The following is a 57671-nucleotide window of genomic DNA, read 5'->3' on the forward strand; positions in this document are numbered from 1 at the left end:
TCTAACATAGTAAGTAATGGTTACACATTATACGTAAACGGTACAGCAATAAACTGATCAACATAAATACAAGGGCTCATAGGGGCCCTTGTTTTCCGTTATATTTAAATGCAAGCATTGTAAGATCATCAAACTGGTCCGCATCTCCCACAAAGGAGTCCACATCCTCCCGGACCTTTTTCAAAAGCTCCTTGGGCTCTGCATCAATATTATCATTAAGCACCTTTGAAAGCCTCGGCATCTCGTAGCGAAGTCCGTCGGAATTGGTAGCTTCCGGTACACCATCTGTGTAAATAAAGAGCTTTTCTCCCGGCTTCATAACGAAGCTGTCACTATTATACTTTGTATTCTTCATGGCACCCAGAACCAGATCATGATCAACTGTCAGTTCTTCATAGCCTGCCCCATCCTTCTTAAGCAGGAACGGATCCTCATGACCGGCATTAGCCTCCACAACTTCTCCTGTTGAGATAGTGAGAATTCCAAGCCAGACTGTCACAAACATAAATGACTTATTTCCCTCACAAAGTCTGTTATTCACATCCTCAAATATTTCGGCAGGATTTCCGCCCATCATTGCCCTGTTCTTTATCAGGGTCTTACTTATGACCATGAAAAGAGCTGCAGGAATACCCTTGCCGGATACGTCCGCCATAACCAGGGCCAGGTGGTCATCATCAATCATAAAGATATCGTAGAAGTCACCGCCTACTTCCTTTGCAGGGTCCATGTTCGCAAAGACTTCAAATTCAGACCGTTCCGGGTACACAGGGAATATCTGAGGCAGCATATCTCTTTGTATGGTAGAAGCCACATCCAGCTCTGCTGAAAGCCTTTCTTTCTCCGAGGTTACTCTTGTCAGATTTTCCTCATAGATCTCAATCTCTTTTTCCATATCCGCCATGATATCTGAAAGAGATTCAATCTCATCTCCCGTACCAAGGTTCAGTGATGAGAAATACTTAGTCTTCTTTACATCATTTTTCCTGTCCAGGGCATAGCTTCGGGCTGCATCAGCAACTGAGTTTATGGGATTTACGATCATCTTCTGCATCTTAGATCTGTAAATTGCTCCCATAATAAGCACCACTACCAGTATCAAAAACAGGAATATCAAAATGAAAGACAGGACATTGGACCACACATTAGTATAGAAAGCGTCTGCCTCAATAAATACGATGACGTTCTCATCTGGGTATGGGAATGGTTCATACCAGGCAAAAACTACATATCTTGGATCTATCTTCATGTAGCGGATCAGGTTTTTCAGAAGGGACCAGCGCTCCTCTTCAATATGATCCAGCTCTATGTCTTCGAACCGACGCCACAAAACATCATCTACTATGACAGACTCATCTCCGCCAAACTTTTCAACATCACAAAGAAGAGATGCAATATGGGTTTCTTTATCAAACACCATAAGGCATGTTCCGTTCAGATCAGGATTGTTGCCGTTAAAGGTAGCAATGATGTCCATAACTCTTTGATAATCCTGTCTCTTTGCCAGCGGAGGGTTTTCTTCTGTATACCAGCGATAATTAAGGAGCTGTCCCTCAGTATCTGCAGGATTATTCTTCTCGAATTCTTCCTCAAAATTCTGATTTTCCCTCTCCTGAGCAAGCACTGCATCCACCAGTCCCGGAACATCACCACTTTTCTGAAGAACTGCAGAAATGGTCCTTGCGATGTTGACCGTATCTCCATAATTGCTGCTTAAAATGCTGTACAAAAATATACCAACACTGATCAAAAGAACTACTGTTCCTAAGACACCACTGTGCAGAATACTGCTGAGCATTACCTTCTTAGAAAGCTTACCAGTCTTCTTATCTTCTCTTTTTTCAGATACTGAATTGTTCATACTTATACTCTTTATCCTAAAGCATCATAGTCAACCTTCCGTTATTATTATATCAGTTTTATGAACATAAAATCCGCATATCATTGAAAAAAAACCTGGACGAAAAGAGCTGGCTGAACTGATATACCACTGCTGCAACAATGTGGCTCAGTGATAGGTCCTTACTTCAAAAGAGCTATAGACACACTTTCTGAATTCCTGCAAACCTGTGAATAAGCCATCTGCCATCATCTGGGCACCGATGTTGCCGATAGCTGTTGCCTCGGAAGGGCCAGCCAGGACAGTTCTTCCTGTCACCTGGGCAGTGAGCTTGTTGAGGTATTCTGCGTTGGAGCCTCCGCCTACGATGTTTATGCTGGGGAACTTCTTTCCTGTAATATCCTCAATCTCAACAGCTGCTCTTCCGTAGCATACTGCAAGAGATCTGTAGATAACCCTGGCGATTTCCCAGGGAGTTACAGGGATCTGCTCGCCATTTTCCTCGCAAGCTTTCTTTACTGCATCTATCATAGACTCCGGTGCAAGAAAGACTTCGGAGTTTGCATCAACGATTGATGTAATTGTCTCCTCCTCCGCCTTTGCACAAAGGTTTGCAAAAGAGTAATCGTCGGAAGCTTTCTTGCCTGGATAATCGTATCCTGCTTCAAATTCCTTCTTCACGGACTGGATCATCCAAAGCCCCATAATGTTCTTAAGGAATCTGTATCTATGGTCATATCCGCCTTCATTAGTGAAGTTAGCCTCTTCGGCTTTTTCAGAACAGTTTGCCTTTTCAAGCTCGCAGCCAAAAAGTGACCAGGTTCCGGAAGAAATGTAAAGAACATCATCTGAGGTATTCGGAACACTCATAACTGCTGCTCCCGTATCATGGGTCGCAGGAAGTACAACCCTGCATTCAAAGCCCACTTTCTCCTGAATCTCTTTTGTGAGATTCCCCACAAAAGTTCCCGGCATAGAGAGCTCAGTAAAGAGCCTCTTCGGATATCCAAGCTTCTCTATAAGGTCATAGTCCCACTGATTGGTATTTGGATCCACCAGGCCTGTTGTTGTGGCGTTAGTGTACTCCTGCTTCTTAACACCTGTCAGAAGGAAATGCAGATAATCAGGGATCATCAAAAGAGCTTTCGCCTCATCAAGGGTTCCCGGCTCCTGTTTCTTTGCTGCCATCAGCTGATAGACTGTGTTGAAGATTGCCTTCTGAATTCCGGTCTTTTTATAGAGCTCTTTTTCCGGAATGATCCTGTAGACTTCCTCTTCCATGCCCTCGGTGCGACTATCGCGGTAGGCGTAAGTTTTTCCAACCACATCATCATGCTCACCAAGAAGGGCGTAATCAACGCCCCAGGTGTCGATACCCATGGAAACAGGAATCTTGCCAAGGTCGACACATTTTTTCATGCCGGCGACAACCTCATCAAAAAGCCTTTTGGTATCCCAGACCTTGTGACCATCTTCTTCATCCATACCATTATAAAATCTGTGTATTTCTTCGTACTGTATCTTTCCGTCCTCAAACCACGAAAGGATGTGGCGTCCGGAAGATGCACCGATATCAACTGCTAAGTAGTATTTCATGTCGCTCTCCATAACAAAATGCTGTGTATTTGCATAGCGCTCTGGCTTAGTCGCCCTTAACGCTCTCCAATCCTGTCACTCTTCTTCTCATAGAGACAGTCTTCGTTAACCTTGATTCCGAAAGGACCGTTCAATGCTCTGAACATTTCAGGCTCGATTGTCTGGCGCTTTCTGTCTGTCATGGACATAACCTTTACAAGAACCTCAGCAGCCTTTTCTACTGTGTGCATAAGGCCGAAGGTGATATCAAAATCTGTTCCGCAGGCAAACATGCCGTGGTGAGCCCAGATTGCAACATCCTGCTTCTTCATGATCTCAGAAGTAGCAACGGCGATATCTCTTCCGCCAGGAACCATCCAGGGCACAACACCGATTCCGTCAGGGAATACAACAGGACACTCTGTTGCCATCTCCCAGATCTCTCTTGTAAATACTTCTCCGTCAAGAGGAAGTACATAGGTCAGAGCAATAGTATTTGCAGGATGACAGTGGTAAACAACCCTTATCTCTTCATTTCTCTTCTTGCAGACCTCCAGATTCATAAGGTGTGAAGGAAGCTCAGAGGTTGGTCTTCCGCCATTTACAAGTCCCCACTGGATCTGATATTTCTCACCCTTTTCATCAACCTTGATGATGCAGATATTAGCTGCAGGATCGATCTCAACGTTTCTGAAATACTTGCCGGAGCCTGTAACCATGAAGAACTCCCCGGCAAGAGCAGGTACTGAGGTGCCAATTTCCTTCCACTCACCGTCTTCTTTAAGTTCCTCTTTTACAGAAGCGATTTCTTCATCCTTTATACGATAGCTTAAGTTTCCACCGTTTCTTTCGTGCCATCCCTGGTAAAATCCATCAACGCACATACGGCAAAAGCCTTTAGCAAACTCTGAATCTAAAACTCTCATTATTCTTGTCCTTTCCCTGTCATAAATCTTATATACTCACATCAAGCTCTTTTGCTGAGAACATCTGTCTCGTACTTCCTGCAAACCTCAAACCACTCATCCTCTGTAGGAACACCCTTTAATTCGCAGTAGTAATCCCATACATCACCGATAGGCTCCATCTTAATGCGCTCCTGAAGTGACATGAGCTCAGTGAAATTGCGCTCGTTCTGAAGTTTGCAAAGCTTATCATTAGGCTGCAGCTCTGCATTTAAAAGAGCTTTAAGGAAGTTTCTCATTCCGTTGGTCCATGCTGACACTCTGTTTATGCTGGCATCAAAGTAGTCCATTCCGATAAAGAATCTGTCCGGTCCGTTCTTTACGATCTCCTGAGCAATCTCTTTTGCATCGTCATTATAGATAACTACGTGGTCAGAATCCCAACGTACAGGTCTTGTAACGTGAAGAGCCATCTTATCATAGAAAAGAAGCATTGATGAAAGCTTATCTGCTACGTTCTCTGTAGGATGGAAATGGCCTGAGTCTATGAGGCACATGATGTCGTTCTTGGCTGCGTAGTTAAGATAGAACTCCTGTGATCCAACAGTCATGGACTCCATTCCGATTCCGAAAACCTTGGACTCAACAGCAACATAAACCTTGCTCCTGTCATAAGGTGTTGCAAGGATCTGATCCAGGGAATCCTTGAGGCGCTTTCTTGGTGAAATGCGATCAGGGATAACGTCCTTAAATCCATCAGGGATCCAGATGTTCATCATGCATGGCATTCCGGTCTCTTCTGCGAAGTACTCAGAAATCTTAAGACATGCGATGCAGTGATCGATCCAGAACTTTCTGATTTCCTCATCCTCAGATGATAAAGTTGCATCAGCTGCTTTGGGATGTGAGAACATTGTTGGGTTAAAATCAAGTCCAATGCCGTGCTTTTTGGCAAAATCCACCCAAGCCTTAAAGTGCTTTGGCTCCAGCTTATCTCTGTCTACCCACTCGCCTTCTTCAAAAACTGCATAGGAGGCGTGAAGGTTTAATTTGTGTTTTCCGGGAACGAGGCTGAACACCTCATCTATGTCCTGCATCAGCTGCTCAGGTGTCGTAGCTCTGTATGGATAATTTCCTGTTGTCTGGATTCCCCCGGAAAGAGGTCCCTTCTGATCAAAGCCAACTACGTCATCTCCCTGCCAGCAGTGCATTGAAAGGCTGATCTTTGAAAGCTCCTCTATAGCCTTATCTGTATCAACTCCAAGCTTTGCATAGCGCTCTTTTGCTGCTTCATATCTCTCTTTTACTGTCATTTTTGTAACCGTCCCTTCCATATTTTAAAAGTGTTAAAGCGTCCTTTTTAATTGCTTTATCTTATGATAAGGCCTTGGCTATAAATAATTAAGGTCGTAATCCGAATAAAAAAGCGTCCTTTCTTGCAGGCAATATAAAAATGTGATATGTTGTGGTCACAAAGAAAAAGAGGTGAATTATGAACCAGGTACTTCTCGATAAACTCAGCGTTATTACAGAGGAAGAACAATCAATTTTAGATGGCAACAAAGTCATAAACAGAGCTTTATATTATAGTCCTGAAGCGTCCAAATCCACAGATGAAATTGACTCTGCCAGAGTATTAAAAAACGGACGTCTTATCGATATGCGCCCACACGTACGATTTATTCACTTTCCGAAGCATACTCACAACTACGTGGAGTTCATATACATGTGCAGCGGAAGCACAAGACACATCGTTGACGGTCAGGAGATCACCTTACATGAGGGAGACCTTCTCTTTCTCAACCAGCACGCCACCCAGGAGATCTACCCTGCAGGCGAAAAAGACATCGCTGTGAATTTCATGATACTTCCGGAGTTTTTTGATGTGGTCCTTCCCATAATGGGTGCCCAGCCCAGTGCTCTTCGCGACTTCATAATCAGCTGTCTTACAAAAAAAGACATGCCCAGCAACTACCTGTATTTTAGTGTCTCAGAAATCCTGCCCATCCAGAACCTTATGGAAAACCTTATCTGGAACATGCTCGATGCAGAAAAAAACAGCCGCACTATAAATCAGGCGACTGTAGGTCTTTTATTCCTTAATCTCACAAATCATTCAGAGCTGATCCATGTTCCATCAAACTCCTATGATCAGGAAATAACTTTAAAGGCTCTATCATACATTGACACTTCCTACAAAACAGCTTCTCTCAAACGCTTTGCTGAGACCGAAAAAGCTGATGAATACACCGTGAGCCGTATAATAAAAAAAGAGACAGGTCACACCTTCAAGGAACTCCTGCAGGAGAAGCGCCTTGAAAGAGCCTGTACTCTTCTTACACGTTCAAAAGTTTCAATTGCTGATATAGCAGAATCTGTGGGCTACGAAAACACAAGCTTTTTCCATCGCCTCTTTAAAAGAGTCTACGGCTGCAGCCCCAGGGACTATCGGAACAAAGCGTAATTCTCCATAATTTTTCGCTATATATCGAGCATAACACACTTATCTTTGGCAAGGATGTTACCATTCACGGTTTGGGGAAGCGATGCCCACAGGGAAGGGGAGAGTCTGGGAAAGCCGCGAGCAACAACTAAAAACACAAAATCTGAGCGTAGCAGCAAGCTGAAGAATTCATGTGCCATAAGCATTAGCACCTTCCAGCCTGCCCACGGACCCCAGGACGGCTCCTGAGTTTTCTCAGCTGTTATTTCCATTTCCTCACCGTACGCAAACGAAACGTTTCTTTAGCATTCCTGCAGTTTTTATAATATTACGCATGCTCGCTTGCAGGGCTTTATAATGTTGCATGCCTCAAATGGTCATTGGGGTGCATTGCACCCATGACCATTTTAATATACGTATATGAACAGCCCTGCTTCGGACATCTCTCGCATGCGAGTTAAAAACTGCATTGGAATGCTAAGAAACTGGCGTTTGCTATTTGGAGGACTCGGAAATGAAAACAAGCAGCTTCAAAAGCCAATGAGCCGTCGGTCCGTAGGATGGAAGATGCTAAGACTTACGACCATGAATTCCAGCGAGCCGGTCCGGGAAGATTTTGGTTTTTTTGTTGCGGGAAGCTTTCCCAGACTCTCCCCTTCCCTGTGGGCATCGCTTCCCCAAACCGTGAATGGTAACGCAAGGATTAATTAAAGGATTAAAAAAATATAAATTTTATTGTATACTATAACCTTGGGTAAGAATGAGTTTTGTTTGGAGGTTAGTTTTGAAGCACCCGGTTTATCGAATATTCAGAAAGGCTGCAACCATATTGATGCCTGAGTTTAAGGTGGAAGGAACTGAGAATCTCCCCCAGGGACCGGCAATAATTGTTGGAAATCATTCCCAGGCCTACGGACCTGTAGCAGCTGAAGTTTACTATCCAAGAGCTCACAGTACCTGGTGCATTTCGGAGATGATGGAGAAGGAAAAGGTGGCTGATTACGCCTACAAGGACTTCTGGTCAAAAAAACCACTTCCCTTAAGGCCACTTTTATGGCTGCTTTCAAGGCTTCTTCCCACAGTTGCGTCTATTGCCCTAACAAATGCAGAGACTACACCGGTCTATAGGGATAAACGCCTTATGAAGACCTTCCAGCTCTCCACAGAAAAGCTGAAAGAAAACGTAGACATTGTGATCTTCCCGGAGGATTACACCGAGCATAACAACATCGTCCACAAATTCCAACACGGATTTGTCCATGTTGCAAAGTATTACTACAGACAGACTGGAGAAGCTTTACCTTTTGTGCCGATGTACGTGTGTCCAAAGCTTGGAAAGCTGGTTTTTGGAAAGCCCATAATGTATGACCCCAAGGCAAAGATCGATGAAGAATGCGAGCGGATCTGCTCCTATCTTCAGGATTCCATCTCAGAAATTGCCTACAGCCTGCCCAGACACAGGGTGGTTCCATATCCAAATGTGTCAAGAAAACACTATCCATATAATGAAAGAAAGAATTAAAGAAATGAAGAAACCTGTTGTTGATTACAGAAAGCTGAGACTTTCAAATATTACAAGCAAAGAATATAAGCATTTATTGCTGCTCCTTGGATGGGTTGGGTACCTGATCATGTACGTAGTTACAGAAAGGTTCATCCCCGAGAGCAAATGCCACGTGGTACACAGTGTAGTAGATGACCTGATACCCTTCAATGAGTATTTCGCCATTTTCTATGTCTCCTGGTACCTGTTTATGGTGGGTTCCCTTTTGTATTTTGCTCTTTATGATATAAAGGCCTTTGAAAAAGCACAAAAGCTCATCATCGGAATGCAGGTAATAGCTATGATCACATATATTGTATGGCCATCAGTCCAGAATATGCGTCCGGAGCATTTTGAACACGAAAACTTCTGCACCTGGATGATGGGAATACTCTATAAAATAGATACACCAACAGGCGTGTGCCCCTCACTTCATGTTGGATATACGCTGGCTGTACTTTCTGCCCTTTTTCTTATGAAAGATATAAAGGTATGGAAGAAAGTATTTATGTCAGTTTGGGGATTTATGATATGCATTTCAGTATGCTTTGTTAAGCAGCACTCCTTTGTCGATGTAATGGCTGCTTGTGTGTTATATGTTTTTCTTGAAGTGCTGCTTTACGGGAGGATTTTTAAATGGGAAACAGAAAATGGGGAGATCGGTCAGACGGAAAACTGATCAGAGATATAGATGCAATGCACTATGTCATGCCACTCATGTATCCGAACAGATGTGATAATGAGGCATACATGAAGCTTGCCATAGATATCTCCCACACTGAGGAATATATAAAGGAATACAATAAAGCTCATCCGGATAAAAAGATTGCTATCTTTGATGTTGTTATCTGTGCCGCCCTTAAAACATTAAGGCTGCGACCACAGATGAACAGGTTTATTGCAAACCAGACTCTCTACCAGAGAAACGATGTCACAGCTGCATTTACAGTCAAAAAAGAATTCAGGGATGACGGGGATGAGACCCTTGCAAGGATCACAAGCGAGGATTCTGACACCCTGGAGAGTATCAGCCGCAAGGTAAGGGATCAGATAGCTCTTTGTAAGACACAGGATGATGAATCTACAGAGGCCATGAACTTTATCATGAAGATTCCCGGAAAGCACCTTATTGGTGCCATTGCCAGATTTCTTGACAAACATGGCTGGATGCCAAAGTCAGTGATAGCAACAGACCCTTACCAGTGCTCGGTAGTTCTCACAAATCTTGGCTCCATTGGAATGGACATTGGTTACCATCACCTTATGAACTGGGGTACAAACTCAGTATTCATCATCGTCGGAACCAAGAAGAACACTCCGCACTTTGACCAGGCAGGAAACGTCACCATGAAAAGAGAATTGGATCTGGCTTTCACTATCGATGAAAGAATTTCTGATGGTTTCTATTATGCACGGTCTCTTAAGATGATCAAAAAGCTGGTTGAAAATCCTGAGCTTATGGAAAATCCTCTTTCCACAGAGGTATAAAAAAACAAGGGCAGCCTCTCGAGCAAAAGGCTGTCCTTTTCTTTTGATTAGTTTGCAGATCACTCTTCCCAGGAATCCAGAAGCATTGAGGAGTACAAGTCGTAGTATGCTCCCCTCTTTGCAATGAGACTGTCGTGGTCTCCACTCTCAATGATTCCACCATCATCTATGACGAAGATACAGTCTGCATTTCTGATGGTTGAGAGTCTGTGGGCAACGATGAAGGAAGTTCTCTTTTTCAAAAGCTCCTCAATACCCTTCTGCACAAGGATCTCGGTTCCTGTGTCAATATTGGAAGTTGCCTCATCCAGTATCAGTATCCTTGGATCAGTCAAAAGAGTTCTCGCAAAAGCAATAAGCTGCCTCTGTCCGTTTGAAAGTCCACCGCCCCTTTCGGTTATCACAGTATCATACCCATCCTTTAAGTTTACAATGAAATCGTGGGCGTGTACTGCCTTGGAGGCTGTGAGCATCTCTTCGTCAGTAGCATCAGGTCTTCCGTATTTCAGGTTATCCCTTATGGTCCCTGAAAAGAGATAGTTGTCCTGTGTCATTATTCCCAGCTGGCTTCTGAGGGACTGGATAGTAACCTTACTAATGTCATAGCCGTCTATGAGTATTGTTCCAGACTTCACATTATAGAATCTGGCAAGCAGGCTTACAATTGTTGTCTTTCCTGCCCCTGTAGGTCCAACCAGTGCAATAGTCTTTCCTCTTTCAGCTTTAAAACTCACATCCTTTAGTATGTCCACATCAGGTTCGTCAGGATATGCAAAGGTAACGTCCCTGAATTCCACGTCTCCCTTAATATCAGGAATATCAACAGCTTCGCTTCCATCCTTAACAAGAGGATCCATATCCATGATCTCATATACTCTCTCAGCTGAAGAAAGGTTGGTTATGAGCTTATTGTAGTAGTTTGCCAGATTCCTTATGGGACTGAAAAACATTCCAAGATACAGAACAAATGCTGACAAAGTACCAATGGACTCGGCCCTTACCCCTAGCTTTGTTACTGCAAGATAATACAATGTAGCCGTTCCAAGTCCACCGGCAATCTCAATTGTAGGGCTGTATAGATCAGTGATCACCACCGCAGATCTGAAGGCATCTATATCCTCATCTACTATTTCATTAAAGTCCCTGGATGCTTCCTCCTGAGCATTAAAGCTCTGAATAACAATTGTTCCCTCAATTCCCTCATGGATAGCAGCAGCCATGTTAGAATCTTTCTTTTTCCACTTTTGCCATCTCTTATGAGCAAGGATCTCACAAAAGTATAATCCACATAAAATAATGGGAACAGCTACCGCAGCAGATAGTGAAAGTAATGGACTTTTTACTATCATTATTATCACTATCACAATTACAGTCACAACGTCGGGAGCGAGGGTTGTAACAGTGCTTGAAAGCACATCCTTAAGTGCATTTACATCTCCCGTAACCCTTGCCAGGATCTTTCCTGAGGGTCTCTGATCAAAGAAATCCACTCCAAGCTTCTGAATATGAACATAGAGCTTTCTTCTGATGTTCAGGATCAGGTCGTTGGAGATGTCAGCCATCATTCGTCTCCAGATCCTGGTAGCTGCGTAGCTGACAAGAGCAAGAGCTATCATTATCCCTGACATCACCAGCAGTCCTTCCACATTTCCTGCAATTATCTCGTCGTCTATTATTTTTTCAATCAGAAGGGGATAAACAGTAGTTATTGCAACCGTCAAAAAGATCAGCAATGTAACAACAACTATCTTCCCTTTGTATTCCAAAAGATTTAGAAGGAGCCTTCTGAGGACATCCAGTTTCAGGGTCTCCTTTAAATCTTCATCTTCTCTGGTGCTGTTTATAGCCATTTTTTAGCACCTCCTTACTTTTAAATTATGTCTTGGTCATTATGTCTTTTTACAGATTTCCTACAGCAAGTGCCTTCTTGTAGTCGCCGTACTGAGCCTCATAAGTGCTGTAATATAGGCCTCTCTTTTTTATCAGTTCAAGATGAGTGCCTCTTTCCTTTACCTTTCCGTCCTGAAGAACAATGATCTCATCAGCATCTTTAACAGAAGAAATCCTGTGACCTATTATGATCTTGCTCATATCTTTCTTTTGACGAAGTTCATCCTGTATAGCAGCCTCAGTTTCCATATCAAGAGCTGATGTGGAATCGTCAAGTATGAGAAGGTCAGCCTTTTTAGCCAGGGCCCTTGCTATAGAAAGCCTCTGCTTCTGTCCGCCGGAAAGGCCTATTCCTCGCTCACCTATGATCGCATCATAGCTATCCGTGATCTTTTCAACAAACTCTTTTGCATGGGCACTTTTTATGGCGCTCTTCACAGTTCTTTCATCCATGCTGGACTTGCTGCCCAGTCTAACATTTTCAGTGATGGTATCAGAGAAAAGAAATACATCCTGAGCTACCACAGATGAAAAAGCCCTTATGTCAATTAGGGGCATCTGTCTTATATCTTTTCCCCCGATCCTTATGGTACCGGCTGTGACATCATAGAATCTCTCTATCAGATTTACGATGGTGCTCTTACCGGCGCCTGTAGCTCCCATTATTCCAAGAGTATTGCCTTTTTTTATGGTAAAAGAGATATCCTCCAGGATCTTCTTTCCATCCATCTCAAAGTCAACTCCGTCAAAAGAGATCTCGCCGATGTGGTCTGTAGAAACGACCTCACCAGGCTCCTCCTCAGCATCCTTGGGATCGCAGATCTCTGACTTTGTATCAAGAACCTTTGATATCTTCTTGTATCCTGCAACGCCCTGAGAGATCAGAGACAACATCCAGCCAAGGTTTTCGATAGGCCATACTATGCTTATGGAGTAGGACACAAAGGCAACCAGTGTTCCATAAGTGATGGACCCCTTAATTGCCGCATAACCGCCGATAGCCACCACAAAAACCTGCATGATCTTGGGGATTGTACCAAGAAGGGGATCCGTATCCGCAAGGTCTGTAGCAAAGGTCTTGTTGGCATCACCGTAGGCCTGGTTCTTTTCATCAAACTTCTGCATCTCGAAGCTCTCAGCAGAAAAAGCTTTTACAGTCCTTACTCCTGTGATGTTCTCCTCAATGACCTTGGTCAGGGCAGCATTCTTTTCGCTGATATCGTCGTAGTCTTTTCCAAGTTTCTTTTCCAGGGTAAGGGCAATAAAGGCCAGCGGAGGCATGAATACCAGTGGAACAATGCTGAGCTTCCAATTGAGCTTAAGCATGCAGACCACTACTCCTATGAAATATATGGTGGCCTCTGTCATCAGCATTCCAACAAATCCTGTAAGGTCCCAGACCGCACCTGCATCTTCTCTGACTCTTGCCATAAGTTCGCCCGTGTTGGTCTTATCAAAGTACCCCTTGTGGAGAGAAAAGATATGCTTCATCATGTCTTTTCTAAGACCGGAGGCCACTCTGCAGCCTGACATGTCGCAAAGGAATTCCTTTACAAACTGGAAGAAGGCTCTTCCAAGTCCTGCTGCCACATACAGCAATATGTCTCTTCTAAAAATATCCATATTTCTTCCCACGATGACATCGTCCACCATGGAGAGAGTTATAAACGGAACAAGTATATCTATGGCTGTACTGCACACAAGGCAGATACCGCCGATCAGATACCTCCACCAGTTCCTGATAATATATTTCTTCATAACATCACATCCTTTTTAATCAACAAAAAAAGCGGCAGGATATGGAAATCCTGCCGCCTATATCACAAGCGAAAGTCCTGCTTATACCAAATAAGCAAACTCCGGCGAGGTAACCATAATCCTTCTATCAAGTAAAATTGTTTTTCTAGTCTTAATCATCATGTTTACCTCCTTTCGTCATATTTGTTTCAGTTACATTTTTTACGATAGGCTACTCATCTGCATTTGTCAACATTAACTTTTACTTTTCTTCACCACACCCTCCGCATATTCTCTACTTACTAGAATAACATTAAAATGGAAAAATTAGGAATTTTGCGTTAAAGTATTTACTATGAGAAAAATACTTATAACAAATGATGATGGAATAAATTCAGAGGGACTTGCACGCCTTGCACGGGCAGCGTCAGAAATTGGGGAAGTTTGGGTAGTTGCTCCGGACTCAGAGCGAAGCGCCATGTCCCACAGCGTAACCTTAAGAAAGCCTGTGGAAGTATGGGAAGTGCCCTTTCCTGTTGAAGGCGTAAAGGCCTATGCCTGCGACGGAAAGCCTTCAGACTGTGTAAGAGTTGGAGTCCTTAATATCGTTCCCGGAAGGCCTGATCTGGTTTTCTCCGGCATTAACTATGGCTACAACGTGGCTGCTGATCTCCAGTACTCTGCTACCGTTGGGGCTGCCTTTGAAGGCTCTTTTCAGGGTGTTCACTCCATAGCCTTTTCAGAGGGCGCCATCGAGATCCACGAAGTCACAGACAAATATCTCTCCCAGATCATGAAGGAACTGGTGGATAAGCCTCTTTCAAACTATCAGATCTGGAACGTTAATTTCCCGGGCTGTACCTTGGAGGAATGTAAGGGGATTGCTTACAACAGAAAAGTCTCCCATGACGGCTTTTATAAAGACCGCTACAAGGAGACTAAAATTTCTGATGGACGTATGTCCTATATGGTTGATGGTATCAGGAACTGGGAAGCAGCCGAAGGAACCGATCTTAGGGCTATCCTTGACCACTATGTCAGCGTAGGAATCGCCAACAATATCTCGTAACTTACGCGATAGCTTCCTTCATGCTCTTTACGTACTCACCTACGTACTTAGGAGCATCCTTTCCATACTTTTCAATGATCTTTATTATGGCAGATCCTACGATTGCTCCGTCGGAAATATCTGCCATTTTCTTTGCCTGCTCGGGCTTTGAAATACCAAAACCGATTGCACAGGGAACATCTGTATTCTGCCTTATGGCATCAACGATTGAGGTCAGATCTGTCTTGATCTCGCTTCTCATACCGGTAACACCAAGGCTAGAAACTACATAGATGAAGCCTTCTGCATTCTTGGCAATCTCAGCGATCCTGTTCTCGGAAGTTGGCGCAATGAGGGAAACCAGGTCCACACCGTACTTGTTGCAGATTGACAAAAACTCCTCTTTCTCCTCAAAGGGAAGATCCGGAAGAATAAGACCGTCAATTCCAATCTCGCTGCAGGTCTTGATGAACTTGTCTGCATCATAGGAAAAGACAACGTTGGCATAGGTCATGAATACCATGGGAACCTTTACGTCTTCCCTAAGCTCTTTTACCATGTCAAAGATCTTGTCGGTGGTGGTCCCACCTGTCAGGGCACGAAGGTTGGCTCCCTGGATCACAGGACCTTCTGCTGTTGGATCAGAAAAAGGGATTCCCAGCTCAATAAGGTCTGCGCCGTTTGCCACCATCTCTTTTACCGTGTTCTTAGTGGTCTCCAGGTCAGGATCACCACAGGTTATAAAAGCAATAAAAGCTTTTCCGTTTGCAAATGCATTCTTTATATTACTCATTGATATCCTCTCCTCTGTATCTTGCAATGGCAGCGCAATCCTTGTCGCCTCTGCCGGAAATTGTGATCACGATTATCTGGTCCTTGCCCATGGTTGGTGCGATCTTCATGGCGTGAGCAAGGGCATGGGATGACTCGATTGCAGGAATGATGCCCTCTGTTCTTGAAAGGTACTCGAAAGCTTCAACTGCCTCATTGTCTGTAACAGGTACGTACTCAGCTCTTCCGATATCGTGAAGGTAAGCATGCTCAGGTCCGATTCCCGGATAGTCAAGGCCGGCGGAAATTGAGTAAACAGGAGCAATCTGTCCATACTTATCCTGGCAGAAATAGGACTTCATTCCGTGGAAGATTCCAAGGCGTCCTGTTGCGATGGTTGCTGCTGTCTCAAAGGTATCAACGCCTCTGCCTGCTGCCTCACAGCCGATGAGCTTAACTCCCTCATCCTCAATGAAGTTATAGAAAGTTCCGATGGCATTTGATCCTCCGCCAACGCAGGCAAGAACTGCATCAGGAAGTCTTCCCTCCTTTTCAAGGATCTGCTCCTTGATCTCCTTTGATATAACTGCCTGGAAGTCCCTTACGATGGTTGGGAAAGGGTGAGGTCCCATAACAGAGCCAAGGCAGTAGTGGGTATCGCTGATCCTGCTGGTCCACTCTCTCATGGCCTCGGAAACCGCATCCTTAAGGGTTGCTGTACCGGTTGTTACAGGAATTACTTCAGCTCCAAGAAGTCTCATTTTATATACATTCAGGGCCTGTCTCTTGGTGTCCTCTTCTCCCATGAAAACCACGCACTCCATACCCATAAGAGCTGCTGCTGTGGCTGTTGCAACACCGTGCTGACCGGCTCCGGTCTCAGCTATGAGCCTTGTCTTTCCCATCTTCTTGGCAAGAAGGGCCTGACCAAGTACGTTGTTTATCTTGTGGGCTCCTGTGTGATTGAGGTCCTCTCTCTTAAGGTAAATCTTGGCGCCACCCAGGTCCTTTGTCATCTTCTCAGCGTAGTACAGCCTTGAAGGACGACCGGCATATTCATTGAAAAGAGTTTCCAGCTCCTTGTTAAATTCCGGGTCATTCTTATAGTGATTGTAGGCCTCTTCCAGTTCGATCACTGCATTCATCAGAGTCTCAGGAATGTACTGACCTCCATGTATTCCAAATCTTCCGTTTTTGTTGCTCATAATGTTTCTCCTCTTGCTTGTTGCCAGCGCATCATGCGCAGCATGCTACAATTTCATTTATCAGCGGTACTCATTTTGTCTTCACATATTTGATCTGCATCATGTCCTTCTGGCATTTTCTGCAAATTGTTTCATCTTCGTCGGGTCCTTGTGGCTCTCAGTCTCTATGCCGGAACTCACATCCACTGCGAAGGGGTGCAGGGCTTCTATGGCAGCTGCCACATTTTCCGGATCAAGACCTCCAGCCAGGAAGAAGGGCTTCTCGATTCCCGCCTCCTTAATGAGTTCCCAGTTAAAGGTCTGGCCTGTGCCCTTTCCGGAATCCAGAAGCAGGTAATCGGCGCTTGAGGCCTTGATTCTCCGGATGGTGGCTGCGGTATCGACTACGAAAGCCTTTATAATCGGCTTGCCTCCGATCAACTCCCGGAGCCTTCCTATATATGCCTCGGCCTCACTGCCATGAAGCTGGGCTATATCAATGATGCCATCTGATATAAGCGAAGCTATTGTCTCCGGTTCCTCGTCCACGAACACGCCCACAGCCTTTATCTCCGGCGAAAGCGCCTTTTTAAGTTCCAGGGCCTGCTGCCTTGTGACGTTTCGCTTACTCTTTCCCCAGAACACGAATCCCACAAATTCCGGCTTAAGCTCGTTGACCACCTGGACATCTTCCGGCCTTGTAAGTCCACAGAACTTTATAAAGGTATTCTGTTTTCCAAGTCTGCTTTTATCCACGCCAAAACTCACATTCATTCTTTCTTAACGCCTTACTTGCCAAATCCCTTAAGCTCTGCCAGCTTCGCTTTCTTGTCCTGGGCTCTCATGAGGGTTTCCCCAACAAGAACTGCGTCGGCTCCGATCTCGCGAAGGGCCTTAACATCTTCTGCGCTCTTTACGCCACTTTCTGAAACGAATATCACGTCCTGTGGGATCAGGGCACGAAGGCGCTTGCTGTTCTCTGTATCTACGGTAAAGTCCTTCAGGTTCCTGTTGTTGACTCCGAGGACTCTTGCTCCAATATCCAGGGCCATCTCAACTTCTCTTTCATCATGGGTCTCAACCAGGGCTGAAAGTCCCAGTTCATCACAGATCCCCATGTATTCCTTCATCTGGCTCTTTTCCAGAATGGAGCAGATAAGAAGAACTGCAGAGGCTCCTAAAACCTTTGCCTCGTAGATCATGTACTCATCTACCGTAAAGTCTTTTCGAAGGCAGGGTATCTTTACCGCCTGCGTTATCTCTTTTAAATAATCATCTCTTCCCAAAAACCACTTGGGTTCTGTCAATACCGAGATGCAATCAGCTCCAGCAGCTTCATATTCCTTAGCTATTTCAAGATAAGGAAAATCCGGGGCTATCAGGCCCTTTGAGGGAGAGGCCTTCTTGCATTCGCAGATAAAAGAGATATCGGACTTATTAAGGGCTTTTTCAAAGGAGAAATCTCCTTTTGGGAGGGTAAAAGCCCTGTCCTTAACTTCGCGAAGGGGCGTAGTCTCTTTTGCTGCTGCGATCCTCTCCCTGGTATATGTAGCTATCTCATCCAAAATGGTCATACTCTGTATCCTCTATAGCACGGTCCAATCGGCCCTGCCAGCAATGTGTCTGTTCTTACCTGTTTGAAACCTCGATAACCTTGTTAAGTGTCTCAAGGGCTTTTCCCGAATCAATGATCTCTCCTGCCAGCTTAACGCCCTCTGCAAAACTCTCTGCTTTTCCGCCGATGTACAGTGACGCACCTGCATTCAAAAGAACTGCATCCCTCTTTGGACCCTTTGCTCCACCCAAAATGTCTTTTGTGATCTGGGCGTTCTCCTCAGGGCTTCCACCAACCAGGTCTTCCTTCTTACATCTTGTAAGGCCGAAATCCTCAGGCTTTATCATGTAGGTCTTGTACCATCCGTCCTTGATCTCGCAGGCCTTAGTCTCTGAGCTTAATGAGATCTCATCAAGCTTATCCATTCCGTAAACTACCATGCCTCTCTTAACTCCAAGGCTTACAAGAACCTGCGCCAGTGGCTCTACAAGATAATCATCATATACACCAAGAAGCTGCATTGAAGGAGATCCGGGATTTGTAAGTGGTCCAAGGATGTTGAATACTGTCCTGAAGCCCAGCTCCTTTCTGATGGCTCCTACATACTTCATGGAGCTGTGGTACTTCTGTGCAAAGAAGAAGCACATTCCTGCCTCCTTGAGGAGCTCTATGCACTTTTCAGGTTCCTGCTGGATGTTAACTCCAAGAGCCTCCAAGCAATCAGCTGTTCCGCACTTACTGGAAGCTGCCCTGTTACCATGCTTTGCAACCTTCATTCCGCCTGCTGCTGCAACAAGAGCTGAGGTTGTTGAGATATTGAAGCTGTGGGAGCCATCTCCGCCTGTTCCAACTATCTCGAAAATATCCATTCCTGTGTCTACCTTTGTGGCGTGATCTCTCATGGCTGCTGCACAACCTGCGATCTCGTCGGTGGTCTCTGCCCTTGCACTCTTTGTAGAAAGGGCTGCCAGAAATGCTGCGTTCTGAGTCTGGCTTGTTTCGCCGCTCATAATTTCATTCATTACGCTGTAGGCCTCATCATAGGTAAGGTCCTCTTTGTTTACGATTTTTACGATTGCTTCTTTGACCATTTTGCTCTCCTCCTTAGTGACTTGCGTCTCTGCCGGACTTTAGCTTTCTGAGTAAAAGAAAAGTCCCTGACAGAAACTATTCCTATTTCTGTCAAGGACGAATATACTTAATCCGCGGTGCCACCTTGAATTCACGGTTTGACCCGTGCTCTTACAGGATACCTTTATATCCCAGGCAACTGACGTATGCCTTCACGTCGCAACATACTAGGCAGATATAAGCCGTTACGCTGCGCCCTCTGTGGTCCATTTGATAACTGGTTTCTTGCCAGGTTCTCACCATCCCTAGCTCTCTGTGTAGGCCTTATTACCTTTATCTCCACTTCAACGGTTTGAAGTATTAAATTATTGAAATATTACCACTACGTGATTTTACTGTCAAGCTTATTTTTCATCATGACAAAAGCATTCTTATAGTTCTTTCTCCTGCCACTCTTTAGAAGCTTTGTCAGCTTTTCTTTTACGTCAGGAAGCATGATGACTTTGCTTATCCGGTCGCTGTAACGGCTTCCTGAGTCAAAGGCAATCTCCCCAAGGATTTCCTCAAGGCTCTTACCCGTTGTATAGCTTCTTCCAATGGTATCAGTGGCTGCATCAATGGAATCAGCAATGGATATTATATCGATATAAGCTTTGACATTTGGCTCTATCTTTTCCGGCAGATCAGGATAGCCTCTGCTCTCATCAAACCACACATGGTGACAGAGAGCTGCCTTGGCATAACTCTTTGTGGAGTCATGGGACAGCAAAAGCTCATATCCAACCTGTGGATGATGCTTTAAAAGAGCAAATTCAGAGTCAAAAAGCTTTCTTCCATAGACAGAGATCGTGTCGATCATTGGGAGCTTTCCAAAATCATGGCAAATAGCAGCGTGATAGACGTAAGAAAGGATTGCTCTGTTCTTACCCTCATATAATGCTCCCCTAAAGAAAGAGGGACTATTATCCAGCATAGCTTGACATATAAGCCTGCTGATATCAGCCACCATCCTGCTGTGCACATAGGTAGGCGGATGAAGAGCCGCAAGACTTCTTAGGCCCATCTCCTCAAAGGAAAGCCCACCTTTAAATTCCCGGAAGTTATATAGTATTTCCGCAAAGTATTCCAGCATCAGGCTGTAATTATCAACACCTGTTGCGTGAAGTGCATAGGCAAGGAGATTCTCGTACATATCAAGAAGGACTAACCGTTCCTTTGCATCAAGCTCATCTTCCTGATTTCCTAAGGTAGTGATATATTCCAGAGGCACAAGAACATTGGCAAGTACGCTGTAGAACTCGAAATCATTGTCATCAGCTCTTTTATATATTTCCAGGAGCCATGTTCTATACTCCGAAAGCCCAAGCCTTCCAGCCAGATATCTGTTACGGGCCAGAAGTATCTCTAATCCATCCATGGTAAGGATCTCGCTGTTCCCCTTCTTATCCATGTTCCAGAGATTCTCCAGCCTGTCCATGTGGTCAGCGATGATCCCAAGGTCTTCACCCGCAAAGCCTCGGATATTGCCACACTCAGTTTCCTGTCCAATATACTCCAGAGCTCTTAAGCAGTGATAATTCCAGTCCTCCTTGGAGATACTGTCTGCATAAAGAGGATCCTTTGAAAACTCAAGAGAACGCCTTAATGTACTAAGGCTTTCCTCATTGAGATACTTATCAAGGCCCCTTATCTCGTACATAACGGTATCGTACCTGGAATGCATCAGGATAAGCTTTTTGGATTTTGGATCCTTGAGACTCTTAAAGTTCTCCGGCTTTAGATACTCGGCCATACGCCTTGCTACTTCAAGGCCTTCAATCCTGTAACCATCAAGGAGACTCACTGCAGACTTCATTCTTTTTGACTGATGGGCAAGCTCATAGCAGGCAATGAAGTGCATATCCAGATGGCGGATCTTTTCTGCATCATCATCCTTTTTTTCTGCTTCTTCAAGGAGTCTTTTTGTGATCATATGAAGGAGCTGACAGTCCAGATCTCCAAGCTGCTGACCGTTAATTAGTTCCCTGCAGAATTCAAAAAGACTCTCCTCCTCGTTTTCACTAAGAGGCGATGAAGATGTTAGCATTGGAAATAGCATGTTCTCCAAGAAGTCCCTGTTTTCAAGGGAAAGCTCCCTTATCTCCATGAAGTTCTCTGTAAGGATCTCCTCGTAGGAGCTGGCATTTGTTACATCCGATATCCTTGGACTGGACAGCACCCTTATTCTGGCAGTTCTCTTAACATACTCATCCAGGATGATATTAAAGTCTGAAGGAGCGCTCTTACGTATATCCATAAGAAGCTCGTAAACAGTCTTATAAAGCTCAGGCCTTCTCTTTTTAATAAAGTTTTTAATTCCCTCTGTGCTGCCGGATTGTTTAAGGATACTTAAAAAACTATCGTCGCATGCAGAAAAGTCCTTGGTCATAAAGCCTTTAGCAATGTCTATGATGGCAAAGATTACCTTGTCATCAGAAGTCAGCTTTCTTGCTATATCGCCAAAATAGTCGGATTCTTCAGCAGTGTCTTTATAATGCTCCAAAACTATATGAGCATATTTTTCTGTGGATTCATGCCTTCTAAGAAGGGAATAGGCTGCCAGTGGATGGAGGCCGACAAGAAACTCCTCATCTTTTGTAGGAGTCCTTCCCAAATTGATCAAAGTATCCATCACATACAGCTTTCCTACATCGTAGCAAAGGCCACAGTGGTAGAGCTTATCATAAAACTCACCGTCAAGACTGCATCCCTCCAGGGAGCTTCTCTCATTCTTCAATAGCTCTTTTACTATATACATTGAAAGATCCGCAGTCAGAAGACTGTCTACAAATACCGGCGGATGAAGGGCTGCCATGCAGCTAAGGCACATATTCTCAAAACTCATACCACCCTGAAGCTCGATAAATCTGTCCAGGAAGGTGACAATATATTCCATGAAAAAAGAAAAAGCACCCTGTCCGGTAGCCCTAAGGATATAGGCCTTAACTCTTGTGTAGAACATGGATAATACGTCCGCCACAAGATAAGCATTGTCCTCAGTCACCGTAGCAAGATACTCTACAGGCACATAAATATTAGCCATTGTCGAATACATGTCATATTCGGCAGTGGCATAGTTTTCGTATATAGAAATAAGATTTTTTCTGTAATCCTCCAGGGACTCCTCCCCGGCAAAAAAGGCATTCCTTGCTACTATCAGTTCAAGGTGCATTTTAGGAAGCAGCTCTTTTGACTTCTCAGGGTCCTTGTTCCAGATCTTTTCAAGGAGCTGAACATAGTTATAGATCTTTAAGCACTGGTGCCTTGTCATCTTCCAGGCATTTCCGTTTTCCGTAAGCTGCCCCATGTGCTCAAGGGATCTTAACCGGTATCTGTCCCAGTCCATACCAGGGGTATTCTGGGTGTAAAAAGAATCATCTGCTATATCCAGTGTCTTTACAAGGGCATCGATCCTCTTGTTATTTACAGTCTCATCGGTGGAGTCATAGGTATCATATAAAGCCGCATAGAATCTGGCCTGGCCCAGTACCTCTTTTCTCCTGTCTATACTGGTAAGCCTAAGGAACCTATCGTGTTCAAGATAGGAAAGAACCACCTCCGCAGCCTTTAAGCCCTCTTCACGGTAATAGGCTATCAGTCTGTTCTCAGGTCTTTTTATGCGGTTAACACGGTTCATGTTGTTGTAAGCAGCATAAATAAGGAGATTGGCCTGTCTGACTATATCCTCATCCTCTCCCCGAAGAAGCGCATTATTAAAGAGCCGGTTCGTCACCATAAAAACAAGGGTGAGATCCAGATCCTCAACGGGCCATTGGTTTTGAAGGGATGTGGAAAAACCGGTAAGTATTTCTATCTGGTCTTCCAAAATAACATCCTGTGAATTCAAGATAGGGTAAAGCTCTTCCTTAAGGATTTTTTTGTTCTCCTTCGAGAGCTCAGTGACCTTCTGAAATCTCTTTTTGATATCACGGTAGTATCCCTTGGAGCTTCCTATCCCTTCAGTATGTGCCATAGAAAGATTTCTTATTTCGATGGCATTTTCAATGTATCTGTCAAGCTGTTCCTTAAGATTATGCGCCTTCTCCATAAACACATATCCTCTTACAGTCTCATGGCCACCTCATAGGCACGCCAGATAACACTTCTAAGGTTTCCTATCTTCTGACAGTCTCCCACATAGTCCATGTTGCTGGTCCTGTCGTTTTCCTTGGTGACAGGATCCGGGATGTAACCGGCTGAGCTGATAACGCTGTCACAGGAAATCTCTATTTCCTTGCCGTCTTTGTCTGTGCAGATGATGGAACCGTCCTTTACTTCCTTAAGCTTAGTCTCAAGATATACAGGCACCTTGTGGAGTTCAAACCATTCACGAAGGTACGAACTGTTGGCAAGGCAAACGCCTGTCTGGGAAACCAGGTCGTCCTTCATCTCAACGATAATGGGCTTCTTTCCCTGAAGGGCCAGTTCATAGGCAATCTCAGAACCTGTCAGTCCTCCGCCAATAACTGCAACGGTCTCTCCAACCTCTTTTCCATTAAGGAATTCGCAGGCTTCGATCATCTTCTCGTAGCCGGGAACGCCTCTAAGGAGCCTTGGCTTTGAACCTGTAGCAATGATGATATCGCTCTTTCTGCCAAATTTCCTTGGATCATCGATGTATGTATTAAGGTGAACCTCGATACCCAGGATATCCATCTGCCTTCTGTACCAGGTAAGGAGTTCACGAAGCTTTCCCTTATAGGACTCTGCGCTGGCAGGGATAAAGGTTCCGCCCAGCACATCGCTCTTTTCATAAATAACAGGGAAATGTCCCCTAAGCTTAAGGACCCTGGCTGTCTCCATACCTCCAATACCGCCACCAACAATGTGGATGGTCTTGGGGTGTTTGGTCTTTTTGATGAAGTGCTTGTCGGTCTGCATGGTCTCTGCATTTACTGCGCAGCGGGCAAGGTGCAGTGAATCAGAAAGAGCCTGGTCATTGGGAACGCCCTTATAATGGCACATGTTAAAGCAGCCGTTGTGGCAGAGGATACATGGTCTGATATCCTCTTCCCTACCTTCCATGAGCTTTGTAACCCACTGGGTATCCGCAAGGAAAGGTCTTGCAAAACCTGCTCCGTCCAAGTCTCCTGCAGCTATAGTGTCGGCTGCAACTCTTGGGTCAAGTCTTCCTGCGCAAACAACAGGAATGTCCACATATTTCTTCAGCTCCACCACATCCTGAAGGTTGCAGTTCTCAGGCATGTAGATAGGTGGATGTGCCCAGTACCAGGCATCGTAGGTACCATTGTCGCAGTTGAGCATGTCGTAGCCTGCGTCCTGAAGGTATTTCGCAGCCCTCTTGGACTCCTCGAAGTCTCTTCCTGCCTCAACATAATCCTCGCCCGGAAGTGCTCCCTGCCTCATGCCCTTTGTCTTTGAAACAACACTGTAGCGAAGAGAAACCGGATAGTCTCTCCCGCATTTTTCCTTAATCTCTTTTACTATCTCAACGGCGAAACGATATCTGTTCTCAAAACTTCCGCCGTATTCATCAGTTCTTTTGTTCACGTAAGGAAGTGTGAACTGATCAAGAAGATATCCCTCATGGACAGCATGAACCTCAACGCCGTCAACTCCAGCATCCTTAAGAAGCTTGGCACTTTTTCCAAACGCCACTACAAACTGGTGGATTTCCTCCTTGGTCATCTCCCTTGAGGGAAGCTTATCTGACCATCTGTTAGGGGATGGGCTGGCAGAAGCTGTTATCTTATCAAGGTCCATGAAAGGCTTACTAAGAACCTTCAGCGCGCCGTTATTGTAGAGCTTCTCCATCATTGTGCTGACGGTAAAGCTTCTTCCAAAGCCTGCTGTGAGCTGAACAAAGAGCTTGGCCCCTGTCTTATGAAACTCAGGCATCCATTCAGCCAGGTCCTGATACATCTTGGTGTTCTTGTAGAGCCATTGTCCGAACATGGGATTATATACAGGCTGGCATCCGGGAAGCACAAGTCCCGCATTGTTCTGAGCCACCTTAAGGATGAAATTTGCCCCCTCCTTGTCGAAGTGGTTCTTCTCCATCCATCCAAAAAGATCTGTTCCTCCCATGGATGTAAGAACGATCCTGTTCTTGATCTCACAATTTCCTATCTTCCATGGTGTAAATAAGGGTTCAAGCCTCTTTTCCATGATATTCAAATCTCCCAACGTCTTATTTTCTTATGAAAAGAACTCTGAAAGCTCTTTTAATTTCTCCTGTCCCGCTTCTCTTCCCAGCTGATATACTCTCTCAAGCTCATCAGGGTTACTTTCTATGGGACTTATGTTAAGTGGTGCCTTGGGTCTTATGACCAGCACTTCATTATTATTCTCTTTCTCCCGGATGTATCTCTTTTCCTGGTTATACATAAGGTGCCTTATTTCCATGCAGTGGATCATCTCAGGGTATTTCCTGAGCATTAGCTTTACCAGGGGCATGAATTTCTGTGGACCTTTGACGTAGTCCTTTGGCTGAGTCTCAATGACCAGGATCCTGTCGTAGCCCTTATCCTCCATGAATTTAAGAGGAATGGAATCCGATGGGCCTCCGTCCAGATAAAGACCGCCGTCTATTTTTACGGGCCTTGAAACCAGTGGCATAGAAGCCGAAGCCTGGATCCAGGTGATATCCTCCTTTTGTCCGTTAGCGCACTTGTGGTACACAGGTTTTCCGGTGTTTATATCCGTTGCCACGCAGTAGAACTCCATTGGGCTTTCCTCAAAAGCCGCAGTATCCCACTTGTCCAACTTGTAAGGAAGCTCATCGTAGCAAAAGGGTACATTATAAATATCACCGGTAAAAAGCAGCGAACTGATGCTGTGATAGCGCTTATCCTTGCAGTATTTCTTGTTATAACGCACAGCTCTGCCAATCTGATGGGACTTTAGGTTGCAACCGAAGGTAGCACCTGCAGAAACACCTACAGCTCCGTCAAAAGAAATATCATTTTCCATAAGGACGTCCAAAACACCGCAGGTAAACATCCCCCGCATGGCTCCGCCCTCCATAACAATACCTTTTCTCATTTTCAAAGTCCTTTCAAAACATCAACTAATTTTACCACGAAAAAGCCGCCTGCAGCATTTATTTTAATGCCCAGGCGGCCCAAATAAGTTCATATTGAAGTTGCAGGATTACAGGTCTCCCTTATAAGCCTGTGTGCCTACTGATGTGTAGGTCAGAACGTAGTTATCATAATCTCCTGCCTGATATCCGATAATCTGGGAGTTTGTGCTTCCACCGTGGAAGATGATCCCACTGTCTGCGATGTTCACAGTATCGAAAGCAACTGCTCTTCCATTTTTCATAAACACAGTTCTTACACCGACACTTTGAATGTCAAACTTTGAATAGTTGGTGGCTGACACTTCAACGCATTTGCCGATTGATTTGGTATCCAGTGCAACTGATGTATAAGCACATTTATCGGTAGGAGTCACTATGTACTTGTAGTCGTAAGCAGAAGCACCTCTTGCCTCCTCATTCAGGAACTGTCCATAGAGAATGAACTGCTGATCCTTCTTGACTGCCTCCGAATAATCGTTAACTTTCTTGATCACCTTTCCGGCTCTGTCCTTTGCGTAGAAATCAGCACTTATGCTGATATCAGATCCGGTGTTATTCGTTGCAACGATAACATAATAGGTGCACCAGCCAATACTGTCGGGAATAAGATACTCTTCATCAATAGTAATTCCCTGTGTGAGGCTGCTTTCTGCATATACGGTTGATGCGGGGAAATTATCGCCGGAGCCCAGATAAATAAAGAGACTCAGTACCATTACCATAGTAATTATCACAGAAAAAATTCGTCTCTTCATGACCTTTCCCTCCAACAATATAATTCAGCTTCAGATGTGCTGTACAACTATTATGGTAGAAATAATGTTGCATTTCCATACCCTGAAGTGACATTTAATTGTCTTTTAAGAAAGTTACAAACTGTTTAGAAACTCCTGTTATCGAAAGAGCTGCAACCCCAGTAATCATCTGTAAATCACAAGATAACCACCGTAATTTTCTACGCTGAGAGACTCTATATTTTCGAATAGTCCTTCCTCACTGGTAGAAACCACAAATACATCCCCTTCATCCGCTTTGCTGCTGACATTTTCCGGCAGCTCAAAGGTAAAGTTCCCAAAGGACCTGGCAATTCTGAATTCTGCCTTATCATCCTTATACTCTACTGTTGTATAGAATTTGTAAGGGTCATACTCGTTGTAATAAAGAGCCAGCATAAAGGGCGAAGAAAGTCCCTCATAAGTGGAATAGATCTGTCTCTCATCCCCTGCTATCTCGTAAGCTCTCTTAATAGCATCTCCATAGCCCGGCATGAAGATACTTATAGACCACTGGTTGAAATCCGTGAAGTAGTCCTTTGCAAAGGAAGCTCCGCCCACCAGCAAAAGAGCTGCTACCGCAATAAAGAATGCCTTTCCGCCCTGAAGGATAGCTGCTGCTCCCTTCACGAAGAAGTAAATAACCGGTATAAACAGCATTACCATTCTGCTGATATCAGGAAGGATAACGATTTCCAGCACTGCACAAGCAAGTGTTATGAAAAGAAATATTCCGTTTCCTACAAGATAGACCTTATCTGCATCCTTAGCTCTTTTCCCTTTAAAGAAGGTTACCAGAGCACTGATAAAGCCTATGAAGGTGACAGGGAACGTGAACTCAAACAAAGTAGCATATCCTGGGTAATAATGGGCAAGTGTATGCCTGTCATCACCGATGGAGACTGCAAGAAGCATTGACTTAAGATTTGACAGCGCTGTAGCTCCAAAGCCATTTCCAAAGGAGATAAAAGCCTCTCCAGTCCTTGCTGCAGTGAATTTATTGAAACATATAACATCTGTTACTATTTCCGGAAGCCCCAGATAGTTTACTCCGTAGAATATCAGGAGGGGTAAGAATACCACCAGGAATGTTACTCCTGAAAGGATGAGCTGCTTAACATCAAGCACACTGATCCAAAGGCAATACAGACAGATCAGCAAAAGAAATATGGGAACAACGATGGTTGCTGCTCCGTAGCTGTACATACAGATTGAAAAAGCTGCGGCGCTTAAGCAGTAAACAAGAGTACTCCTCTTTTTCACAGCCAGCAAAAACAGATACACTGCAAGCATCATGTTAAAGGGCATGATGTTGCAATCAAGGCTCCACCTTGAAAGGATCACATGCCAGGGGCATATAGCCAGGAAACATGCGCCAAGAAGTGATACTTCGTTCCTATAGGCTTTTTGTCCAAAGATGAGCCTCAAAGATGCGTAAAACAGTGCAACTGTCAGGATTCCGCAGATGGCAGGGATAAGGCGAAGCTTAAAGATCCCGGTGCCAAACAGGGAGATGCTGATGACGTTCAGATAGATAAGGAGCGGACTTCCACCACCACAACCCCAGGTAATGGGGTAGATTGGCCAGTGGTAGCCATTTCTGTCGATACCGAATTTCGCCAGTGTATAGGCATCGTAGCCGATAGAAGCTTCGTCCTGTTGAAGTCCATAGGGCACTTCTCCAAGCTTATACAGGCGAAGGAAAGCTGCAAGAAGCATGATGACTATAAAAAAAACAGCCGTCATGGAATCGCTTAAATACTTCCCGCCTTTCTTTTGCCTCTTCAAAGAAAAACATAAGGCTGCCACACCCAAAAGGATGTAGGCAGCCGTAGCTATATAATTATAATAATCAATTATGCGCATATTATTACTTCCCGGTTAGTATATCTTTCGTTATCTGGCATGCATTGCACCGTTCCAGTCGGTGATTCCCATGTAGGATGCTGCCCTGTTAATGTAGGAGCCGGCATTTCCACCGTTCATTCCCTGATAGAACTCGAAAGCTAGCTTCCTTGAGCCATCCTGTCTGGTAAGGCCTACGGAAAGTCCCTGTCTTACCTCCAGAGGGAAATCGGTCTGTCTGTTAAATGCAATGAGCTTGATGTGCTGATTTGTTACACAGCGCTGGTATGCGTAAACAATGGCAGCTGCCTGAGCCTCTTCTCCCTGTGTTGAAGAATATCCAATCTCAGTAAGAAGTATAGGTCTGACTCCTCCGTTTGGCATACGCATAGCCGGCTGGCACATATAATCTGTCAGCTGCTCTATATTTTCCATTGAAAGATACGGTGTGTCAATAGTGTGAACGATCATTTCCGGATTCTTTGGAGTCCAAAAGCTGGTCCAGGTCATAGGATAGTTATATGGATGCTCCGCCAGGCCCCAGCCAATGTTTCCCTGAGCTGAAATGCAGGCATTTACTGCCTCCAGCATACTCCTTGCAGAGTAATAGGATGTGTTATGTGTGTGGGTCCAGTTATGATCAAGACTTATGCAAACATAGGCATTGGCATTTCTGCTCTTAATGGCGTTGTAGCACACCCTCACTGAATCAGCATAAAGCTGAGCATAAGACATCTCATCTGCAACATTTGAGTAATTCCAGACATTCTTGGCATTTACTTCATTGGCAATAACCCAGTTATCAACCTGTCCCTGACCATTCTTTCCGTTATATCTCTGTGCCAGGAAGGACACTACTGCCTCAAGGTACTCAAGGCCCTTATCCTCTGAAGTGTTCATCAGGTAATAATTTGATCTTCCGATTCCGCCCCTTGCAGTAGGTGAGATCATGAACTCCTCTCCCTTTGAATAAGGGTTAAGAAGAACCATGGTCATGCCCATTCCCTGACTTGTGCTGGTGCGGACACAGTGATCATACTGACCCATGTAAGCAGAATCAAAATAATAGGTCTTTCCGTTATAGCCGTACTCGATTGCCTTGTTTCCGCCGATAACATCAGTAAGGTTTATGTTGTAAGCTCCCTGCTGAACGCCCAGCTGCTGAGCCTCTGTATTGCCGTTACCGATCTTGGCTCCGTCCAGAATAAGGCCCTTCTTGCCGTTATTCTTCCTTGCAGGAGAACCACCTGCCAAAGCTTCAGGATTTGTGATGTACTTTGCTCCTGCCACGCCAACAAAAGATCCACCCTGCTTTACGGCAACCTGGAATTTATCATACAAATGGCAATTAGCAGTCTGATATCCCAATGGAACTGTGAAAACCGCACTTCCGGAAACAGGAAGCTGCGCTATAGGATTACCTGCAGGTTTTCCCTGGTAGGGTTTCTCAGCAAACAGATAGTAAACTCCATCGTCGCTGGATGGAAGATCTGAAGCAGATACATTTATAACTACATTCTCTCCCGTAATAGATACGGAATTGATATTTACTGCTCCAAGCCCTTCTGCCCTTGCACGAACAGGCGCAAGATAAAAGACACTTAGTATCATCGCAGCTGTTAATGCTGCTAAAGAAAGTGCTGAAAAGAATTTCTTTGACATATAACCCCTCATACTTTTTCTTATATTTTCGCCCCCAATAGCGAAGAAGCGGCGTTTTTATAACGCACCAATAATATGATATCGAAAAAACGAGGGATAATCAATTTACTTTTTTCAAATTAATGGTACAATGGATTTCCATGAGCAGGATGGATGATCGCTGCTGTGCAGACGAAAGGGCACAGGAGAGGAAAGTCCGGGCTTCACAGGGCAGGATGCCAGATAACGTCTGGTGGAGGCAACTCCCAGGATAGTGCAACAGAGATATACCGCGTTAGCAATGAGGCGGGCGACCGTGATGGGACCGGACATATTCACGCTTGCGTGAAATATGGCACGGAGCATTACGGGCATGCGGCGAATGCCGCGTAACGAGGAATGCTTGCATTCCGAGTACGCCAGCCTGCCTCGCTAGCGTAAGGGTGGAAAGGCAGTGTAAGAGACTACCGTGCTGGTGGTAACATCAGTAGCCATGTAAACCCCATTCGAAGCAAGACCGAAAAGAGAGCCATGAACTTGCCCGGTTCGCTCTCAGGTGGGTCGCTTGAGGCTGTTGGCGACAGCAGTCCTAGATAGATGATCGTCCACGACATAACCCGGCTTATAGTTCTGCTCATTAAAAAATGACTACTTCTGGATTCCCGGAAGTAGTCATTTTTTATTGAACAAAACCGCACCCACAGATATAATCAATATCCGCTTTAATTATTATAACCATCCCCAGATACCTATCAATGGACTTTCGCGGCATAAATCCTCGCCCCTCACCTCCTTAATATAATGCGTTCAAGCATCTCCCCCGGCGCTTCGGTTTATTCCACGGTTCCATTGACAGATATCTAATGATGGTTGTTCGGTCAGTAAGCGGGTATTGATTAAGGATCGCATGGCCATATAAGATCCTATTTACGTCTTTTTCATGGTTTTTGATAATTCAGATGTATAGATAGTCTTTCCGCTACTGCTAAAATTTCATTTTTGTTTTTCCAGCAGTATAAAAACTGCTATTTTCGTGGGCTTACGGCAAAATCGTTACGTCTTAATTTTGATATTGCTATTCTAGCCGTACTTTGGACGAAAAATCACCTGATAGAGAGTAATTCCTACAGCTTTTTTAAAGAAAATGAAAAATAAGCCGTACTCCATTTTTTTATTGACATCTTTTTTGAGGAAAATGTAAATAAAGCCGTAAAAATCGGCTCTTGGGATAGTCACCCGGAGATGTACAAAGATGCCTTAAACGTGCTTTGGGACGGTAGGGCACCACTTAATCAATACCCGCTTACAGACCAAATAACAACCCCCGGATAGCTGTCAATGACACCGTGGAATAAATCGAAGCGCCCGGGGAGTGTTGCTTAAAAGCATTTTATCCAATGAATGGGGGCGCAAGGCTTTATGCCGCAAAAGGTCATTGATAGATATCTGGGGATTGTTAAAATCTATAAAGCGGGAATTGATTATGGTTTATATCGCTTTTTAACCTTCTGTACTATAAACCTGATGAGAAATATAATTCCCACAATTGCTCCGGCAAACAGGGCAAGCATAAGGATTGATCCCAAAAGAAGCACCAGGACCCTTGCAGCACCCGGGCCGCTGATAGGAGCCGCTTCCGCAGTCTCATCTGCATCTGAATCTGTAGCTTCCTCAACCTCTGCTGCACTTTCTGTGGCATAAGCGGCGTCTTGCGTTGTACCTGCAGCTTTTTCATATGCAGCGCCTGCAGTAACTTTTGCAGCCTCCTGCGTAGCCTCGCTCATTTCTGGGGCTTCTGCCGGAGCTTCGCTCATTACTGGGGCTTCTGCCGGAGCTTCGCTCATTACTGCTGCCTCTGTCGCAGCCTCTTCGTAGGCCGGCGCTTCGCTCATCACAGCGCTGTCTACTGCCATTTCTGCGCTGTAGGATGGTGCTGTACTACTGAGTTTTCCGCCCTGGGCTCTCATAAGAGCTGTCACTCCAAGGAAAAGAACAGCGAAGGTAGCTGCCAGAGCACCATAGCGCCTAAAGGCTATGAGGTTCTTCCTCTTCCTTGAAGCCTGCTCCCATTCAGATTCTTCATTTTCTTGAATCACTTTACTCTTATTCTCTACCCTATCGATACTATCATTCTCAGGTGCTAATGTTTTCTCTTCTACCTGTGCTACTGTTTTCTTAGCAACAAGCTCATCCACAGCATCATCCTTATTGAGGACTTTTTCAGAATTCGACGCATCTGCGCTCTCCGAAGGAGCAGCTGCTTCCTCAGACAGCTCTTTTGCCAGATTCTGAAGGATACGGCTTTTCATTTCAGCTGAGACTTCAATTTTATCCATGGCTTCATTATATTTACTCAAAGTCGTAATCCTCCTTCAAAATTTTTTTGAGCTGCTCTCGCCCTCGCAGCAGGTCCGATCGGACCGTGGCTTCCTTCCGGCCCAGGATACCGGATATTTCTTTAGTGGAATAACCTTCCTGGTAAAAGAGATGGACCACCTCCCTGTACTTTTCGGGAAGCTTTTTTACCGCATCCCACACAAAAGCCAGGTCCTCTTCCTCTTTTCCAACCAGCTCTTCCGCCAGTTCATCAGTCTCTCTGATCTTGTTGTATTGAATCTTGTTCTTACTTAGATTCGCCGCCACCCGCAGTAGCCAGGCCTTCTCGTGGTCCGGACTCTCCAGCTGGGGCTTCGTCTTTATGTACTGCAAAAGAGTATCCTGCAGGATATCTTCTGCATCCTCCATACTGTGCAGGTACGAATAGGCCAGTCGCAGAATAGCATTGCCATACTGGTCTATCAAAAGCCCTGCCCTTTCCATATCATTCATAAAAAAAGTCCCCCGGGAGATAAAATTGCGAAAACGCCTTATTCCACGCATCTCCCGAGAGACAGTATATCAAATATCAGCTTCTCTTTTCTACCATTCTTACCAGATTGTAGAACTCATCCTTGTAATCATCAGTGTTATCAAGCTTTCTGTATCCTGCCAGGATATCCTTATAAGTAATGGTTCCTGCATAGTCGCTGTCACCGATCAGCATTGCAAACTCAGATACCAGCTCTGCAAAAGCAAGGTTCTCACTAGGTCTTACGTTGTAATCACTCTCATCTGCAACAAAAGTAAGAAGCTTTGACTCGTCCTCATCAGGCTCTTTGTAGCGGATCTTGATTGTAGCAAACTCGTCAGATGAGTTGTTTTTATCAACACTCTGATATTTAAGGTCAATGGCTGCCTTGCTGTCTGCAGGAATGATCTCGTAAAGAGCTACTACTGTGTGACCTGAACCAATCTCTCCGCCATCCTTGGTATCATCGTTGAAATCCACAGCATCCATCTGTCTGTTTTCATAGCCGATAAGTCTGTAGGCGTTAACTGTTGCAGGATTGAACTCCACCTGGAATTTAACGTCCTTGGCAACTGTTACAAGTGTTGAGCTCATCTCATCAACAAGAACCTTGTGGGCCTCTGTCTTTGAATCAATATAGGAATAGTTGCCATTTCCGCAATCAGCCAGTCTTTCAAGCCTGTCATCCTTGTAGTTGCCATCACCAAAGCCAAGTACTGAAAGGAAGATGCCACTCTCTTTCTTCTTCTCGATGAACTTCTCAAGCTCGTCAGGATCAGAGATGCCAACGTTAAGATCACCGTCAGTAGCCATGATCACGCGGTTGTTGCCGCCTTCAATGAAGTGGTCCATAGCAACCTCATAGGCCATTTCCATACCTCTTTCGCCATTGGTGCATCCACCTGCAGAAAGAGAATTGATAGCTTTTTTAATAGCTCTTTTGTGGCTCATGTACTCTCCGTCCAGAACCACCTCTTCATAACTTGAATAGGTAACGATGGAAACAGTTCCTTCACCGGGAAGATTATCAACCAGATCAGTGAAAGCGTCCTGAAGAAGAGGAAGCTTGTTCTGGCTTGCCATGGAACCTGATACATCAATAAGGAAAACCAGGTTGCTGTCGGGAATCTCCCCGTGCATAACATCCTCAGCCTTAACACCGACAAATAAAAGATCGTGGTCATCATTCCATGGGCATCCGGAAAGCTCTGTTGTCACCCCGAATTTCTCGCCCTTTCTTGGGTTCTTAAGATCATATGAGAAATAGTTAAGGAATTCCTCAGGTCTAACTGCCTCATAAGCTATTTCCTCCGGGCCATATCCGTTTTCTATCATCCTCCTTATGTTTGCGTAGGATGCAGTATCCACATCAGCAGCAAAGGTTGAAAGCGGCTGTGACTTTGATAAGTAGAAACCGTTTTCCTCCGGCTTTTCATAGGACTCAGAGTTGACCTCCGGAATCACCCACTGTGAATCATCGTAGCAGTAGGCAGCCTGATCTGCAGTTTTGCTGCTGCCTGATGCAAACCATGAAGTAACTGAATTGGCCATACCATCGGCAGGCGCCGCTTCAGGTGCTTCACAAACCGCTTCACAGGCTGCTTCTGTTTCATAGCTGTGGCCTACAATTGACGGTGAAGGTGAAGTAAGCTCAGCAGCGTCGCTTGTAGCACTTGTAGCTTCTCTTGCTCCCCCACATCCCGTAAGAGCTCCTGCAAGAAGTGCGGTGCAGGTTAACATTGATACGCTTCTAAAGTTCTTTTTCATAATTTTTCCCTCCAATATATGTGGCTTTATCTGCCGTTCTACCTTATATACAGTTGGGGGAAAAGAAATGTTGCAAGATATCAAATTTTTTTTTGCAAAAAAAGAAAACCACACCAATCAGTGTGATTTTCCTAAAAAAATATATGAAAAAAAATGAAAGGTACTACCAATTACATAGCAAGTCTTTTTACAGGGAATACAGCTACTGCTGAATTATCGCCTGTTGTTCTGTTACAGTAAATTGTACCTGTGCTTGTATTATACTTTTTTGAAAACTCTTTATCTGCCTTAACGTTTGACTTGAGGCCCATTGCCTCAGCTAGTGAATTGATCATCTCTGTTCTATCCATTTTTCACGTCTCCTTTTTATTCCCTAAAACCAAAAACTATTTTACTCGGAAACCGTTATTTGTAAATCGGTTTCTTTTAAAAAATTGTGAAAACTCTGTGTATTTTGAAACAAAAATACCGGATCCCGATTTGGGACCCGGCACAAAATTTCAGAATATAGTTATCAGTTTTACCTATTTCATCTGCAGACAAAGCATTGTAATATCGTCAAACTGCTCTGCTTCAGCCACAAAATCATCCACATCTTTTTTCACAAGTTCCGCAAGTTCTTTTGCCGAAACACCTTTATGGCTGTTAAGGCTCTTTTCAATCCTCTCAAGTCCAAAGAACTCTTCAGAACTATTCTGGGCCTCAGCAATTCCGTCTGTGTAGACGAAGATTCCACCGCCCTTGGGGACAGTTATGGTATAGTCCTCATACTGCATATCCTCCATAGCTCCGCACATAACTCCATGTGGATCCTCAAGCTTCGTATAATTGCCTTCGCTGTCAGATATGAAAGGGTACTCATGGCCGGCACTGGAGGCAGTGATAATGCCTGAACTTATCTCCAGAATTCCAAGCCAGATAGTGATGAACATGGCTTTTTCATTATCTATTACCAGCTGGTTATTGGTATACTCCAGAATCTGTGAAGGGGTTCCTCCCGACATTGAACGCTGTTTTATTATCTCTTTTCCCTTCATCATGAAAAGAGCTGCCGGCACACCTTTACCGGACACATCAGCAATAACAAGGGCCAGATGGTCATCATCGATCATGAAGAAGTCGTAGAAGTCACCGCCTATGAGCTTTGCAGGATGCATGGATGCATAAAGGTCGAATCTGTCACTCTCAGGGAAGTCCGCAGAAAGAGCTGATTGCTGGATTTCCGAAGCAATATCAAGCTCCGCAGTCATACGCTCTTTTTCCGCACTGACACGACGTATCTCCCTCATGGATCTTGCAATATCATGCTCCATGTAAGCCATTGTATCCCGTAGATCTGCAAGTTCATTGGCAAACTTCATTTCTACTTTTTCAAAATAGCCTGTTTCCTCGGATTCATTGACCTTATCTCTTGCTGTATAGGACTGGGCTGCACTTGCAAGACCTTTGACCGGTTTTATTACGTGCTTTTCAATTATGCGGGAAATGATCAGTGCAATCAAAATAAAGGTTAGCAAAAGTGCCGGCAGGAAAATGGCATTAAACATAATTATCTCGTCATAGAATTTCTGAACACTGGTATCAATGGCCAATACTCCCATTAGAGTGCCTGTTTTGTCATAAACCGGGTGATAATCCGTGGCTGTAAATCCCAGCATAGAGGAATAAGCCAGGGACATATACCAGTTTGATTCCATGATCTGCACTATCTTATCCCAGCTCTCAAGATTAGCGCCATGATCCTCTATATACTGACCGGGGATATAAAAATACTCATCAATATCACCATCAAGAACAAGAACAAGCCTTGAATTCTCCTCATCATAGAATCCCAGGTAAATATTGGAGATATTCGTAGTTTCCCTGCACTTTATCAAAAGCTCTCTGGCTTCATAATATTTGTCATCCAAAAGGGGGAAGCTGTATTTCCTGAACTCATCCGAGAATGGATCTCTCTTTATTTCCTCTGGCATGTTGTTGTAGAGGTCCTTTGTAGCGGCAAAAACTTTCTCAAGGTACTCCTGGTCCATCTGGGCAAAGGTAAAATCAGCAAGTGCTGTAAGATCAGCTTTATAATTCCTTATATTGGAATAGACATAAAAACGGAAACTCATAATAAGAGTAACTATGAGCATAAAGAACATACATAGAAAAATAGCGACTAAAGCTTCACTTTTTAGAGATTTTTTTCTTTTTCTGTCCTCTTTCATCAATGTGAAATAATCCTTTTTAGATTCTTTTAACTATTTCAATCTGCCATATTATTTTTTAAATCGTATATAATTATAACAGAAAAATGTGTATGAACATACGTAAGGAGGTTTTCAAATGCTTAAAAATGAAGATAAGAAGGTTCTTGATGATATAGCGCTTTCAAAGGTTAGCGGCGGCACAGAGCCTCCCCAAACAGTGAAAAATGAAGACGGCGGCAATAGCAATATAAAAGATAAATCAGGCGGAAATGGCTCAAATTCAAATGGCTCATCTGTTGTTAATCACAAAATTAATGGTCTAAGAAACTGAGGAATCTGAGCCTGTGTAATAACAAAGGAATTCTTATAAACATTTTTAACCCAGTTTCCCACTGAACCATACGTGATCAATCCGCCAGGAAGCCTTCTATAATGCCGCTTTCAAGACACACAGCTTCGCCTTCGTCTGTAGTTCCTAAAAGCATCCCAAGGTAATTCCCAGCCTCGTCAAAAAGGCCTGTTCCGGACATCCCGGGATCGACGCTGCAGTAGCACACTATCATCTCCCTTCCAAAATCCTCTGAGTAAACTGAAGGAAGTTCCACCACTCCTGCATAAACCTGGTCCTCAAGAGCATTTCGAAGGAAGATATTCATATCAGGAACGAGCTGCACATTCGGGCCCATAGCCATTTCAGATCCTACGCCCCCAGAGCCATTTCCATTGGCAGAATTTTCGCCCAAAGCTGCTGGATAGCCCTTTCCTTTACCGGGAAGGTCTCGTGTCCTGACTTCTAAAAGAGCCACATCAAGCTCCTTGGATTCCTTTAAGACCTTAGCTTTGGCCTTAGCCCCGTCATAGAAGGTAACTCGTAGGTCGGGCGCAGCTGAATCAGTACTGCCATCTAATATATGCCCTGCAGTAACTATTATCAGAGCCTTGTTACTTTTCTTAATAATATTCCCGCATCCGGACAGATCGCCACAGTCAACGGCCACATTTGAAGCCTTTATCACAGGCTCTGTTACGGGCGTTTCATCAGATAGCTTGTTTTTCCTGTCAATTCCCAGGACTGCCCCGATCGCCAAAAAGATAAAAAGGGCTATAATAATGAAATTCTTTAAATTCCTTCCCTGCACCATAAAAAATAACGCTCGTTTTTATACCTTGAAGCAGCTTCCGCCGATGAATTCTCTGCAAATGGAATTGCGTGGGAGCATGGAGCTGTCTACGGTAACAAAATAATCCAGGAATTTCAAGAGGCGCTTAGCCTCGTAATACTCCGGTTCATCCTTATTGATGGAGAAAAGAAGTGGCTCAGCAAAGGGCTTTATTACCGCAAGCTCATAGATCTGAGCTGAATTGAACATCTCATCTGCCCCTTCCTGGAATGGGAAGATGTTAGCTTCTTCGCCGGCTCTTACTGATGACCACATACTGATGGTTTTCTTGGCAGAAGCACCACGGGTTCTGGCATCTCTGACGATCCTACGAAGAAGACGGCCGTCAGTTGTAGCAATTCTGTTGTGGTTATCAATGTTAAGAGTTGTAAGGGCACTAATGTAAATCTTGAACTTGGACTCTGCAGGAAGAGCATAACTCATCTTCTCGTTAAGTCCGTGGATTCCCTCAATTACAAGGACATCGTTCTTGCCAAGCTGCAGGAAATCCCCGTTCATCTCGCGCTTACCAGTAATAAAGTTAAACTCCGGCATCTCAACTCTCTCACCATTAAGGAGACGTTTCATATCGCTGTTAAACCGCTCAACATCAATAGCCTCAAGGCACTCAAAGTTGTAGCTGCCATCCTCATTAAGAGGAGTATCTACTCTGTTTACGAAGTAGTTGTCCAAACTTATGGGGTGAGGAGTAAGTCCATAGGAACGTAACTGGATTGAAAGCCTGTTGGCAAAACTGGTCTTTCCTGAAGAGCTGGGGCCAGCTATCATTACAAACTTAACTTCCACCCTCTTAAATATCTTTCTTGCTATGTCAGCGATCCTACTCTCCTGAAGAGCTTCCTGAACAAGGATCATCTCGTTCATTCTGCCCTGGCAGGTTATATTGTTAAGATCGCCCACGTTTTCAATTCCCATCATGCTTCCCCAGTCACTGGCTTGCATCATGGTCTTATAGAGCTTCTCTCTTGGCTCAGAAACTATAAGTCTTCCTGGATTAGCCCTTGTTGGCAGTGTGATGAGGATACCGTCATGGTATTTCTCGATCTGAGCCTTCTCAATATATGAAGTATTAGGCAGCATATATCCATAATAATAGTCGTAAATATCGTCCATCTTATAGATATTGATCTCAGAACTTCTTCTGTAGCGGAGAAGTGAAACCTTATCAAGCATACCCTGCGTCTTAAAGATCTCAATGGCTTCGTCCAAAGGATAAACCTTCTTGGTAATCGGAATACCCTCTACCACGATCTCAGTAAATCTGTCCGCCACCTTTCTGACCATATCCTTGGTCACGGAAGTCTCTCTAATGGTGCAGTAAATACCATTTCCAATAGCAAACTCCACCTTAGTCCTGGACATAGCCTCAGGTCCCACCACATCATGAATAGCCTTGATAAGGATCATGATGGCAGTCCTTCTCATGGTCTTGTGACCAATATTGTCTGCGTAGGTTACAAAGGACAACTCTCCATCCTTCTTCACAGACTTCATAAGCTCCCTGATCTTGCCATTATAAATAACGGCAGCTATCCTTGAACTATACTGATTCTGGTACTCCTTAGCAATAACCTCGAAGGAAGTACCCTTTTCATATTCCTTACTGGTTCCATTGATAGTAACAACTGGCATATTCTGTCCTCACTGTTGTTTGTATAATGCTAAAACCATATCGATATCACTAATTTCCTGCCTGATGGCAGAAATTCTCTCTACGTGAATATCCTCATCAAGGCTCTTCAAGATAGATTGGGCCACTTCTTTTCCATGAGCCTGGAAATCCTTTAAGAGCGGATCCTTTCTCAGAATATTATGTTCCCCGTATCGGTTGCATATTCTCAGAATCGACTCGTCATCCACCTGTGAAAAGAGCTGTCGAACCATCTCCAGGCCACTGGCCGGGACAGCCACTGCCGCCTGCTCATCCCCTGTCTCAGGTCCTGCAATCTGCACCCGCATGGGGAAATAATACTTCCCATCTTCGTACACAATGCGCTCGTCCAGGATTACATAGTCTTTATCACGAAGGTACTGCCTGAACTCCGGTATATCTGACTGAGGCTGAAGAACCGCAACTCTGATTCCAAGGGCCCTTAAATCCTTTTTCTCCAGGATACTTATCATGAGCTTTCCGCCCATTCCGGCGATAACAAGGGCATCTGCTTCCCCCTCGTTAAGCTCTGATAGTCCGTCTGAGAGTCTCACCTGTGCTTTTCCCTGAAGGCCGAACTCTGCAATGTTGCTCTCTGCCATGGACAGTGGTCCTTTCCGGACATCCATGGCAATTGCAGATTCCGCAATACCACGCTGAACCAGATAAATGGACACATATCCATGGTCACAGCCCACATCAGCAACGCACCTGAACTTATCCAAAGTCCCAACACAGGCCGTGCCTGAGGTGCTAGCCACCTCGAAGCTCATACCTCCCAGCATTTCTGCATCTGTCACAAGTCTTTCAGACATCCTTACAGCAACAGGTGCATCCGAAGCCTTACCCTGCAATTCTTCCTGTGTCTTACCCATATCAATCAAGGTAATCCTTGAGCTTACGGCTACGGCTAGGATGACGAAGCTTTCTCAGTGCCTTAGCCTCAATCTGACGGATACGCTCACGGGTTACGTTAAACTCTTTTCCTACTTCCTCAAGAGTACGTGCTCTTCCATCATCAAGACCGAAACGAAGACGAAGTACCTTCTGCTCACGCTCTGTAAGAGTATCAAGAACCTCAACCAGCTGTTCCTTAAGGAGTGTGAAAGCTGCTGCATCAGCAGGTACAGGAACGTTATCGTCCTGAATGAAATCACCAAGATGGCTGTCTTCCTCTTCACCGATAGGTGTCTCTAAGGATACAGGCTCCTGGGAGATCTTAAGAATCTCACGAACACGCTCTACAGGAAGGTTCATCTCTTTTGCAACCTCCTCAGGAAGTGGCTCTCTTCCAAGCTCCTGAAGAAGCTGACGGCTTACACGGATGAGCTTGTTGATAGTCTCAACCATGTGAACAGGAATACGGATAGTTCTTGCCTGATCAGCAATAGCTCTTGTAATAGCCTGTCTGATCCACCATGTTGCATAAGTAGAGAACTTAAATCCCTTACGGAAATCAAACTTCTCAACAGCCTTGATAAGACCAAGGTTACCCTCCTGGATAAGGTCAAGGAACAGCATTCCTCTTCCAACATATCTCTTGGCAATACTTACAACGAGACGAAGGTTTGCCTCTGCAAGGCGCTTCTTAGCCTCATTTCCCTCGTAGATGATCTGGTTGAGCTCTTTTTTCTTAGCCTCTGAAAGCTTTGTATCCTCGGCAAGAGTCTTTTCTGCCTCAAGGCCAGCCTCCATCTGCTTGGCAAGCTCAATCTCCTGATCAGCTGTAAGAAGGGGCACCTTACCGATTTCCTTAAGGTACATTCTTACAGGGTCTTCGATGCTGATTCCATCAGGAACTGACAGGTCAATATTCTCCATATCAACCTCATCCTCGTCAGTGAGGACCATATCGTCATCATCAGGAATAACATCATCATCTGTATCTGAAACTCTAAGGACATCAATTCCTGAGTTCTCAAGTACCTCAAGAACGTTGTCCATCTGTTCCTCATTAAGTCCCAGTTCTGCAAAGAAATCACTGATCTCGGCATACTCAAGGACATTTTTCTTCTTCTTGGCAAGGGCAAGGATTTCTTTTACCTTCTGGGCAAAGAGCTCTTTTGTAGCCTCATCAAGTTCGCCCTCATTTACAGGCGCCTTGCTTTCAGTCTCAGCTGCTGCCTTCTTGGAGCCCTTCTTAGGTGCCTTCTCAGCTGCTTCCTTAGGAGCTGCCTCTTTCTTTGTTGTCTCCTTCTTAGGAGCTGCCTCCTTCTTGGCTGCTGCCTCCTTCTTTGGAGCCGCCTCTTTCTTAGCTGCTTCCTTCTTAGGAGCTGCCTCTTTCTTGGCTGCTTCCTTCTTAGGAGCTGCCTCTTTCTTGGCTGCTGCCTCCTTCTTGGCTGTTTCTTTCTTAGCAGTTTCCTTCTTGGCAGGTGCTTCCTTCTTTGCTGCAGCTGCCTTGGTCTTCTTCTCTGTCTCTTTTACTGTTTCCTTCTTAGTTGCCATTTTAGTTTTTCCTTTTCTATAAGTATTTGGTAGTGTTTTAGTTAATGATCAGTCATCAGGAGATATATTGGCGTGGGCCATTTTCTCCAGATCCTTCTTCCACTGAATAGTCTTTGAAAGATATTCAGGGTCATCGAGCTTAAGCTCCTTCTTACGTCTGTCGTAGCCTGATTGCTTGACAGCCACGATAATATCATGAAAGGCCTTGCGCCTCTGTTCGGGAGTATCGATCTCCACCAGGTTAGTATTGAACATCTCAGCCACCTGCCGATGTTCCTCCGGGTCGGAAAAGCCATCCAGAACCGCTGCCGGTGAAAAGCTACCGCTCTCCATTCCTGCAAACAGCTCTTTTGCCACGGTCCTGTATAGGTCGTCTGCAAAATCTTCCGGTTCCACCCACCTTGTAACCCTGGAAAAGATCTGTGGCTCATCTGTCAGCCATGTCAAAAGCAGCCTCTGATTCTTCCTTGAGCCTTCCTCGGGGGTCTTCTTTTGCTGTATCCCTGATTTAGGTCTTTCAAGAGCTTTTTGGGGCAATCCCCTGGCTGCTGTAGCTGTTACGAGCTTCCTTAGATCATCAAGTGGTATATTAAATCTGGCTGCTACAGCCTCAATGTAGTTTTCTCTCTCTAAAGCTTCCTCGAACTCACAAAGCTTTCCTGCAAGTTCTCTCTGGAATTCTGTCTTGGACACGGGATCCGACATATCATACCTGGATTCCATCACCCTTACTTCAAAGAAGAAGGTGTTCTCGGCATTTCTTACCCGTTCCTCGAAAGCCTCTTTTCCCTCGTTCTTAATGAACTCGTCCGGGTCCTTGTGGGGTCTGAGGTCCAAAACCTTTCCCTTCAGGCCGGCTTCCTTAAGTATCCCTATTGCCCTTATGGCTGCCTTGGTTCCCGCGCCGTCACTGTCGTAGGACAGGATCACGGTATCCTTGTACCTCTTAAGGACCATTGCCTGATTAACGGTAAAGGCTGTTCCCAGGGAAGCAACTGCCATATCAAAGCCCGCCTGATGCATGGCTATTACGTCGATATTACCCTCGCAGGCTATAAAATAGGGCGCCTTGGAATTCTTGGCAAAATTAAGTCCGTAGAGATTCCTGCCCTTTTCAAATATGGCTGTCTCAGGGGAGTTGATATACTTGGGCTCCCCGGTTCCCATAACTCTTCCGCCAAAGCCTATGACCTTGCCCGTTGCATCAAACAAAGGAAACATAACCCTGTTCCAGAACTTATCATGGGTTCCGCGCTTCTCATCAAATGAAGCAAGACCTGCATCTATTATCTGGGCATCCTTGTAGCCCTTGCTGCGAAGATGCTTCACCAGGCCATCTGAGGTCATGCTGGCAAATCCCAGCCCAAACTTCTTCATGGTCTCATCCGTAAGCTCTCTCTTCCGGTAGTATTCAAGGCCCTTCTCCCCGGTCTTGGACCAGAGATTGTAGTAATAGTACTTGGCAGCTTCTTTATTGATATCGAAAAGAGTCTGTCTCTTATCTCTCCTTGCCTTGGCCTCCGGAGACTCATCCTCCTGCGGAAGATTGACTCCTGCCCTGTCGGCCAGCTGCTTAAGCGCCTCTGTAAATGTTAGATTGTCATATTTCATCAGGAAGCTGATCACATTGCCGCCTTCGCCGCATCCAAAGCAGTGAAATATCTGCTTGGACTGGGAAACGCTGAAGGACCCTGTCTTCTCATTGTGGAAGGGGCAAAGGCCCATATAGTTGGCGCCTTTTTTCTGAAGGTGAACATATTGACCTATCACATCCACAATGTCATTTCGCGATCTTACTTCCTCGATAATGTCATCTGAGTATCGCAATTTCTTTTCCCCATTTATGATTAGTAGTTATAGTACAGCCCAGGAATGTGGCACATAGACCTCTTCAAATATTGCTACTGCGTATCTGTCAGTCATGGAGCTGACATAGTCACATACGATTCTTTCTCTGGAGGACTCTCCCCTGTCCATTATCTCTTTTAGATAATCAGGTAAAAGATCTACATGCTCCACATAGTATCTGTAGAGAATCTTGATCATCTCCTCCACCTTTCCCTCCTGGCCCTTGGCCACAGGATTGGTATATACACGCTCAAACATGAACTTCCTCAATGTATGGAAGGCCTCATAGACCTCCTGGGACATACGAATGTCATCCTGCCCCATGCTGGTGGCGATAATGTCGTGGATGAAGGTATCAAGCCACTCGCCATTGGTGTGTCCAATGACCTTTGCCAGGGACTCGGGAACATCCTTCTCGGAGATTATCCCACCTCTGATGGCATCGTCCATATCGTGATGCATATATGCGATCTTATCTGAAAGCCTTACGACCTTTCCCTCTAAAGTTGCGGGAGTTAAGTCTATCTCGTGATTTATGATACCGTCCCTGACTTCCCAGGTTAGGTTAAGGCCCTTGCCTGCATTCTCAAGCTTTTCAACTATGCGAAGGCTCTGCTCGTTGTGCCTGAAGCCCTCAGGACAAACAGCGTTAAGAGCTCTCTCTCCGGCGTGACCAAAGGGTGTATGTCCAAGATCATGTCCAAGTGCAATAGCTTCCGCCAGGTCCTCATTAAGCATAAGGGCCTTAGCTATAGTCCTGGCATTCTGAGACACCTCAAGAGTGTGGGTCATCCTTGTCCTGTAGTGATCACCGTCAGGCGACAAGAATACCTGGGTCTTGTCCTTAAGGCGCCTGAATGACTTGGAATAAAGGATCCTGTCACGGTCTCTCTGGAAACAAGGCCTTATGTCACACTGCTTTTCTTCTTTTTCACGTCCTTTGGAATTCATGCTGAGAGTAGCATGCTTGCTTAAGATTTCAGCCTCTCTGTCTTCAATTTTCTCGCGGATTATCAATGCTGTTCTTCTTTCTTAAGTAGAATTGTGGTAAAAAAAATCCCACATCTACTTTATTCGACGTGGGACTTCAAAAATCCTTTTTTCTTTTCAAAAAATATTTTATTTCGTATTCCATTCATCAATGCGATCCAGATATTGCTGATTTATCCAGGCTACAGCTGCTTCAAAGCCCTCTTCGCTGACCTCGAAATGCTCGCTGGTCATAAGGGATTTGTCCGTAACGCCGTAGGAATAAGGCTCAGGCCACACGGTAGCCATTAAAGTTGCCGGCTCTCTCTGGTCCACAGGGACGAATTTTACATTAGCAAGTGGGTCTCTGGCAAGTCTGAAGCGCATTCCCTTGTGGCTTCCAAAGTATGCCTCCCCATATTCGTAATGCATAAGGTTAAAAAAAGTTGACTTCTCTATTTCCATTACCGATGTTCCTATTACTTAAATCTGTTAAAGAATGTTGCCATGGGGCCTATAGCATCCTGAAGATCCTGGATTGCCTGATTTAAGCCATCATAGTCCACATTGGCCATTTTCTCGATAGCATCTGTCAGGGCCGTGGAGTTCTCTCCAACCAGCTTATTCAGGTTCTTGCTGGCATCAGTCATCTCATCCACCATCACATCAATATCCTCAATGGAGCTTTCCATCTTGGTGGCAACCTGATTGATGTGATCAAGAGTAGTAAGCACTCTGGGAATCACCATGAAAAGAACTATCACCACAGTCGCCAAAGCACCCAGAATGCAAAGGGCAGAAAGCCTCTGCCATCTCACCTGTTTCTTGGAAAGTTTCTTAATCTCCTCAAGAAGCTGTCCATCCATACCTGATGCTGTAACAGTAACTGTTGGCTGCTCACTAGCAACATTCTGCTGATTGTCACTCATAGCTCTTTTACCCCCTGTAAAAAGAAATATCTACTTATTATACTATACACCTCTTAAAGCTGGCTGTGGTAACCCTGAAGGGAGTTGATGTTTCCTGCGCCGTTTTCCTTCACTTGATGAATACCCTCAGCTGCTGCCTTTGCTGCTGCAACAGTGGTGATGTATGGGATACGAGCCTTGATAGCTGCCCTTCTAAGGTATCCGTCGTCGTGCTCAGAGCCTCTTCCGATAGGAGTGTTGATAACAAGCTGGACTTCGCCGTTTTTGATAATATCCTCTACGTTTGGTCTTCCGCCCTCGTAGTTCTTCATGATCCTTACTGCATCTATACCGGCTTCAACAATGTTCTCAAAGGTCTTGCCTGTTGCATAGATCTTAAAGCCGTCATCTGCAAAGCTTCTTGCGATATCAGCAGCCTCCGGCTTATCCTCAGTGTTCAGAGAAATAAGAACTGCTCCCTTTAACGGAAGTGTTGAATTAGCAGCTTCCGAAGCCTTAAAGAATGCCTCGCCTGGAGTCTTGGCAAGTCCAAGAACCTCACCTGTTGAGCGCATCTCAGGTCCTAAAACAGGATCAACCTCCGGGAACATATTGAATGGGAATACTGCCTCTTTTACTCCGTAATATGGAGGCTCGTCCTTCCTCTTATTTGCTATAAGTTCAGGCACCGGTGAAGGCCTTCCGGTGATAGTGCTTGTTATGATATCAGTTGCTACAGGAACCATCTTGATTCCGCAAACCTTTGATACAAGCGGAACTGTACGGGATGCTCTGGGATTAGCTTCAAGAACATAAACGGTGTCATCCTCGATGGCGTACTGCATGTTCATAAGACCCACAACGTTCATCTCAACAGCGATCTTTCTTGTGTACTCCTCAATGGTCTTAAGGTGCTTTTCTGAAATGTGCTTGGAAGGCACGATGCAGGCTGAATCTCCTGAATGGATACCCGCAAGCTCAATGTGCTCCATAACTGCAGGAACGAAAGCCTCTTTTCCATCGCTGATGGCGTCAGCCTCACACTCCATGGCATTGTGAAGGAATCTGTCTATAAGGATAGGTCTGTCGGGAGTTACGCCTACTGCGGCTCTCATATAGCCTTCCATGCTCTCCTCATCCCTTACGATCTCCATTCCACGGCCACCAAGGACGAAGGATGGACGAACCATTACAGGATAGCCGATTCTTGCCGCGATGGCCTTAGCCCCCTCGACATCAGAAGCCATGCCTGACTCTGCCATAGGGATACCAAGCTTTTCCATCATGAGACGGAACTGGTCTCTATCCTCTGCAAGGTCGATAACTTCAGGTGTAGTACCAAGGATGTTAACGCCCTCTTCCTTAAGCTTTGCAGCCAGGTTAAGAGGAGTCTGGCCTCCGAACTGTGCGATCACGCCAAGAGGCTTCTCCTTTCTGTAGATCTGGAGAACATCCTCAAGGGTAAGAGGCTCAAAGTAGAGCTTATCTGAAGTATCGTAATCAGTTGAAACAGTCTCAGGGTTGCAGTTGACGATAATGGTCTCAAAGCCCAGCTTCTTAAGGGCCATAGCTGCATGAACACAGCAATAGTCGAACTCGATACCCTGTCCGATCCTGTTTGGACCACCGCCCAGGATCATGATCTTATTATTTTCTGCAGTTTCAGAGAGCTTCATGGGATTCTCAAGGCTCTCCTCTTTCTGGTAGGTTGAGTAGTAATAAGCACTTCCGTCGGTTCCATATACATGAACACCGTCCCAGCACTCCAAAAGGCCAACGTCTTCACGGCCCTTTCTGATATCATCCTCAGAAACTCCAAGTATCTTTGAGAGGTACTTGTCTGAGAAGCCGTCTTCTTTTGCCTTAACAAGGGCATCCCTTGAAGGAACCTTACCCTTATATTCCTGCAAAAGAGCTTTTTCCTCATCCACAAGCTCTTTTATCTCCTGAAGGAAATAGTGCTTAACCTTGGTGATGTCAAAGAGTTCATCCACAGTAACGCCTTTTTTCATGGCTTCATACATAAGGAAGTATCTCTCAGAAGATGCGTCCTTGAGGCGGCGCAAAAGCTCCTCCACAGGCATCTCCTCATACTTGGCAATGGCACCGAGGCCGTATCTGTCCTTCTCAAGGGATCTGATCGCCTTCTGGAAGGCCTCCTTGAAGTTCTTTCCGATACTCATAACTTCGCCAACAGCGCGCATCTGGGTACCAAGCTTATCCTCAACACCACGGAACTTTTCAAATGCCCAGCGTGCGAACTTAACAACCACATAGTCCCCGTTTGGCACGTACTTATCCAGAGTTCCGAACTTGGAATCCGGAAGCTCAGCAAGAGTAAGTCCTGTTGCAAGCTTTGCGGAAACAAGAGCAATAGGGAAGCCTGTAGCCTTACTTGCAAGGGCTGAAGAACGGGAGGTTCTTGGGTTAATCTCAATTACTACGATTCTTCCGGTCTTGGGGTCATGGGCGAACTGTACGTTTGTTCCGCCGATGACGCCGATATGTTCAACGATCTTGTAGGCCTGTCTCTGGAGTTCCTTCTGAAGGTCCTCTGAAATTGTCAGCATAGGAGCTGTACAGAAGGAATCACCTGTATGAACACCTACAGGGTCAACGTTTTCAATAAAGCAGACAGTGATCATGTTGTTGTCTTTATCTCTGACAACCTCAAGCTCAAGTTCTTCCCAGCCAAGGATCGACTCCTCAACAAGAACCTGATGGATAATGGAAGCTGCAAGTCCGCGGGAGCATACTGTCTGAAGCTCTTCCTTGTTGTAAACAAGTCCGCCACCTGCTCCGCCCATGGTGTAAGCAGGACGAAGAACAACCGGATATCCCAGCTCATCAGCCTCAGCAAGAGCTTCCTCTACGCTGTAGCAGGCCTTTGAACGTGCCATTCCAATTCCCAGCATATTCATGGTGTTCTTAAACTCAGTTCTGTCCTCACCACGCTCAATAGCGTCTACCTGAACACCAATTACTTTTACATTGTATTTATCGAGAATACCAGCTTTATACAGCTCAGAACACAGATTAAGACCGGATTGTCCGCCCAGATTTGGCAGAAGAGCATCTGGTCTTTCTTTTTCAATAACCGCTGCAACACGGTCAACATTAAGGGGCTCAATGTAAGTCTTGTCCGCCATCTCCGGATCCGTCATTATCGTTGCCGGATTAGAGTTAACAAGAACAATCTCATAGCCAAGACTCCTTAGAGCTTTACAAGCCTGCGTCCCCGAGTAGTCAAACTCACAAGCCTGGCCGATGACAATTGGTCCCGAGCCGATTATCAGTACCTTGTGTATATCAGTTCTCTGTGCCATATACTCCTCCACTCCTGATTCTTTTTTCACTATCTAATCCATTATATTTTTGTATTAAAGGAATGACAAGGAAGAAATTCAGATTAATACAAAAAGGTGATAGAATAATTATAAGTATATGTAAAAGTGTTAAGATGAGGGAAAAATACTATGCTGGTAATGGCATTAAAGATGATAGCTATAGCTGTAGGCTATGTTGTGCTTACACTATTATTATGGAGGTGGCTCAAGGGCAAAAAGATCACATGGTCCTACAGGCTCCTTCTTGGATTTATATACGGAATGTGTTCCGTTTTATCAACTCATTTTGGTGTGCCCTTCGGTGGCATGATCATTAACGAAAGAGATCTTGGTCCTCTTTGCGCAGGACTATTCTTCGATCCCGTTTCCGGTATTATCGCAGGTATCATCGGAGGTGTGGAAAGATATATCGCAGGTGCATACTTTAATGTAGGTTCCTACACAAAGGTAGCCTGCAGCGTATCTACCTGTCTTGCAGGTTTCGTTGCAGCCTTCATGTCCATCTTTATTTTCAAAAGAAAAAAGCCCTCCGGATTCTACGCTTTCTTCATGGGCGCAGTAATGGAAGTCTTCCACATGTACGTTGTGCTCATCACCCACAGAGATGATATGAGCATGGCTTACTACGTAGTTAAGATCTGCGCGATTCCCATGATCATCTTCTGCGGCATTGGACTTGCAGCCAGCGCAATTGTACTCAAGGTAAATGATAAGGAATGGCATAATCCCCTTAAGCGCCCGGAAGAACGAGATGTCAAGCTTTCACAAAAGATTCAGATCTGGCTGTTTTTGGTGACTTCTGCAATAATATTCACTAATTTCCTCTTTTCTTTTACCATTCAGACCCAGTCTGCTATACAGGACACAAGAGAAGATCTGGCAGCTATTGCCTCAGATATAAGGGAAACCTACGACAGCTTGCTCAGTTACGGCGGAAGCCCCAATATCCTAAGGTTCCATATAGGTTCAGCAGGTTCCTTTGACTTAGTGCAGGATAAGGGTTATATCTTCGCCGGCAGCCATCAGGGAAAATCACTTGATGAAAAAGAGCTTGAGTACCATATATCCCAAAAGGATGAAGAGATCTACCACACTACTTACTTTGGAGTAGATTCCTTCTGTCGTATTGAGCAGCTAAACCTCACTGAATATCTGGTTCTTGCCTGGCCCTCATCTGAGGTGTACTACGACAGAGATGCAGATGCCTATGAGACGGCTTTTGCGGATATCCTTTTGCTTACTGTAATCTACGTACTTATATCCCTGCTTATCCAGGCGATAGTTGTAGATAACCTTGATAAGGTCAACGACTCCCTTAACAAGATCACTGACGGTGACCTTAATGAAACCGTATCTGTTTATAATTCAGAAGAATTTGCGTCTCTTTCAGATGATATAAACGAGACAGTTGATGCCCTGAAGGGCTATATAGATGCTGCTGAAAAGAGAATTGCCCAGGAGCTGGAGTTTGCCAAATCAATTCAGGAATCAGCCCTGCCAAAGAACTTTAATACTCCAAGACAGGATATTGAGATCTTTGCCTCAATGGATCCTGCCAAGGAAGTTGGTGGTGATTTCTACGATTTCTTCTTTATCGATAAGGGAATGCTGGTACTTGTAATTGCTGACGTGTCAGGTAAAGGAATTCCTGCATCTCTTTTCATGATGCGAAGCATGAGTGCCATAAGAAGTACCTGCAATCCTGACATCTCCCCTTCTGAGGTTCTTGCGAAGGTCAACAATCTTCTATGTGAAGGAAATGAGACAGACATGTTTGTAACTGTCTGGATCGGTATCATAAATCTTGGAACCGGACTTATGCGCTGCGCAAATGCAGGACACGAGTACCCCGTTCTTCGCAGAGCCGGTCAGGACTACGAGCTATTCAAAGATCCTCACAGCCCTGCCCTTGCAACAATGGAAGGAGTAAGGTTCAAGGATTATGAGCTTCAGCTAAATCGCGGAGATGAGCTCTTCGTCTACACCGACGGTGTTCCGGAAGCCATCAACGAGGATATTCAACAATATGGCGTCGAAAGGCTTATCAAGTGTCTTAACAAGAATAAAGATATTCCTCTAGAAAGATTACTGCCCAGAGTCACCCACGATCTTGCTGATTTCGTAGGAAGCGCTGAGCAGTTTGACGACGTAACAATGCTTGGATTTAAGTACAAGATGATCTAAACCAGATAACCTGCATACTTACCAAATTCACCGGGGTCATTCATTGAGCCGATCTTCTCGGATCTCAATCGGATGGCCCTTACTATATCCCCGTTATCCACTGGTCTGCCCTCTGCTGCCGCCATGTACATAGCGCTGTAGAGAACAGCCTTTATGTTGCTTCCGGACAGATCAAAGTTCTCTGCAAAGAACTCAAAGTCGACCTTAGGGTCAACCTCCACACTCTTTGGAAGGATCGATCTCCAAAGTGAGAGTCTTGTTTCAACATCAGGCTTCTGGAGCTTCACCACATAGGTGATCCTTCGAAGAAAAGCAGAGTCAAAATTACCTATAAGGTTAGTTGCAAGGATCGTCATGCCGGAGTGCCCTTCCACCTTCTGAAGAAGGTAGGCAGTCTCAGCATTGGCATATTTATCATTGGAATCAGAAACTTCTGTACGCTTTGCAAAAAGCGCATCCGCCTCATCAAAGAACAGTATCACATTTGTCTTTTTCGCATGTTCAAAGATCTCATTGAGATTCTTCTGGGTTTCACCAATATACTTGGAAATGATCTGGGACAGATCCACACGGTAAAGAGGGAGCGACAGCTCTTTTGATATAACCTGTGCAGCCATGGTCTTACCTGTTCCGGGAGGTCCGCAAAGTAGCACAGAAACGCCGTTTCCGTAGGCTCCGCTTCTTTTGATGCCATTCTTTTTCTCCACGCGGTTTCTCATTTTGAACCTGTTGCAGGCCGTCATGATGATGCGCTTTTCCAGATCTTCCACCTGGAGCTCTTCCATGGTATAAACTGCCGGGATGTAAACAGCCAGATCCATAAGACCAGCTTCGCCCATGCGTCTTAATTCCTCCTTGAGTTCAGTGGCATCGATCTTTTCCCTGCCCTGCCAGCGGGCCTTTTTCGCAGTCTCTTTTACTGCGTACCTGATCCTTGAATAGGACAGTTCATAGCAGTCAGCCAGGTCAGAGATATTGATATCCTCAGAAAGAGACAGTCCCTCCTTCTGAAGGAAATGCTTCCATATAGCCTCCCTCTCCTCTACGTCTGGCATAGGAAGGGCAATGGAGGAAATATTATATCTGTTGGAAAGGAATATGGTAGGAAGCTTGTCCTGCCCATAGACAAAAGAAATCCTGCCGGGAAGGAAGCTCGTTACCACATCAAAAAGCAGTTCGCAAAGTTCCAGTTCTGTGGTAGTAAGCCTTATGGCCAGGTTTTCCCCTGTAAGCCTCGCTCGCAGGAAAAGAGGTCCCAGTGCGTGGGCAATCGTGCTGCTATAATATATGTTCCTTGATTTTTTCACATCTGAAAACAGGGTGTCGGCGTCAAGGATCAGTACGCCTTTTTCATTTAGCCTGGTCAAAAATGAGGGCACATCATCGGGATCATTAGAGGCCACATACACCAGACCTTCACCAGCAGTATCGGGTTTTATGGCATCCTTAAAGATCTCAATCTCCTCTTTTTCATAGGTATAGCAGGTCGTATAAGGAATTGGATGATCAAAATCAGTATCAGAAAGAATGAATCTTTGAACATCATCTCGAAGTATCAGAGGCGTATCCAAAAGGGAATTCTTCCCGGCTGTACTGTCCAGTGCCCTGAAAAAGAAAATGCTCATCTTTCCCAGCTTATCCACAAAAGAATCCAGGATGGTCATGTCCTGTTCCTCATTTATTACCTGGTAAATGCTATAGAGTACGCCGGTGGTGGGATGTGTGAGGGTGGCGTCATTTGCAATGTAGGCATAGAGATTCCTTCGATTGATATTCATGGAAAGTCCCAGTGCGAGAAGGATTGCCAGTTCTTCAAAGAAGGTCAGCTCAAACTCTTCCCTAAGACGCTTAAGCGGAAGAACCAGCTTTTTGCTAGCCTTTTCCCTGCTTCTGATATGGTCAAGAGCATCCGACAGCTCTTTTGCCAGATCAGGATCATAGGCGCTTGTTCGGCGTGTGCGTGGGGGAATATCGTAGAACTCTCCCACATCCTCCTGTCCAAGCATCATTCCAGGGCGATAGATACGTCCTCCACCGCTCATGATCTTTTCAACGCTGTTCTCTAAAATAAAGTCGATGAGAAGGGAACAGTCCTCCAGATGCTCCTTGGTGCTCCCATAGGAAGTCTTTATTTTTTTGCTGTCGAAATAGTCATTTGTTGTAAACATTTTTTACCCTGTCAAAGTAGTTCTATTGGTAGGTAACCTTTTGAAATCTTGCCTTCTTTTTGAAGATTCAATATATCATCTCTGGCCTCATTCCAGTCTCTGTCTGAGTTCAGAAGGGTGATGTTGCCGTTTCCCACATTCTGGCTCAATTCTATCTGTACCTGCACGACCCTTCTGCCAAGCAATGCCATCTGATGAGTATCAAGAATATCCTTTTGATTACCGAAAATACTGTAGGCATCAAAGGACATTACTCTGTCATAAAAATCCCCGGGAAGGAACGGCACGGAGATTTTGCCCTCCAGGTCCGTCAAAGGTGTTCTGCCACTGGCAGCGGCATCAAGGTCAAATTTATTTTCTTCAAAACTTGCTTCATTGTTTATGGCTTTTATTGAAGTGATGGTATATTCCTTATCACCTGTTTTCTGAAAGGTTGGGATACAATCCGACATGGTTCTGTTTTTCATCCCTGTGAACATGTCAAAGACCTGCATCTGATAAAACATACCAATAGCTTCGTCGGAAAGTTTTAGATTGGTGCCGCCTTTCTGGGCAGTGTCCATCAGTTCCTGCATGGACATTCCCGAAACATTTTCCACAATCACTTCACTGCTGCCCTTGTCCTTCTCGCCTTCCTTTTTGGAAAGCTCGGCATCGGCTACCATCTCCTCCATTCCAAGCTCCTTGGCTATCCTGCTGGAGGCCACATCCATTTCGGTAGGACCTTCTTTATCTTCTGCTGTGGCCCCGGGCTTTTTTTCTTCCTCTTTCGGCTCTGCTGCTTTGCCCTTGGGAATCCTCTCTGGCTTTGCATCATCAAACATATCTTCCCAGTTACGTTTGGTCCTTCCATCCTCATAAAGCACATCAGAAGGAGCCTCCAAAAGCGCATACTCCCTCTCGCTCTGCTCCATTATCTGTCTTGTAAGGTCCAGGCGGAACTTTCCGGCGCCTTTATTTCCATTGCCGCTTGCTTCAATAAATTCCAGATAACTTCGGCAGTTCTGTATCAGGGTTGAATAAGCTCTTCGTATTCCATCAAGGTCTGTAACGAACCTCTCCCTCTCCTTGGGGATGTCGCCCCTCCTGAGTTCCTGGTTCAGGGCCATGATGGCATCCTTTACAGCTTTAAGCCTTTCGCCATCAGAAGCAGGGATAAAATGATCCGTAACCCCGGGATTTAACAGCTCATTCTTTTTCTCCTGGATTATCCTGTGTGCATCCCTTATATTTCCGCCCACATGGACAGGGGTAACCAGGACAGTGGATACTTCACCCATCTGTTCCTGAAACTGCTCTGTTTCCTGGGTGTCCGTCACAGTTGTATCAGGCTCCATAGAAGCAGATTCATTCAGATCCAGGAAGCCATCATCCAGTGAATCGCCCATGTCAAGGCTGGCCATCTGATCAAGTTCTTCATTTCCACCGGGCATCTTGAAGTCCTCCTTTCCCCTGTATCCAGGCGAGTTTTACGCATTTCATAGTTATTTATAATTATACCATATTACGTATATTTTTATTGTTTTTGAAAAGAAATTAAAAAAGTATAAAAAAAGTACTTGCGCATGTTGTTATCTTATGCTAACATAACATTGTTAGCAAACACTAACAAAGCAAACGCTCCGCCAAAGCGTTTGCCCTATGACATACAATAGTCATAAGAAATCTCCTACCTAAAAAACCGGTACATCTTGCCAATGTACCGGTTGTTTTTTTACAGATTCTTTTCTTCTGAGGATAATGTCTCGTTCATACTTCCTGTACGATATCCCAGGATATCCAGTGCTATGTAGTCAAAGCCTATCTTCCGCAGTTCCTCATGAACATGTACCCTTATCTTTTCTTCCATAAAATGACCAAATTCAGATGGATCCAGTTCGATCCTTGCTATTTTGCCATGGATGCGGACTCTTAATTGTTTAAATCCAAGATCTAAAAGCAGCTGTTCTGCCCTGTCTACCATTTGAAGCTTCTTTTCGGTAATTTCTTCCCCGTAAGGGAATCTGCTTGCAAGGCACGCAAATGACTGCTTTTCCCAGGTTGGCAGTCCCAGATATCTAGACAAGATCCTGATCTGTTCCTTGGAGAAACCAATGTTTCTAAGTGGACTCTTTATATTGAGTTCTGCCACTGCCATAAGTCCAGGTCTGTAATCGCCGTTATCATCAAGATTAGAGCCTTCTACAACCTCCTTTATGCCTCTCTCATTGGCGGCTTTCAGGAACTTCTCAAATAGTTCGCGTTTACATAGGTAGCATCTGTTCTTGGGATTATGAGAAAAGCCTTCTATTTTGAGTTCCTCTGATTTTACTACTATTTGCTCGATCCCATGTTCACTGCAAAAAGCCTTCGCCTCCTTAAGTTCTCGCTCCGGAAAAGAGCATGAGGAAGCTGTTAGTGCAAGGACCTGGTCTCCCAAAGCCTCTTTAGCAGCAAACAAAAGAAATGTAGAATCCACGCCACTGGAAAAGGCAACTGCCACACTTCCCAGTGACTTTAAGTATTCTTTTAATTGCTCATATTTATCAAGGAGCAATCTATTTGGTGTATCTTTAGAAATCATAGTGTTGTTTTCCAACTTTCTTTTTATGCAATTCCGGCGTACTCATAGCCTGCTTCTGTGACAGCAGCCTTAATAAGAGCCTCATCAACATCCTTTGAATTTGTGATAGTTACCATGTTCTCCTCATGAGATGCTACAGCGGAGTCGATTCCTTCTATAGCTTCAAGCGCCTTCTTTACATGAGCCTCACAGTGTGCACACATCATTCCGTTTACCTTAATCTTCATTTCTTTTTTCTCCTTTGTAATTAAATAATTTTCTGTTACTTGATTTTTAATTGCCTTGTCTTTTTTACTGTCATATACCTTTAACAGATTAAGTCTCAGCGCATTAGTTACTACACAAAAGCTTGAAAGTCCCATAGCAGCTGCTCCAAACATTGGATTGAGGGTCCACCCGAAAGCTGCCACATAGCATCCTGCAGCAAGGGGAATGCCAATAACATTGTAGAAAAATGCCCAGAACAGGTTCTCATGGATGTTCCTTAAGGTTGCTCTGGAAATCCTGATAGCTGCTGCTACATCACGAATACTGTTCTTCATAAGTACCACATCTGCTGCATCAATGGCAATGTCTGTTCCTGCCCCGATGGCAATTCCAACATCTGCTCGTGTCAGCGCTGGAGCATCATTTATTCCATCACCAACCATGGCGACTTTTCCTTTTTCCATGAGTTTCCTGATAGCAGCTTCTTTTCCGTCAGGAAGTACGCCGGCCACCACTTCATCAACTCCGGCCTGATCAGCAATTGCCCTGGCTGTGATCTCATTGTCACCGGTCAGCATTACCACATGGATGCCCATTTTCTTAAGCTCACTGACTGCCTGAGGTGTGTCATCCTTTATGGTGTCTGCTACGGCAATTATTCCGATCAGCTTGTTATCTTTGGCTAAAAGAACCGGTGTCTTGCCCTGGGCTGACAACTCATCAATACGTTTTGATACGTCGGGGTTCATATCTGCAGCTCTTTTAACCGCTCCATCAATTAACGTATCACGATTTCCCAGAATACTTTCAATAAATCTGACATTTCCACCTGCTACCAAAGCGCCATCAAGCTTTGCCTTTAACCCGTTTCCAGATAACACTTCAAATTCTGTTGTCTCGCATAGCTCGATATCCTGCTCTTTTGCATGATCTATGATTGCTTTTGAGATAGGGTGCTCACTTTTTGATTCCAGTGCGTAAGCAGTTTTCAGCAGATCTT

The 57671-nt window shown here is 44.8% G+C and carries 43 protein-coding genes and 1 other RNA gene (2 of these 44 running past the window's edge); 9 read left to right on the forward strand and 35 right to left on the reverse strand.

Annotated features, from left to right (window positions below; translation table 11 throughout):
- Positions 1-57: the 3' end of a hypothetical protein gene (locus BO18_RS02325; RefSeq protein ID WP_034443264.1), read on the forward strand. Its footprint begins 1431 nt before the window's first position; 57 of the gene's 1488 nt are visible here — the last part of the coding sequence; the start codon falls outside the window, past its left edge; its stop codon occupies positions 55-57.
- A 19-nt stretch (positions 58-76) separates the two neighbouring features.
- On the opposite strand, the gene BO18_RS32300 is transcribed toward BO18_RS02325, so the two are convergent.
- The 4 genes from BO18_RS32300 to BO18_RS02345 form a co-directional block, all read right to left on the reverse strand.
- Complete coding sequence (locus BO18_RS32300; RefSeq protein WP_051688448.1) at positions 77-1861, reverse strand: PP2C family protein-serine/threonine phosphatase; 1785 nt, start codon at positions 1859-1861, stop codon at positions 77-79.
- A 147-nt stretch (positions 1862-2008) separates the two neighbouring features.
- On the reverse strand, positions 2009-3436 hold the full coding sequence (rhaB, locus tag BO18_RS02335) for a rhamnulokinase (RefSeq protein ID WP_034443266.1): 1428 nt from the start codon (positions 3434-3436) through the stop codon (positions 2009-2011).
- 56 nt (positions 3437-3492) lie between these two features.
- Positions 3493-4341 carry a rhamnulose-1-phosphate aldolase gene (gene rhaD / locus BO18_RS02340; protein WP_034443268.1) on the reverse strand — a complete coding sequence of 283 codons (849 nt, stop codon included), beginning with the start codon at positions 4339-4341 and terminating at the stop codon, positions 3493-3495.
- A 41-nt stretch (positions 4342-4382) separates the two neighbouring features.
- The gene (locus tag BO18_RS02345; RefSeq protein WP_034443271.1) at positions 4383-5633 is read right to left on the reverse strand and encodes an L-rhamnose isomerase; all 1251 of its coding nucleotides are present in this window, start codon (positions 5631-5633) and stop codon (positions 4383-4385) included.
- 179 nt (positions 5634-5812) lie between these two features.
- Here BO18_RS02345 and BO18_RS02350 point away from each other — a divergent pair, with 179 nt between their 5' ends.
- The 4 genes from BO18_RS02350 (at position 5813) to BO18_RS02370 (ending at position 9794) form a co-directional block, all read left to right on the forward strand.
- Entirely contained in the window at positions 5813-6784 is a 972-nt protein-coding gene (locus tag BO18_RS02350) for an AraC family transcriptional regulator (protein ID WP_034443273.1), read from the forward strand.
- Between the two features lie 763 nt (positions 6785-7547).
- On the forward strand, positions 7548-8285 hold the full coding sequence (locus BO18_RS34680; RefSeq protein ID WP_034443276.1) for a lysophospholipid acyltransferase family protein: 738 nt from the start codon (positions 7548-7550) through the stop codon (positions 8283-8285).
- A gap of 4 nt (positions 8286-8289) precedes the next feature.
- Positions 8290-8985, forward strand: coding sequence for a phosphatase PAP2 family protein (locus tag BO18_RS02365; RefSeq protein ID WP_185752327.1), 696 nt, complete (start codon positions 8290-8292; stop codon positions 8983-8985).
- Complete coding sequence (locus BO18_RS02370) at positions 8943-9794, forward strand: 2-oxo acid dehydrogenase subunit E2 (RefSeq protein ID WP_034443281.1); 852 nt, start codon at positions 8943-8945, stop codon at positions 9792-9794. The genes BO18_RS02365 and BO18_RS02370 overlap by 43 nt, the downstream gene beginning before the upstream one ends.
- Before the next feature lie 59 nt (positions 9795-9853).
- On the opposite strand, the gene BO18_RS02375 is transcribed toward BO18_RS02370, so the two are convergent.
- Both BO18_RS02375 and BO18_RS02380 read right to left on the reverse strand, forming a co-directional pair.
- Complete coding sequence (locus BO18_RS02375; RefSeq protein WP_034443284.1) at positions 9854-11644, reverse strand: ABC transporter ATP-binding protein; 1791 nt, start codon at positions 11642-11644, stop codon at positions 9854-9856.
- Positions 11645-11693: 49 nt separating this feature from the next.
- Positions 11694-13442, reverse strand: coding sequence for an ABC transporter ATP-binding protein (locus BO18_RS02380; RefSeq protein ID WP_034443285.1), 1749 nt, complete (start codon positions 13440-13442; stop codon positions 11694-11696).
- 334 nt (positions 13443-13776) lie between these two features.
- Between BO18_RS02380 and surE the strand changes: the two genes are divergently transcribed.
- Positions 13777-14490 (forward strand): 5'/3'-nucleotidase SurE, encoded by a 714-nt coding sequence (gene surE / locus BO18_RS02385; RefSeq protein ID WP_034443287.1) that lies wholly within the window; start codon positions 13777-13779, stop codon positions 14488-14490.
- Position 14491: 1 nt separating this feature from the next.
- Here surE and trpA read toward each other — a convergent pair whose 3' ends face one another.
- The 11 genes from trpA to BO18_RS02440 all read right to left on the reverse strand — a co-directional run bounded on the left by trpA (position 14492) and on the right by BO18_RS02440 (position 30414).
- Positions 14492-15262: a tryptophan synthase subunit alpha gene (trpA, locus tag BO18_RS02390; protein ID WP_034443289.1), complete on the reverse strand. Its 771-nt coding sequence runs from the start codon at positions 15260-15262 to the stop codon at positions 14492-14494.
- The gene (gene trpB / locus BO18_RS02395) at positions 15255-16445 is read right to left on the reverse strand and encodes a tryptophan synthase subunit beta (protein ID WP_034443291.1); all 1191 of its coding nucleotides are present in this window, start codon (positions 16443-16445) and stop codon (positions 15255-15257) included. The genes trpA and trpB overlap by 8 nt, the downstream gene beginning before the upstream one ends.
- Before the next feature lie 99 nt (positions 16446-16544).
- On the reverse strand, positions 16545-17180 hold the full coding sequence (locus BO18_RS02400; RefSeq protein ID WP_034446956.1) for a phosphoribosylanthranilate isomerase: 636 nt from the start codon (positions 17178-17180) through the stop codon (positions 16545-16547).
- A 32-nt stretch (positions 17181-17212) separates the two neighbouring features.
- On the reverse strand, positions 17213-17998 hold the full coding sequence (gene trpC / locus BO18_RS02405; RefSeq protein WP_034443293.1) for an indole-3-glycerol phosphate synthase TrpC: 786 nt from the start codon (positions 17996-17998) through the stop codon (positions 17213-17215).
- A 55-nt stretch (positions 17999-18053) separates the two neighbouring features.
- On the reverse strand, positions 18054-19070 hold the full coding sequence (gene trpD / locus BO18_RS02410; RefSeq protein WP_034443295.1) for an anthranilate phosphoribosyltransferase: 1017 nt from the start codon (positions 19068-19070) through the stop codon (positions 18054-18056).
- Positions 19071-19432: 362 nt separating this feature from the next.
- Positions 19433-23137, reverse strand: coding sequence for an HD-GYP domain-containing protein (locus BO18_RS02415; protein WP_034443297.1), 3705 nt, complete (start codon positions 23135-23137; stop codon positions 19433-19435).
- 14 nt (positions 23138-23151) lie between these two features.
- Positions 23152-25218: an oxidoreductase gene (locus BO18_RS02420; protein WP_034443299.1), complete on the reverse strand. Its 2067-nt coding sequence runs from the start codon at positions 25216-25218 to the stop codon at positions 23152-23154.
- Positions 25219-25248: 30 nt separating this feature from the next.
- Positions 25249-26094, reverse strand: a complete 846-nt coding sequence (locus BO18_RS02425) for a patatin-like phospholipase family protein (RefSeq protein ID WP_034443301.1) — start codon at positions 26092-26094, stop codon at positions 25249-25251.
- A gap of 108 nt (positions 26095-26202) precedes the next feature.
- Positions 26203-26889, reverse strand: a complete 687-nt coding sequence (locus BO18_RS02430) for a hypothetical protein (protein ID WP_034443302.1) — start codon at positions 26887-26889, stop codon at positions 26203-26205.
- Between the two features lie 165 nt (positions 26890-27054).
- Positions 27055-28773 carry an ArnT family glycosyltransferase gene (locus tag BO18_RS02435; protein ID WP_034443304.1) on the reverse strand — a complete coding sequence of 573 codons (1719 nt, stop codon included), beginning with the start codon at positions 28771-28773 and terminating at the stop codon, positions 27055-27057.
- Positions 28774-28803: 30 nt separating this feature from the next.
- Positions 28804-30414 (reverse strand): DUF5722 domain-containing protein, encoded by a 1611-nt coding sequence (locus BO18_RS02440; RefSeq protein ID WP_034443306.1) that lies wholly within the window; start codon positions 30412-30414, stop codon positions 28804-28806.
- A gap of 141 nt (positions 30415-30555) precedes the next feature.
- Here BO18_RS02440 and rnpB point away from each other — a divergent pair.
- Positions 30556-31034, forward strand: an RNA gene (rnpB, locus tag BO18_RS32815) — RNase P RNA component class A.
- 840 nt (positions 31035-31874) lie between these two features.
- Here the strand turns inward: rnpB and BO18_RS02450 are convergent.
- From BO18_RS02450 to BO18_RS32305, 5 genes are all read right to left on the reverse strand, one after another.
- Positions 31875-32750, reverse strand: a complete 876-nt coding sequence (locus BO18_RS02450) for a hypothetical protein (protein ID WP_034443310.1) — start codon at positions 32748-32750, stop codon at positions 31875-31877.
- Complete coding sequence (locus BO18_RS02455; protein WP_051688450.1) at positions 32743-33222, reverse strand: RNA polymerase sigma factor; 480 nt, start codon at positions 33220-33222, stop codon at positions 32743-32745. The genes BO18_RS02450 and BO18_RS02455 overlap by 8 nt, the downstream gene beginning before the upstream one ends.
- 76 nt (positions 33223-33298) lie before the next feature.
- Entirely contained in the window at positions 33299-35008 is a 1710-nt protein-coding gene (locus BO18_RS02460) for a vWA domain-containing protein (protein ID WP_034443313.1), read from the reverse strand.
- A 170-nt stretch (positions 35009-35178) separates the two neighbouring features.
- Positions 35179-35358: a hypothetical protein gene (locus BO18_RS02465; RefSeq protein WP_034443315.1), complete on the reverse strand. Its 180-nt coding sequence runs from the start codon at positions 35356-35358 to the stop codon at positions 35179-35181.
- Positions 35359-35532: 174 nt separating this feature from the next.
- Positions 35533-37143 (reverse strand): PP2C family protein-serine/threonine phosphatase, encoded by a 1611-nt coding sequence (locus BO18_RS32305; RefSeq protein ID WP_185752328.1) that lies wholly within the window; start codon positions 37141-37143, stop codon positions 35533-35535.
- Positions 37144-37336: 193 nt separating this feature from the next.
- On the opposite strand from BO18_RS32305, the gene BO18_RS02475 reads away from it, so the two are divergent.
- Complete coding sequence (locus BO18_RS02475; RefSeq protein WP_034443316.1) at positions 37337-37531, forward strand: hypothetical protein; 195 nt, start codon at positions 37337-37339, stop codon at positions 37529-37531.
- 76 nt (positions 37532-37607) lie between these two features.
- On the opposite strand, the gene BO18_RS02480 is transcribed toward BO18_RS02475, so the two are convergent.
- The 9 genes from BO18_RS02480 to carB form a co-directional block, all read right to left on the reverse strand.
- On the reverse strand, positions 37608-38342 hold the full coding sequence (locus BO18_RS02480) for a S1 family peptidase (protein ID WP_034443318.1): 735 nt from the start codon (positions 38340-38342) through the stop codon (positions 37608-37610).
- 18 nt (positions 38343-38360) lie between these two features.
- A complete protein-coding gene (locus BO18_RS02485; protein ID WP_034443320.1) occupies positions 38361-40013 on the reverse strand; it encodes a nucleoside kinase in 1653 nt (550 codons plus the stop codon).
- Between the two features lie 9 nt (positions 40014-40022).
- Positions 40023-40907, reverse strand: a complete 885-nt coding sequence (locus BO18_RS32310; RefSeq protein ID WP_051688453.1) for a class I SAM-dependent methyltransferase — start codon at positions 40905-40907, stop codon at positions 40023-40025.
- Position 40908: 1 nt separating this feature from the next.
- A complete protein-coding gene (gene rpoD, locus BO18_RS02495; protein ID WP_051688737.1) occupies positions 40909-42066 on the reverse strand; it encodes an RNA polymerase sigma factor RpoD in 1158 nt (385 codons plus the stop codon).
- 459 nt (positions 42067-42525) lie between these two features.
- Entirely contained in the window at positions 42526-44304 is a 1779-nt protein-coding gene (gene dnaG, locus BO18_RS02500) for a DNA primase (protein WP_034443324.1), read from the reverse strand.
- Positions 44305-44331: 27 nt separating this feature from the next.
- The gene (locus BO18_RS02505; RefSeq protein WP_034443326.1) at positions 44332-45342 is read right to left on the reverse strand and encodes a deoxyguanosinetriphosphate triphosphohydrolase; all 1011 of its coding nucleotides are present in this window, start codon (positions 45340-45342) and stop codon (positions 44332-44334) included.
- A gap of 102 nt (positions 45343-45444) precedes the next feature.
- The gene (locus BO18_RS02510; protein ID WP_034443328.1) at positions 45445-45759 is read right to left on the reverse strand and encodes a hypothetical protein; all 315 of its coding nucleotides are present in this window, start codon (positions 45757-45759) and stop codon (positions 45445-45447) included.
- A gap of 14 nt (positions 45760-45773) precedes the next feature.
- Entirely contained in the window at positions 45774-46223 is a 450-nt protein-coding gene (locus tag BO18_RS02515; protein WP_034443330.1) for a DUF948 domain-containing protein, read from the reverse strand.
- 53 nt (positions 46224-46276) lie between these two features.
- Positions 46277-49528 (reverse strand): carbamoyl-phosphate synthase large subunit, encoded by a 3252-nt coding sequence (carB, locus tag BO18_RS02520; protein WP_034443332.1) that lies wholly within the window; start codon positions 49526-49528, stop codon positions 46277-46279.
- Positions 49529-49678: 150 nt separating this feature from the next.
- Between carB and BO18_RS32315 the strand changes: the two genes are divergently transcribed.
- Positions 49679-51733 (forward strand): SpoIIE family protein phosphatase, encoded by a 2055-nt coding sequence (locus tag BO18_RS32315; protein WP_051688454.1) that lies wholly within the window; start codon positions 49679-49681, stop codon positions 51731-51733.
- Here BO18_RS32315 and BO18_RS32320 read toward each other — a convergent pair.
- The 4 genes from BO18_RS32320 to BO18_RS02545 form a co-directional block, all read right to left on the reverse strand.
- On the reverse strand, positions 51730-53901 hold the full coding sequence (locus BO18_RS32320) for an ATP-binding protein (RefSeq protein ID WP_051688455.1): 2172 nt from the start codon (positions 53899-53901) through the stop codon (positions 51730-51732). The genes BO18_RS32315 and BO18_RS32320 overlap by 4 nt on opposite strands.
- A gap of 11 nt (positions 53902-53912) precedes the next feature.
- On the reverse strand, positions 53913-55334 hold the full coding sequence (locus BO18_RS02535) for a hypothetical protein (protein WP_034443334.1): 1422 nt from the start codon (positions 55332-55334) through the stop codon (positions 53913-53915).
- A 281-nt stretch (positions 55335-55615) separates the two neighbouring features.
- The gene (larE, locus tag BO18_RS02540; protein ID WP_034443336.1) at positions 55616-56464 is read right to left on the reverse strand and encodes an ATP-dependent sacrificial sulfur transferase LarE; all 849 of its coding nucleotides are present in this window, start codon (positions 56462-56464) and stop codon (positions 55616-55618) included.
- A gap of 23 nt (positions 56465-56487) precedes the next feature.
- Positions 56488-57671 carry the final stretch of a heavy metal translocating P-type ATPase gene (locus BO18_RS02545; RefSeq protein WP_034443338.1) on the reverse strand. It continues 1387 nt past the right edge of the window, so the window shows 1184 of its 2571 coding nt (coding positions 1388-2571); its start codon lies beyond the right edge, outside the window — the gene reads right to left on this strand; its stop codon occupies positions 56488-56490.

This window comes from Butyrivibrio sp. AE2032 (genome assembly GCF_000702965.1).

Coding starts and splice junctions, on each gene's coding strand:
- BO18_RS32300 (WP_051688448.1), bottom strand. CDS start 1,861: ATGAACAATTCAGTATCTGAAAAAAGAGAAGATAAGAAGACTGGTAAG.
- rhaB (WP_034443266.1), bottom strand. CDS start 3,436: ATGAAATACTACTTAGCAGTTGATATCGGTGCATCTTCCGGACGCCAC.
- rhaD (WP_034443268.1), bottom strand. CDS start 4,341: ATGAGAGTTTTAGATTCAGAGTTTGCTAAAGGCTTTTGCCGTATGTGC.
- BO18_RS02345 (WP_034443271.1), bottom strand. CDS start 5,633: ATGACAGTAAAAGAGAGATATGAAGCAGCAAAAGAGCGCTATGCAAAG.
- BO18_RS02350 (WP_034443273.1), top strand. CDS start 5,813: ATGAACCAGGTACTTCTCGATAAACTCAGCGTTATTACAGAGGAAGAA.
- BO18_RS02365 (WP_185752327.1), top strand. CDS start 8,290: ATGAAGAAACCTGTTGTTGATTACAGAAAGCTGAGACTTTCAAATATT.
- BO18_RS02370 (WP_034443281.1), top strand. CDS start 8,943: ATGGGAAACAGAAAATGGGGAGATCGGTCAGACGGAAAACTGATCAGA.
- BO18_RS02375 (WP_034443284.1), bottom strand. CDS start 11,644: ATGGCTATAAACAGCACCAGAGAAGATGAAGATTTAAAGGAGACCCTG.
- BO18_RS02380 (WP_034443285.1), bottom strand. CDS start 13,442: ATGAAGAAATATATTATCAGGAACTGGTGGAGGTATCTGATCGGCGGT.
- surE (WP_034443287.1), top strand. CDS start 13,777: ATGAGAAAAATACTTATAACAAATGATGATGGAATAAATTCAGAGGGA.
- trpA (WP_034443289.1), bottom strand. CDS start 15,262: ATGAGTAATATAAAGAATGCATTTGCAAACGGAAAAGCTTTTATTGCT.
- trpB (WP_034443291.1), bottom strand. CDS start 16,445: ATGAGCAACAAAAACGGAAGATTTGGAATACATGGAGGTCAGTACATT.
- trpC (WP_034443293.1), bottom strand. CDS start 17,998: ATGACCATTTTGGATGAGATAGCTACATATACCAGGGAGAGGATCGCA.
- trpD (WP_034443295.1), bottom strand. CDS start 19,070: ATGGTCAAAGAAGCAATCGTAAAAATCGTAAACAAAGAGGACCTTACC.
- BO18_RS02415 (WP_034443297.1), bottom strand. CDS start 23,137: ATGGAGAAGGCGCATAATCTTAAGGAACAGCTTGACAGATACATTGAA.
- BO18_RS02420 (WP_034443299.1), bottom strand. CDS start 25,218: ATGGAAAAGAGGCTTGAACCCTTATTTACACCATGGAAGATAGGAAAT.
- BO18_RS02425 (WP_034443301.1), bottom strand. CDS start 26,094: ATGAGAAAAGGTATTGTTATGGAGGGCGGAGCCATGCGGGGGATGTTT.
- BO18_RS02430 (WP_034443302.1), bottom strand. CDS start 26,889: ATGAAGAGACGAATTTTTTCTGTGATAATTACTATGGTAATGGTACTG.
- BO18_RS02435 (WP_034443304.1), bottom strand. CDS start 28,773: ATGCGCATAATTGATTATTATAATTATATAGCTACGGCTGCCTACATC.
- BO18_RS02440 (WP_034443306.1), bottom strand. CDS start 30,414: ATGTCAAAGAAATTCTTTTCAGCACTTTCTTTAGCAGCATTAACAGCT.
- BO18_RS02455 (WP_051688450.1), bottom strand. CDS start 33,222: ATGAATGATATGGAAAGGGCAGGGCTTTTGATAGACCAGTATGGCAAT.
- BO18_RS02460 (WP_034443313.1), bottom strand. CDS start 35,008: ATGAAAAAGAACTTTAGAAGCGTATCAATGTTAACCTGCACCGCACTT.
- BO18_RS02465 (WP_034443315.1), bottom strand. CDS start 35,358: ATGGATAGAACAGAGATGATCAATTCACTAGCTGAGGCAATGGGCCTC.
- BO18_RS32305 (WP_185752328.1), bottom strand. CDS start 37,143: ATGCTCATAGTTACTCTTATTATGAGTTTCCGTTTTTATGTCTATTCC.
- BO18_RS02475 (WP_034443316.1), top strand. CDS start 37,337: ATGCTTAAAAATGAAGATAAGAAGGTTCTTGATGATATAGCGCTTTCA.
- BO18_RS02480 (WP_034443318.1), bottom strand. CDS start 38,342: ATGGTGCAGGGAAGGAATTTAAAGAATTTCATTATTATAGCCCTTTTT.
- BO18_RS02485 (WP_034443320.1), bottom strand. CDS start 40,013: ATGCCAGTTGTTACTATCAATGGAACCAGTAAGGAATATGAAAAGGGT.
- BO18_RS32310 (WP_051688453.1), bottom strand. CDS start 40,907: ATGGGTAAGACACAGGAAGAATTGCAGGGTAAGGCTTCGGATGCACCT.
- BO18_RS02510 (WP_034443328.1), bottom strand. CDS start 45,759: ATGGAAATAGAGAAGTCAACTTTTTTTAACCTTATGCATTACGAATAT.
- BO18_RS02515 (WP_034443330.1), bottom strand. CDS start 46,223: ATGAGTGACAATCAGCAGAATGTTGCTAGTGAGCAGCCAACAGTTACT.
- carB (WP_034443332.1), bottom strand. CDS start 49,528: ATGGCACAGAGAACTGATATACACAAGGTACTGATAATCGGCTCGGGA.
- BO18_RS32315 (WP_051688454.1), top strand. CDS start 49,679: ATGCTGGTAATGGCATTAAAGATGATAGCTATAGCTGTAGGCTATGTT.
- BO18_RS32320 (WP_051688455.1), bottom strand. CDS start 53,901: ATGTTTACAACAAATGACTATTTCGACAGCAAAAAAATAAAGACTTCC.
- BO18_RS02535 (WP_034443334.1), bottom strand. CDS start 55,334: ATGCCCGGTGGAAATGAAGAACTTGATCAGATGGCCAGCCTTGACATG.
- larE (WP_034443336.1), bottom strand. CDS start 56,464: ATGATTTCTAAAGATACACCAAATAGATTGCTCCTTGATAAATATGAG.